The 57038-nt window shown below is 67.1% G+C and carries 49 protein-coding genes, 1 other RNA gene, 1 pseudogene and 1 riboswitch (2 of these 52 running past the window's edge); of the genes and pseudogenes, 21 read left to right on the plus strand and 30 right to left on the minus strand.

Annotated elements, in window-relative coordinates; genetic code table 11:
• From dusB to V9K93_RS10490, 3 genes are all read left to right on the plus strand, one after another.
• Positions 1 to 692, plus strand: the 3' portion of a protein-coding gene (gene dusB / locus V9K93_RS10480; RefSeq protein WP_046982740.1) for a tRNA dihydrouridine synthase DusB. 304 nt of this gene lie to the left of the window's left edge; 692 of the gene's 996 nt are visible here — the last part of the coding sequence; its start codon lies beyond the left edge, outside the window; it ends in the stop codon at positions 690 to 692.
• Positions 693 to 752: 60 nt separating this feature from the next.
• Positions 753 to 1580: a class I SAM-dependent methyltransferase gene (locus V9K93_RS10485; protein ID WP_046982724.1), complete on the plus strand. Its 828-nt coding sequence runs from the start codon at positions 753 to 755 to the stop codon at positions 1578 to 1580.
• Positions 1581 to 1802: 222 nt separating this feature from the next.
• Positions 1803 to 3551: a DUF7657 domain-containing protein gene (locus V9K93_RS10490; protein ID WP_248298475.1), complete on the plus strand. Its 1749-nt coding sequence runs from the start codon at positions 1803 to 1805 to the stop codon at positions 3549 to 3551.
• Positions 3552 to 3582: 31 nt separating this feature from the next.
• On the opposite strand, the gene V9K93_RS10495 is transcribed toward V9K93_RS10490, so the two are convergent.
• The 3 genes from V9K93_RS10495 to olsF all read right to left on the minus strand — a co-directional run bounded on the left by V9K93_RS10495 (position 3583) and on the right by olsF (position 7380).
• Complete coding sequence (locus V9K93_RS10495) at positions 3583 to 4647, minus strand: metal-dependent hydrolase (RefSeq protein WP_337302519.1); 1065 nt, start codon at positions 4645 to 4647, stop codon at positions 3583 to 3585.
• 220 nt (positions 4648 to 4867) lie between these two features.
• Positions 4868 to 5668 carry a UDP-2,3-diacylglucosamine diphosphatase gene (locus V9K93_RS10500; RefSeq protein ID WP_046982721.1) on the minus strand — a complete coding sequence of 267 codons (801 nt, stop codon included), beginning with the start codon at positions 5666 to 5668 and terminating at the stop codon, positions 4868 to 4870.
• Complete coding sequence (gene olsF / locus V9K93_RS10505) at positions 5665 to 7380, minus strand: bifunctional ornithine lipid synthase OlsF (protein ID WP_046982720.1); 1716 nt, start codon at positions 7378 to 7380, stop codon at positions 5665 to 5667. The genes V9K93_RS10500 and olsF overlap by 4 nt, the downstream gene beginning before the upstream one ends.
• 333 nt (positions 7381 to 7713) lie before the next feature.
• Between olsF and metK the strand changes: the two genes are divergently transcribed.
• Together metK and V9K93_RS10515 are read left to right on the plus strand one after the other, a co-directional pair.
• Positions 7714 to 8925 (plus strand): methionine adenosyltransferase, encoded by a 1212-nt coding sequence (metK, locus tag V9K93_RS10510; RefSeq protein ID WP_012510070.1) that lies wholly within the window; start codon positions 7714 to 7716, stop codon positions 8923 to 8925.
• 139 nt (positions 8926 to 9064) lie between these two features.
• Positions 9065 to 9571, plus strand: coding sequence for an acyl-CoA thioesterase (locus V9K93_RS10515; protein WP_046982718.1), 507 nt, complete (start codon positions 9065 to 9067; stop codon positions 9569 to 9571).
• A gap of 63 nt (positions 9572 to 9634) precedes the next feature.
• Here the strand turns inward: V9K93_RS10515 and ppc are convergent, their stop codons facing one another.
• Positions 9635 to 12346 carry a phosphoenolpyruvate carboxylase gene (ppc, locus tag V9K93_RS10520; protein WP_337302520.1) on the minus strand — a complete coding sequence of 904 codons (2712 nt, stop codon included), beginning with the start codon at positions 12344 to 12346 and terminating at the stop codon, positions 9635 to 9637.
• Positions 12347 to 12472: 126 nt separating this feature from the next.
• Positions 12473 to 14995, minus strand: coding sequence for a S9 family peptidase (locus tag V9K93_RS10525; protein ID WP_337302521.1), 2523 nt, complete (start codon positions 14993 to 14995; stop codon positions 12473 to 12475).
• A 120-nt stretch (positions 14996 to 15115) separates the two neighbouring features.
• Positions 15116 to 15198, plus strand: a riboswitch (S-adenosyl-L-homocysteine riboswitch).
• Between the two features lie 36 nt (positions 15199 to 15234).
• On the opposite strand from V9K93_RS10525, the gene ahcY reads away from it, so the two are divergent.
• The 3 genes from ahcY to V9K93_RS10540 all read left to right on the plus strand — a co-directional run bounded on the left by ahcY (position 15235) and on the right by V9K93_RS10540 (position 17821).
• The gene (gene ahcY, locus V9K93_RS10530; protein WP_136638872.1) at positions 15235 to 16680 is read left to right on the plus strand and encodes an adenosylhomocysteinase; all 1446 of its coding nucleotides are present in this window, start codon (positions 15235 to 15237) and stop codon (positions 16678 to 16680) included.
• Between the two features lie 182 nt (positions 16681 to 16862).
• Entirely contained in the window at positions 16863 to 17336 is a 474-nt protein-coding gene (gene ybaK, locus V9K93_RS10535; protein WP_337302522.1) for a Cys-tRNA(Pro) deacylase, read from the plus strand.
• Complete coding sequence (locus V9K93_RS10540; RefSeq protein WP_295377108.1) at positions 17336 to 17821, plus strand: hypothetical protein; 486 nt, start codon at positions 17336 to 17338, stop codon at positions 17819 to 17821. Before ybaK ends, V9K93_RS10540 begins: the two co-directional genes overlap by 1 nt.
• A 70-nt stretch (positions 17822 to 17891) precedes the next feature.
• Here the strand turns inward: V9K93_RS10540 and V9K93_RS10545 are convergent, their stop codons facing one another.
• Together V9K93_RS10545 and V9K93_RS10550 are read right to left on the minus strand one after the other, a co-directional pair.
• A complete protein-coding gene (locus tag V9K93_RS10545; protein ID WP_337302523.1) occupies positions 17892 to 18500 on the minus strand; it encodes an energy transducer TonB in 609 nt (202 codons plus the stop codon).
• Between the two features lie 134 nt (positions 18501 to 18634).
• Positions 18635 to 19192: a DUF3228 family protein gene (locus V9K93_RS10550; RefSeq protein ID WP_337302524.1), complete on the minus strand. Its 558-nt coding sequence runs from the start codon at positions 19190 to 19192 to the stop codon at positions 18635 to 18637.
• A gap of 105 nt (positions 19193 to 19297) precedes the next feature.
• Between V9K93_RS10550 and V9K93_RS10555 the strand changes: the two genes are divergently transcribed.
• Genes V9K93_RS10555 through V9K93_RS10570 form a run of 4 tightly spaced genes read left to right on the plus strand, consistent with a single transcriptional unit; the run spans position 19298 to position 23884 of the window.
• Positions 19298 to 20428: a type 1 glutamine amidotransferase domain-containing protein gene (locus V9K93_RS10555; protein WP_337302525.1), complete on the plus strand. Its 1131-nt coding sequence runs from the start codon at positions 19298 to 19300 to the stop codon at positions 20426 to 20428.
• A gap of 2 nt (positions 20429 to 20430) precedes the next feature.
• Complete coding sequence (locus V9K93_RS10560; RefSeq protein ID WP_253079103.1) at positions 20431 to 21120, plus strand: response regulator transcription factor; 690 nt, start codon at positions 20431 to 20433, stop codon at positions 21118 to 21120.
• Entirely contained in the window at positions 21117 to 22406 is a 1290-nt protein-coding gene (locus V9K93_RS10565) for a sensor histidine kinase (protein ID WP_337302526.1), read from the plus strand. Before V9K93_RS10560 ends, V9K93_RS10565 begins: the two co-directional genes overlap by 4 nt.
• Positions 22403 to 23884, plus strand: a complete 1482-nt coding sequence (locus tag V9K93_RS10570; RefSeq protein WP_337302527.1) for an amidohydrolase family protein — start codon at positions 22403 to 22405, stop codon at positions 23882 to 23884. Before V9K93_RS10565 ends, V9K93_RS10570 begins: the two co-directional genes overlap by 4 nt.
• A 6-nt stretch (positions 23885 to 23890) precedes the next feature.
• Here the strand turns inward: V9K93_RS10570 and V9K93_RS10575 are convergent, their stop codons facing one another.
• The 3 genes from V9K93_RS10575 to V9K93_RS10585 are packed head-to-tail and all read right to left on the minus strand — an operon-like array spanning position 23891 to position 26631.
• Positions 23891 to 24622, minus strand: a complete 732-nt coding sequence (locus V9K93_RS10575; RefSeq protein WP_295377117.1) for a LytR/AlgR family response regulator transcription factor — start codon at positions 24620 to 24622, stop codon at positions 23891 to 23893.
• Positions 24619 to 25668, minus strand: a complete 1050-nt coding sequence (locus V9K93_RS10580; RefSeq protein WP_046982708.1) for a sensor histidine kinase — start codon at positions 25666 to 25668, stop codon at positions 24619 to 24621. Before V9K93_RS10580 ends, V9K93_RS10575 begins: the two co-directional genes overlap by 4 nt.
• Positions 25669 to 25704: 36 nt before the next feature.
• Positions 25705 to 26631 carry an alpha/beta fold hydrolase gene (locus V9K93_RS10585; RefSeq protein ID WP_337302528.1) on the minus strand — a complete coding sequence of 309 codons (927 nt, stop codon included), beginning with the start codon at positions 26629 to 26631 and terminating at the stop codon, positions 25705 to 25707.
• A gap of 205 nt (positions 26632 to 26836) precedes the next feature.
• On the opposite strand from V9K93_RS10585, the gene metF reads away from it, so the two are divergent.
• Positions 26837 to 27664: a methylenetetrahydrofolate reductase [NAD(P)H] gene (gene metF / locus V9K93_RS10590; RefSeq protein WP_004143823.1), complete on the plus strand. Its 828-nt coding sequence runs from the start codon at positions 26837 to 26839 to the stop codon at positions 27662 to 27664.
• A 40-nt stretch (positions 27665 to 27704) separates the two neighbouring features.
• Complete coding sequence (locus V9K93_RS10595; RefSeq protein WP_295377124.1) at positions 27705 to 28289, plus strand: DUF4124 domain-containing protein; 585 nt, start codon at positions 27705 to 27707, stop codon at positions 28287 to 28289.
• 98 nt (positions 28290 to 28387) lie between these two features.
• On the opposite strand, the gene V9K93_RS10600 is transcribed toward V9K93_RS10595, so the two are convergent.
• The 3 genes from V9K93_RS10600 to V9K93_RS10610 form a co-directional block, all read right to left on the minus strand.
• Positions 28388 to 29344, minus strand: coding sequence for a Nudix family hydrolase (locus V9K93_RS10600; RefSeq protein WP_046982705.1), 957 nt, complete (start codon positions 29342 to 29344; stop codon positions 28388 to 28390).
• A gap of 112 nt (positions 29345 to 29456) precedes the next feature.
• Positions 29457 to 32189: a preprotein translocase subunit SecA gene (gene secA, locus V9K93_RS10605; RefSeq protein ID WP_337302529.1), complete on the minus strand. Its 2733-nt coding sequence runs from the start codon at positions 32187 to 32189 to the stop codon at positions 29457 to 29459.
• Between the two features lie 250 nt (positions 32190 to 32439).
• Positions 32440 to 33396 carry a M23 family metallopeptidase gene (locus V9K93_RS10610; protein ID WP_012510051.1) on the minus strand — a complete coding sequence of 319 codons (957 nt, stop codon included), beginning with the start codon at positions 33394 to 33396 and terminating at the stop codon, positions 32440 to 32442.
• A 12-nt stretch (positions 33397 to 33408) separates the two neighbouring features.
• On the opposite strand from V9K93_RS10610, the gene V9K93_RS10615 reads away from it, so the two are divergent.
• A complete protein-coding gene (locus V9K93_RS10615) occupies positions 33409 to 33858 on the plus strand; it encodes a DciA family protein (protein WP_012510050.1) in 450 nt (149 codons plus the stop codon).
• A gap of 282 nt (positions 33859 to 34140) precedes the next feature.
• On the opposite strand, the gene lpxC is transcribed toward V9K93_RS10615, so the two are convergent.
• From lpxC to mraZ, 15 genes and pseudogenes are all read right to left on the minus strand, one after another.
• Positions 34141 to 35052, minus strand: coding sequence for a UDP-3-O-acyl-N-acetylglucosamine deacetylase (gene lpxC / locus V9K93_RS10620; protein WP_046982702.1), 912 nt, complete (start codon positions 35050 to 35052; stop codon positions 34141 to 34143).
• Positions 35053 to 35244: 192 nt separating this feature from the next.
• Positions 35245 to 36480, minus strand: coding sequence for a cell division protein FtsZ (gene ftsZ, locus V9K93_RS10625; RefSeq protein ID WP_004143720.1), 1236 nt, complete (start codon positions 36478 to 36480; stop codon positions 35245 to 35247).
• 170 nt (positions 36481 to 36650) lie between these two features.
• Positions 36651 to 37886 carry a cell division protein FtsA gene (gene ftsA / locus V9K93_RS10630; RefSeq protein ID WP_005408083.1) on the minus strand — a complete coding sequence of 412 codons (1236 nt, stop codon included), beginning with the start codon at positions 37884 to 37886 and terminating at the stop codon, positions 36651 to 36653.
• Between the two features lie 68 nt (positions 37887 to 37954).
• Positions 37955 to 38632: pseudogene (locus tag V9K93_RS10635) on the minus strand (cell division protein FtsQ/DivIB); the annotation flags it as partial.
• On the minus strand, positions 38629 to 39591 hold the full coding sequence (locus tag V9K93_RS10640; protein ID WP_337302530.1) for a D-alanine--D-alanine ligase: 963 nt from the start codon (positions 39589 to 39591) through the stop codon (positions 38629 to 38631). The gene V9K93_RS10640 and the pseudogene V9K93_RS10635, both read right to left, overlap by 4 nt.
• A complete protein-coding gene (murC, locus tag V9K93_RS10645) occupies positions 39588 to 41024 on the minus strand; it encodes a UDP-N-acetylmuramate--L-alanine ligase (protein ID WP_012510048.1) in 1437 nt (478 codons plus the stop codon). Before murC ends, V9K93_RS10640 begins: the two co-directional genes overlap by 4 nt.
• Before the next feature lie 40 nt (positions 41025 to 41064).
• Positions 41065 to 42153, minus strand: a complete 1089-nt coding sequence (murG, locus tag V9K93_RS10650; protein ID WP_337302531.1) for an undecaprenyldiphospho-muramoylpentapeptide beta-N-acetylglucosaminyltransferase — start codon at positions 42151 to 42153, stop codon at positions 41065 to 41067.
• Entirely contained in the window at positions 42150 to 43475 is a 1326-nt protein-coding gene (gene ftsW / locus V9K93_RS10655; RefSeq protein ID WP_004143661.1) for a putative lipid II flippase FtsW, read from the minus strand. The genes murG and ftsW overlap by 4 nt, the downstream gene beginning before the upstream one ends.
• Position 43476: 1 nt before the next feature.
• Positions 43477 to 44562 carry a phospho-N-acetylmuramoyl-pentapeptide-transferase gene (gene mraY / locus V9K93_RS10660; RefSeq protein ID WP_004143659.1) on the minus strand — a complete coding sequence of 362 codons (1086 nt, stop codon included), beginning with the start codon at positions 44560 to 44562 and terminating at the stop codon, positions 43477 to 43479.
• Positions 44552 to 45946, minus strand: coding sequence for a UDP-N-acetylmuramoyl-tripeptide--D-alanyl-D-alanine ligase (locus tag V9K93_RS10665; RefSeq protein WP_046982699.1), 1395 nt, complete (start codon positions 45944 to 45946; stop codon positions 44552 to 44554). Before V9K93_RS10665 ends, mraY begins: the two co-directional genes overlap by 11 nt.
• Positions 45943 to 47451 carry a UDP-N-acetylmuramoyl-L-alanyl-D-glutamate--2,6-diaminopimelate ligase gene (locus tag V9K93_RS10670; RefSeq protein WP_136638861.1) on the minus strand — a complete coding sequence of 503 codons (1509 nt, stop codon included), beginning with the start codon at positions 47449 to 47451 and terminating at the stop codon, positions 45943 to 45945. Before V9K93_RS10670 ends, V9K93_RS10665 begins: the two co-directional genes overlap by 4 nt.
• The gene (locus tag V9K93_RS10675) at positions 47448 to 49292 is read right to left on the minus strand and encodes a peptidoglycan D,D-transpeptidase FtsI family protein (protein WP_046982697.1); all 1845 of its coding nucleotides are present in this window, start codon (positions 49290 to 49292) and stop codon (positions 47448 to 47450) included. The genes V9K93_RS10670 and V9K93_RS10675 overlap by 4 nt, the downstream gene beginning before the upstream one ends.
• Entirely contained in the window at positions 49289 to 49552 is a 264-nt protein-coding gene (ftsL, locus tag V9K93_RS10680; protein ID WP_005412242.1) for a cell division protein FtsL, read from the minus strand. The genes V9K93_RS10675 and ftsL overlap by 4 nt, the downstream gene beginning before the upstream one ends.
• On the minus strand, positions 49549 to 50517 hold the full coding sequence (rsmH, locus tag V9K93_RS10685) for a 16S rRNA (cytosine(1402)-N(4))-methyltransferase RsmH (RefSeq protein WP_046982696.1): 969 nt from the start codon (positions 50515 to 50517) through the stop codon (positions 49549 to 49551). Before rsmH ends, ftsL begins: the two co-directional genes overlap by 4 nt.
• Before the next feature lie 14 nt (positions 50518 to 50531).
• Positions 50532 to 50978 carry a division/cell wall cluster transcriptional repressor MraZ gene (mraZ, locus tag V9K93_RS10690; RefSeq protein ID WP_004143635.1) on the minus strand — a complete coding sequence of 149 codons (447 nt, stop codon included), beginning with the start codon at positions 50976 to 50978 and terminating at the stop codon, positions 50532 to 50534.
• Between the two features lie 323 nt (positions 50979 to 51301).
• Here mraZ and V9K93_RS10695 point away from each other — a divergent pair, with 323 nt between their 5' ends.
• Entirely contained in the window at positions 51302 to 52078 is a 777-nt protein-coding gene (locus V9K93_RS10695; protein ID WP_136638858.1) for an NRDE family protein, read from the plus strand.
• Positions 52079 to 52179: 101 nt separating this feature from the next.
• The gene (locus V9K93_RS10700; RefSeq protein WP_046982694.1) at positions 52180 to 52659 is read left to right on the plus strand and encodes a DM13 domain-containing protein; all 480 of its coding nucleotides are present in this window, start codon (positions 52180 to 52182) and stop codon (positions 52657 to 52659) included.
• A gap of 86 nt (positions 52660 to 52745) precedes the next feature.
• On the opposite strand, the gene rnpB is transcribed toward V9K93_RS10700, so the two are convergent.
• An RNA gene (gene rnpB, locus V9K93_RS10705) (RNase P RNA component class A) lies at positions 52746 to 53097 on the minus strand.
• Between the two features lie 134 nt (positions 53098 to 53231).
• Positions 53232 to 54050, minus strand: a complete 819-nt coding sequence (gene rsmI / locus V9K93_RS10710; RefSeq protein ID WP_046982693.1) for a 16S rRNA (cytidine(1402)-2'-O)-methyltransferase — start codon at positions 54048 to 54050, stop codon at positions 53232 to 53234.
• Positions 54051 to 54131: 81 nt separating this feature from the next.
• Here rsmI and V9K93_RS10715 point away from each other — a divergent pair, with 81 nt between their 5' ends.
• The 4 genes from V9K93_RS10715 to V9K93_RS10730 all read left to right on the plus strand — a co-directional run.
• Positions 54132 to 55853: a penicillin-binding protein activator gene (locus tag V9K93_RS10715; RefSeq protein ID WP_046982692.1), complete on the plus strand. Its 1722-nt coding sequence runs from the start codon at positions 54132 to 54134 to the stop codon at positions 55851 to 55853.
• Complete coding sequence (locus tag V9K93_RS10720) at positions 55843 to 56211, plus strand: YraN family protein (protein ID WP_211195200.1); 369 nt, start codon at positions 55843 to 55845, stop codon at positions 56209 to 56211. Before V9K93_RS10715 ends, V9K93_RS10720 begins: the two co-directional genes overlap by 11 nt.
• A gap of 110 nt (positions 56212 to 56321) precedes the next feature.
• On the plus strand, positions 56322 to 56939 hold the full coding sequence (locus tag V9K93_RS10725) for a metal-dependent hydrolase (protein WP_337302532.1): 618 nt from the start codon (positions 56322 to 56324) through the stop codon (positions 56937 to 56939).
• Positions 56936 to 57038: the 5' end (the start) of an FAD-binding oxidoreductase gene (locus tag V9K93_RS10730; protein WP_337302533.1), read on the plus strand. Its footprint extends 1283 nt past the window's final position; only the first 103 of its 1386 coding nucleotides appear in the window; the start codon lies at positions 56936 to 56938; its stop codon lies off the right edge, out of view. Before V9K93_RS10725 ends, V9K93_RS10730 begins: the two co-directional genes overlap by 4 nt.

A 57038-nucleotide genomic window follows, 5' to 3' on the forward strand; every position in this document is an offset into this window, starting at 1 on the left:
CCAAGAAGGTGTGCAACGCCTGGGCCGGTTCGGCACTGATGCGCGACGAGCAGCTGGTGGCGCGCATCCTCGAAGCCGTGGTCAACGCGGTGGACGTGCCGGTCACCCTGAAGATCCGCACCGGCTGGGACTGCGACCATCGCAACGGCCCGCTGATCGCGCGCATTGCCGAGGACAGCGGCATTGCTGCGCTGGCCGTGCACGGCCGCACCCGCGACCAGCACTACACCGGCCAGGCCGAGTACGCCACCATCGGCGAGATCAAGGCCGCGCTGCGCATACCGGTCATCGCCAATGGCGATATCGATTCGCCGCAGAAGGCCGCCTTTGTGTTGAAGCAGACCGGCGTGGATGCAGTGATGATCGGTCGCTCGGCGCAGGGACGGCCGTGGATCTTCCGCGAGGTGGCGCATTACCTGGCCACCGGCGAGGAACTGCCGCCGCCGTCGCTGGCCGAAGTACGCGACATCCTGCTCGGCCATCTGCACGCACTGCACGCGTTCTACGGCGAGCCACAGGGCGTGCGCATCGCACGCAAGCACCTGGGCTGGTACGCCAAGGACCGGCCGGAAAACGCGGCGTTCCGTGCGGTGGTCAACCGTGCCGAGGATCCGGCCAGCCAGATCGCACTGACCACCGACTACTTCGACCGCCTGATCGCTGGGGAACCGGCGCTGTCTTCGGCGGCCTGAGCCGCCCGCCCCGCGTTTCCGAACAGTCGAGCCAGCTCGACGCTACAAGAGCCCGCCGTCATGACTCCGCCGATCTCCTCCCCGACCTACCTGCACGGATTCTCCGGCACCGAGCAGCAGCGCCTGATGACCCAGGCCCGCCTGCTGGAATCGAGCATCTTCGGCCAGATCGACTACAGCGGCGCGCGGCGCCTGCTGGAAGTCGGCAGCGGCGTCGGCGCACAGACCGAGATCCTGCTGCGCCGCTTCCCGGAGCTGCACGTGACCGGTGTGGACCTGAGCGAAACGCAGCTGGCCACCGCACGCGAGAACCTGGCGCGCACGCCGTGGTGCAGCGACCGTTACACCCTGCAGCAGGCCGATGCCGGCGAACTGCCGTTCGAGGCCCGCAGCTTTGATTCGGCGTTCCTGTGCTGGGTGCTGGAGCACGTGCCGTCACCGGCGCGCGTGTTGAGCGAAGTGCGCCGGGTGCTGGCCCCGGGCTCGCCGGTGTACATCACCGAGGTGATGAACGCCTCGTTCCTGCTCGACCCGTACTCACCGCACATCTGGCGCTACTGGATGGCCTTCAACGACTTCCAGTACGACCACGGCGGCGACCCGTTCGTCGGCGCCAAGCTGGGCAACCTGCTGCTGGCCGGCGGCTTCCGCGATGTGCAGACCGAGATCAAGACCATCCACCTGGACAACCGCGAACCGGCCCGTCGCAAGACGATGATCGCGTTCTGGGAACAGCTGCTGCTGTCGGCGGCCGACCAGCTGCTGCAGGCCGGCTCGGTGGACGAGGAAACCGTGGAAGGCATGCGCCGCGAGTTCCGGCTGGTGCAGAACGACCCGAACGCGGTGTTCTTCTACTCGTTCGTGCAGGGCCGCGCGACGGTGTATTGAACGCAACCTCGCCGCGGCGAGGGCAACCCGCTAGAATTTCGCCAACATGGCTGCACAAGGTGCATGCCGCGTCCCATGCTGCCAGCCGGATTCCGGACGGCATGCGCGCCACACCGGCGGCACCTGATCTGTGAGCGAAAGATGACCGACAGCGGACGACCGCCAACGCCTGCGCACGATGCGGGCCTGCCAGGTGGATGGAGTACAAATCAGGCAAGGCTCTTGCTGGGCCTGCTGGCCGCGTTCTGCATCCTGTATGTTGCTTTTGCGTTGACTCCTTCGTCCTACGCGCTGGCATTCGAGCGTATGGGCCTGGAACCTTTGCAGCCGTTGCTCGGCTCTGCCCGGTCTATCCGCTCGGATGAGTGGATGGTTTACACGCCCTACGTACAGATCGCCGTCGCTAACGATTTCGGCCAGATGAATGCGCACTCACCCTATCGTGAGTCGCTGCGCACCTTTCAGGCGCTTCCGCTGCTTGACTGGGGTCTATTGTTCAAGCCTTACCACTGGGCGTTCTTCATTCTGCCTCCGGCAAACGCCTATTCGTTCTTCTTCGTTTTCATGGCCGTGGCATTCCTGTCCGGCTGGACAACGTTCCTGCGTCAACTTCGATTACCTCCGCTTCCCGCACTGCTGATCGCCAGCATCCTGTTCTTCTCGCCGTTCGTGCAGGTCTGGTGGTCCAGCAACGCTGGTGCGTTCGCCCTTGCACCCTGGTGCGCAGTCGCCTGGCTCGGCATCGGCAACCGCTGGCTGCGCATACTGGCCAGCGCATATGCACTGTCTGCCTGGCTGGTGGCAGCAACCTATCCCCCGTTCACCATCGGCTCGCTGCTGACGATGGGTTTACTGGTTCTGGCATTTCGCCGTGAGACGTTGTCGCTTCCCCGGTTGCTCGATGCAGTTGCCGCCGGCCTGCTTTCGTTGGCGGTGTTCTTCGGCTACTTCCACGAGATCATCCAGATCGCCCGCGACACGGTCTACCCTGGGCAGCGTGTGAGTGCAGGAGGTGGGGTAAGCCCGGTGTCCCTGCTGGCGCATGTATTTCCCAACCTGATGACTTACAAGTTCGTGCCGTTGCCGTCCTTCACGACATCCAACGAATGCGAGATCGCAGTACTGGGCAGCCTGTTGCCGCTATTCACGCTGGTGCTGATCGACGGGAGCCGGTTCCGTTGCTGGGTGCGCAACAACCGCCGCGCGCTGTCGATCCTGGTCGCAGGCCTGCTTTTGGTGGCGTGCTGGATGTTTCTGCCGGTTCCGGCACTGATCGGCAAGCTCACCGGCCTGTCGCTGGTACCACCTATCCGTGCCCTGCTTGCCTTTGGCCTGCTGCTCAACATCGCCTGCGCCATTATCCTCATCCAGTGCGGCGCGCTTCTTCAACGCGGGCGCCTACTGCTGCTAGCAGGTCTGCTGGCCATCGGCAGCCTGGCCAAGTACCCGCTCGGTAACGATGGTTTCCACCATTTGTATAGCGCCTACGACATAGTTCCTTATCTCTGCCTTGCCGCTCTCGCAGTTGCTGCCAGCCGCCCTCAGTGGTCGAAGAATGCACCCACGCTGGTACTGGCCGCCGCCGCATTGACCAATCTGCTGGGCAACGGCCTGTTCAATCCGGTGCAGCCGGCGGGGCCCATCTTTTCGATTGATCGCCAGGCGGTGCTGCAGGCACAGCAGGCGCGCGGCGCGCGCATCAATGCGGATGGCGCGCTGGTCGCGACGGGCAGCTTGGGTGGTCTACTTCCCGGCGCTGGCATTCCGGCAGTAAACCACGTGTTGTATCTGCCGCAGATGGGTTACTTCCGAAGGTACTTCCCGACGATGCCGGAACGAGATTTCAACTTCATCTTCAACCGCTATCATCATGTCAGCGTGAACCCAAGCAGCGATATCCCTCGCCTGTTGCAGGCAGATCTGGTGGAAGTCCCAGCGAAGGTAATGCTGGCTCCGCCCACCGAACGCTGAGCATCTGCCGCAACCGCCAATCACCGCGCGATCAATGCACAGCAGTGTCATCCCCCCGGGGCTGCACTGCCGGCTCCTGCCAGATCCGCTGCCACATCGCTGCCAGCCGGCGCCCGGCATCGGCACGCGCGGCCGGGCTGCTGTAGTCCACCCGGAGCTGTTCGGGCGTGATCGCCCGCCACTGGCCATCAACCTGTTCGGCCACCGCGAAGTTGAAGGTGTAGTCCGGTTCCAGGCCCATGCGTAGATCACTCAGCACCAGCCGGCCGTCAACCACCCGCGCACGCATGAAGCCGCGGTTGAACCACTGCAGCTGCTGCACCGCAGGAATGCCCTCCGCTTCGCGCAATGCCTGCACGTTGGACGCATACCTTTCGAACTGCATCGGCCCATGGTCGGCCACCAGCGAGCGGTCGCCCACCACGTAGCCGTTCGGCGTCATCGCCACCACCCGCCACAGCAGCGTGTTGAACGGCATCGGCACCGAGAAGCGCGGCGCATCGCCCAGCCCCATCGCCGCCAGGCTCTGCTGCGCGGCACGGTCGACCTGCGCCTTGGCGATCAGGCCCCAACCCAGGTAGCCACTACTGATCAGCAGCGCCACACCCAGCACCTTGCCAGTCCAGGGACGGGCGCGGCCAAACCAGGCCAGCACGCAGCCCAGCAGCAGCCACACCGTGTAGCCAGGATCGATGATGAAGACGCTGGAACCCATGGTCGGGTGTGGCCGCAACGGCCACCACAGTTGGGTGCCGTAGACGGTGAACGCATCCAGCACGGGATGGGTGACCAGCGCCAGCTGGATCGCCCAGAACCAGCGCACCGGTGACTGCGCGACGCGGCCATTGCCGAAGCGCTTGAACAACCACCAGATCAGCGCGGCCACCCACGGCAGCACCAGCAACGAATGGCTGAAGCTGCGGTGCTCCACCATGTTCGCCACCGGGTCTGCGGCAGTGAAGCCCAACCACAGAGCATCGAGGTCCGGCAGGGTGCCAAGTGCGGCACCGGCCAGCAGGGCCGCGCGGCGATGGCCGGGCGGAGCGATGACAGCGGCGACGGCGCCACCGAGCACGATCTGGGTCAGGGAATCCATGGGCCGATGCTAGCGGCTTGCGCGCGGTGTATGTAGAGCCGAGCCGCGCCACCATTGATCAAGGGCGCCAGTCCGTAGGGCGCATCGCAATGCGCGGGGAAGCATCCGCCCCGCTCGTGCCCTTGTGGAGTCGAGCCATGCTCGACTGTTTTTCGGTTCGCCCCCCGTCGCGCCACGTCCGCAGAGCATGGGCTCGGCTCTACAGGAGAACAGACGCGCGTTACGCCGCCTGCGACAGCCGCGCGCCCGGCAGTTCCACCAGGGTCTGCCCGTTGTGGTCGAGCAGGCGCAGCGCGCCATCGTGGTCTTCGACCAGCGCGGTCAGGCTCTCCACCCAGTCGCCATCGTTGGCGTAGACCAGGCCATCGCGCTCGATCAGCGCGGCGCGGTGGATGTGGCCACAGACGATGCCATCCAGGCCGCGCCGGCGCACGTCGTCCAGCCCGGCCTGCACGAAGCGCTCGATGTAGCGCTCGGCTGCACCACTACGCTTTTTCAGGAATTCAGACAGCGACCAGTAGCGCATGCCCAGCACGCGCCGCACCGCGTTCAATGCCTGGTTGCCGGTGAGGATCCGGTAGTACAGCCAGTCGCCGAACTTCTCCTGCAGCCCCCCGAAGTGGGTCACGCCATCGTAGTCGTCGCCATGCACGACCAGCAGCCGGCGGCCGTCAGCAGTGGTATGGATCGCACGGCGACGCACCTGCATCGCCGGCAGCATCAGCCCGCACACCTGGCGCAGCGAGGCGTCGTGGTTGCCGGGAATGTAGATGATCTCGGTGCCAGCACGGCGCAGCGCATGCAGGGCCTGGATGACTTCACTGTGCGACTGCCGCCAGTTGGCGCGGCGGTGGGCCATCCACCACAGGTCGATGATGTCACCGACCAGGTACAGCCGCTCGCAGCGCAACTGCGAGAGGAACCGGGCCAGCTCGGCGGCGTGGCAGTGGCGCGAGCCCAGGTGCACGTCGGAGACGAACACTGCGCGCCGGTGTGGCGACAGGTTCGCCAGCGTGCTCATGCCGGCATCCCCGCATCGCGCAGGTAGCGTTTGCGCTTGTTGGGCCGTATCGCACACAGGTCCACTTCGATCAGGCCATCGATCGAATCGCTGAAATCCGGATCGACACCGAAGGCAAGGAAGCGGGCGCCGCCGGGTTCGCACAGGTCGGTGTACTGGCGGTACAGCGTCGGTACGCCGGTGCCGAGTGCGGCCAGGTTGGCCTTCAGCACATCGAATGCGGCGCCGGCATCCAGCTCGCCGAAGCTCGGTGGTGCCGCGAAGTACTGGAACGGCCGGTTCGATTCAACCAGGCCGGCGCTACCGCTGTAATAGCGCTGGTAGTACGCCACCAGCTGCTCGCGCGCATCACGCGGCAGTGCCGCGCTGATCGACACTGCGCCGAACAGGTAGCGGATGCCCGGCCGGCACTGCAGGTAGGCACCGATGCCCTGCCACAGGTAGTCCAGGCTGCGGCTGCCCCAGTAATCGGGCACCACGAAGCTGCGCCCCAGTTCCAGGCCCTCGGCGATGTGAGTGATGGCGTCGTCGGAATAACGGAACAACGACGCGCTGTAGAGCCCGGAAAGACCATGCCGGGCCAGCGCATGGGCACCGCGCATGATGCGGTAGGCGCCGGCGATGCGCTGCGCGGCCGCGTCCCATATCACGATGTGCTCGTACTGCGGATCGAAGGCGTCCAGGTCACGGCTGCGGCCGGTGCCCTCGCCGACCTGGCGGAAGGTCAGCTCGCGCAGGCGGCCCAGTTCCAGCAGCAGCGGCGAATCGGCCGCGCAGGTGGCCAGCAGGATCTGCTTGCCGTCGGCGGTCTGGCCCAGCTGGGTAGCGGCCGCGATACCCGCGGCGACCTGCGAGGGCGGCACCGGCGCGGCCAGCGGCTCGGGACCTGCGCAGACAGCGGCATCTGCGGCCGCGCCATTGCGACCCAGCGCGTAAAGCGCGCGACGCACCGCGAGCAGCTGCGCGCCCGGGTCACCGCCCTTGCCCAGCTGCATCGGCTCACCGATGCACAGCCGCAGCGGGCGCCCACGACGGGTGAACATCTCGCGCGCCAGCAGCGCGGTACCGGCCGGCTTGAACAGGGTCGAGGCGCCGTAGAACAGCGCCGAGTTGCGCGCTTCCACCCGCACCGGCAACACCGGCGCACCGGCAGCGCGGGCGAAGCGGACAAAACCGCGCTGCCAGCGGCCATCGCGGATGCCGCGCAGCGACAACCGCGAGACCTCACCGGCCGGGAACACGATCACGCACTGCTCGGCGGCCAGCGCTTCTTCGACCGCATGCAGGCTGCCACGTTGGGCCTTGCCACCGAGGATGCGCACCGGCAGCAGCAGGTCCTGCAATGGCGCGATCGCACCTAAAAGGTCGTTGGCCACGATCCGTACGTCGCGGCGGATGCGGCCGACCGCGTCCAGCAGGGCCAGCGCGTCCAGCGCCCCGGACGGATGGTTGGCGACGATCAGCAGGCGGCCGGTGGCGGGAATCTTCGCCAGCGCGGCTGGATCCACCTGGTACTGGCCATCGATGAATTCCAGGCCGGCGGCGACGAACCCGAATCCGCGCAATCCTGCACTGCGCTGCAGGAACGCTTCGATCTGGTCCAGGCGCGACCAGCGTCCGACGCTGCGCAGCAAGGGCCGGGCCAGTTGGCCACGACGACCATGGAACCAATCGGGAAAGCGTTGCTGGAGACGCTGTTCGAGTTCCTGCATGGCGTGTTCGCTCGTGCCCGGCGGCCGGATTGGCCGACAGCCTGCGCCCGGCAGGCGGCAGCCAGATGGCGGTTTCGGGGCAGAACGATGACGGCCGGGTGCCCCGGAGCGGGGTCGCAGACTGCGCGGCCGGGGCCAGGCAGGACCCGCGCCGTTGTCACGCTGGTGGAACACTGGGCGTCGAGGCTGGGCCTCAATCCCCCTGCAGCGGGCCCTGCAGGCCTACATGGGCTTAACCACCGGCAACCGGTACAGGTTCACAATGCACAGGCGGCGCACCCCGTGTATCATTCGCGCCCATCTTTCCATCCGAATCAAAGGATATTAAGCCTGATGTCCAGCTACCTCTTCACCTCCGAGTCGGTCTCTGAAGGCCATCCGGACAAGGTTGCCGACCAGATCTCCGATGCGGTGCTGGACGCGATCCTGACCCAGGACCAGCGCGCCCGCGTGGCCTGCGAGACCATGGTCAAGACCGGCGTTGCCATCGTGGCCGGTGAAATCACCACCAGCGCCTGGATCGACCTGGAAGCGCTGACCCGCAAGGTCATCGTGGACATCGGCTATGACAGCTCCGACGTCGGCTTCGACGGCGCCACCTGCGGCGTGCTGAACCTGATCGGCAAGCAGTCGCCGCACATCGCCCAGGGCGTGGACCGCAAGAAGCCCGAAGAAATGGGCGCTGGCGACCAGGGCCTGATGTTCGGCTACGCCACCAACGAGACCGACAGCTACATGCCGGCCGCGATCCACCTGTCGCACCGCCTGGTCGAGCAGCAGGCCAAGATCCGCAAGAAGAAGAACTCGCCGCTGTCGTGGCTGCGTCCGGACGCCAAGAGCCAGGTCACCCTGCGCTATGAAAACGGCGTGGTCTCGGCCATCGACGCCGTGGTCCTGTCGACCCAGCACGCCCCGGGCATCAAGCAGAAGGACCTCATCGAGGCCGTCCGCGAAGAGATCATCAAGCCGGTGCTGCCGGCCAAGTGGCTGCACAAGGGCACCAAGTTCCACATCAACCCGACCGGCAAGTTCGAGATCGGCGGCCCGGTGGGCGACTGCGGCCTGACCGGCCGCAAGATCATCGTCGACACCTACGGCGGCTGGGCCCGTCACGGTGGTGGCGCGTTCTCCGGCAAGGACCCGTCCAAGGTCGACCGTTCGGCTGCCTACGCGGCCCGCTACGTCGCCAAGAACGTGGTTGCCGCCGGCCTGGCCGACCGTTGCGAAGTGCAGGTCTCCTACGCCATCGGCGTGGCTGAGCCGACCTCGATCTCGGTCACCACCTTCGGCACCGGCAAGATCAGCGACGACAAGATCGAGAAGCTGATCCGCAAGCACTTCGACCTGCGCCCGTACGGCATCATCAAGATGCTGGACCTGGTGCACCCGATGTACCAGCAGACCGCGGCCTACGGCCACTTCGGCCGCAAGCCGAAGGAGTTCAGCTACCTCAACGGCGAAGGCGAGACCGTCAACGCCACGGCCTTCTCCTGGGAGAAGACCGACCGCGCCGCCGCCCTGCGCGCCGATGCGAAGCTGAAGTAAGAAGCACGAAGGGCCGCGCAAGCGGCCCTTCTGCTTCTGGTAGAGCCGGCCGCTGGCCGGCTTTTTCATGGCCTGCGGAAACAATCGCGTGGTTGCCGGCCAGCGGCCGGCACTGCCCGGTTGCCGATACAATCTGGCCATGTCGACCGAACTGAAAACCCACCAGCTGTCCATGACCGTGCTGATGTCGCCGGAGATGGCCAATTTCTCCGGCAAGGTCCACGGCGGCGCCATCCTGCGCCTGCTCGACCAGGTGGCCTATGCCTGCGCCAGCCGCTATGCCGGCCGCTACGTGGTCACCCTGTCGGTGGACCAGGTGGTGTTCCGCCAGCCGATCGCGGTCGGTGAACTGGTCACTTTCCTGGCCTCGGTGAACTACACCGGCACCTCGTCGATGGAAATCGGCGTCAAGGTGGTGGCCGAGGACATCCTCAAGCGCAGCGTGCGCCACGCCAACAGCTGCTTCTTCACCATGGTGGCGGTGGACGAGGACGGCCGGCCGACGCCGGTTCCATCGCTGCAGCCGGCCAGTTCGGACGAAAAGCGCCGGCAGGCCGCAGCGCTGATCCGCCGCCAGCTGCGGCAGGAAATGGAGCAGCGCCATCTGGAACTGCTGGCGTCCAATCCGCCGTCGCCGGAGGATTGAGGGCGTGCGGGGCAAGCCCCGCACCCACCGAGGCAGGTAGCGCCGGGTCATGCCCGGCGCGGATCAACCCGTGTTCTGCACGCCCTGCGAGACACCATTCACGCAGGCCACCAGCGCACGCAGCAGGTCATCATCCTCGCGTCCGCTTTCGCGCCAGCGCTGCAGCAGGTCCACCTGCAGCACGCTGATCGGGTCCACGTAGGGATTGCGCAGGCGGATCGACAGTGCCAGCCGCGCGTCGTGGTCCAACAGGGTCTGCTGCTCCATCAACGCCAGCAGCCAGTGCCGGGTCAGTTCAAGCTCGCGTTCGACCTGCGGGAAGAACGCGTCGTGCAGCTCACCCGACAAACGCGAGAACTGCTCGGCAATGGTGATATCGCCCTTGGACAGCACCATCGCGATGTCGTCGAGGAAGGTGCGGAAGAACGGCCAGTCACGCGCCATCTCGCGCAGCGTCTGCTCGTGGCCAGCATCGACTGCCGCCTGCAGGCCGCTGCCCACGCCATACCACCCGGGAATGACTGCACGCGCCTGGCTCCAGGCGAACACCCACGGAATCGCGCGCAGATTGCCCAACGCCGCGTCCTGGCCGAGCCGGCGCGACGGCCGCGAACCCAGCGTCATCCGCTCGATCACATCGATCGGTGTCGCCGTGCGGAAGTAGTCCATGAAGCCGGCCTGGCCGACGAAGGCGCGATACACCTCGCTGCTGGAGCCAGCGACCACATCCATCACCGGCCGCCAGTCATCCTCGCGCGGCTCCGCTGCACGCGGGCGCAGGCTGGCCCGCAGCACGGCACCCGTGGCCTGTTCCAGCGAGCGCAGGGCCAATGCACGGATGCCGTACTTGCGGTGGATCACCTCGCCCTGCTCGGTCACGCGCAGGCGGCCATCGATGCTGCCGCGCGGCGAGGCATCGACCGCATGCGTGGTCTTGCCGCCACCGCGGCTGATCGAGCCGCCGCGGCCATGAAAGAAGGTCAGGCGGATGCCGGCCTCGGCCGCCACCTCAAGCAGTTCCACCTGCGCACGCTGCAGGCCCCAGCGCGAGGCGGCGATGCCGCCGTCCTTGCTGCTGTCCGAATAGCCCAGCATGACCATCTGCACGTCATCGCGTGCACGCAGATGCGCACGGTACACCGGGTCGGCCAGCAGGTCGCGCAGCGTCGCGGTGCCGCGCTTGAGATCGTCCACGGTTTCGAACAGCGGCGCGATATCCAGCGGCACGTGACCGGCGTCATCGACCAGACCACCACGGCGTGCCAGCGCCAGCACCGCCAGCACATCACTGCGGTCGTGTGCCATCGAGATGATGTAGCTGCCCAGTGCATCGCCACCATGGCGTGCACGCGCATCCGCCAATGCGGCGAACACTGCATCCAAACGCTGATTGCCTTCGTCCTCGCCCTTCGGCAAAGGCACCTCGCCACCGGCATGCGGCGCCAGCAGGCGCGCACGACCCAGTACATCCAGGCCCTCCCACGCATCGTCGCCACCCAGCACTGCCGCCAGCGCGCGCGCATGCACGCTCGATTCCTGGCGCACATCCAGCCGCGCCAGATGGAAACCGAAGGTCTTCACCCGCCACAGCAGGCGTTGCACAGCGAAGCCGCCGGCATGTTCGCCCCGGTTCGCGCGCAGGCTGTCGAGGATCAGCTGCAGGTCATCGATCAGCTCGTCCGGGCCGGCATAGGCGCCGTCGGCATCATCCAGCGTGGCCTGCAGGCGTGCGCGCATGCGGTCGTTGAGCAACCGGTACGGCATGTCGGCATGGCGTGGCCGCGATTGCACCTGCGGCAGCAACTGCTGGTAATGCGCGACACGCGCCTGCAGTGCATCGCTCACCCCCACCCGTTCGGTGGATTGGCTGAGCAGGCTGGCCAGCTGCAGCAGTTCTTTCTGGTAACGGCCCAGCACGGCAACGCGCTGTGCATCCAGCGTATTGCGGATGGTGTGCGCATCCACATTGGGATTGCCGTCCATGTCGCCGCCCACCCACGTACCGAAGCGCAGCAGTCGCGGCAGCGGCAGTTCTTCGCCATAGGTATCGCGCAACGCCTGCTGCAGCGATTCGTACAGCACCGGAATCACCCGGTACAGCACCTGCACCAGGTAGAAGCCGACGTGCTCGCGTTCGTCATCGACGGTGGGCCGCACCGGTGAGGAATCGGTGGTCTGCCATGACGCAGTCAGCGCCATGCGGAAGCGAGCGGCATCGGCAGCCGCTTCACCCGGCGTGCGCTGGCCGTCGAGGTTGTCGACCAGGCTGGCCACCATCAACTGCTCTTTTTCCAGCAGCGCGCGGCGTACCGCTTCGGTCGGGTGTGCGGTGAACACCGGTTCGATGTCGATGCGCGGCAGCCACTGCGCCAGCTCGTCCAGGCCCACCCCCTGTGCCTTCAGGTGCTGCAGGGCATCCTGCAGGCCATCGGGCTGCGGTGCGGCTGCGACGGCGCGCTGGTAGTCGCGGCGGCGGCGGATGCGATGCACGCGCTCGGCGATGTTGACCACCTGGAAGTAGGTGCTGAACGCACGCACCATGGTCTCGGCCTGCTGTGGCGCACGCCCGGCCAGGCCTTCGGCCAGTTCGGACAGCGGTGCCTGGTTCTCGCGGCGGGCGATGGCACGCGTACGCACGTCCTCGACGTCATCGAGGAAGGCGGCCGACACCTGCTCGAACAGCAGGTCGCCGACCAGTGCACCCAGACGGCGTACGTCGTCACGCAGGGGAAGATCGGGGGAAACAAACTCGATACTGCTGCGGTACTCGTTCATCGGCGACGCACAGGCCTCGGTCAACGGATCCAGACCCCAAGCCTAAACCAGAACGGGCGTCGTGCTGCGATGCAAAAATGGTTTCATCTGGTAGTGCCGGCCGCTGGCCGGCACTACCGGGTCCGGTCAGCGCTTCTTCTTGGCCTTGTCCTGATCGGCCGGGCCGATGGTCTGCTCCAGCCAACGCTCGCTCTCGGCCAGCATCGTCATGATCGATTCGCGCGCGCGGTAGGCATGCGATTCGTTCGGCAGCATCACCAGGCGCGCGGTGCCGCCCAGGCCCTTCACCGCAGCGAACATGCGCTCGCTCTGGATCGGGAACGTACCGGAGTTGTTATCGTCCACGCCGTGGATGAAGAGGATCGGATCCTTGATCTTGTCGGCGTAATTGAACGGCGCCATCTTCTGGTAGACATCCTGCGCCTGCCAGTAGTTGCGCTCCTCGGCCTGGAAACCGAACGGCGTCAGCGTGCGGTTGTAGGCACCACTGCGGGCGATGCCGGCCTTGAACAAGCGCGTGTGCGCGAGCAGGTTGGCAGTCATGAACGCACCATAGGAATGACCGCCAATGGCGATGTGATCGCGATCGGTCACGCCACGACGCACCACTTCATCCACCGCCGCCTGCGCGTTGGCCACCAGCTGTTCGATATAGGTGTCGTTCGGCTCCTTGTCGCCCTCGCCGATGATCGGCATCGACGGGCTGGCCAGCACCACATAGCCCTTGGCCAGGAACGCCTGCGGGCCCCAGTAGCTGACCGCATTGAAGCGGTACGGCGAATCGGTGACCTGGCTGGCCGCGGCCGCACTCTTGAACTCACCCGGGTAGGCCCACATCAGCAGCGGGCGCGGACCGTCGCGCTTCGGGTCGTAGCCCGGCGGCAGCAGCAGGGTCGCGGTCAGATCTACTCCGTCCTTGCGCTTGTAGCGGATCTGTTCCTTCTGCACGCCCTTCAGCTGCGGCAGCGGATGCGCGAAGTGGGTCAACGCACGCGGCGCAGCACCAGCGTCGGCCAGCGACTGCACGTAGAAGTTGGCCGGCTCGTCCGGGCTCTCGCGGCTCAGCAGCAGCGAGCTGGCCTGGTTGTCCAGCAGCGCCACCGGCAGCGCGTAGCTCGGCGCCTGCGAGTGGAACAGGCGGGAGGCCTTGCCCGTGGCGACATCGAAGCGGTCCACGAACGGACGATCGCCTTCCGGCGATGCACCGGCACCGGCCAGATACAGGCTGCTGCCATCGGTGCTGGTCTGCAGCAGCGAGCGGCCGCGGTCGTCGCTGGACAACAGCGGCCGGCCCGGATCGGAATAACGGTCCTGCGCGTCACGATCCCACAGCAGGCGCGGCTCGGCGCTGGCATTGTCCGGGGCGATCAGCCAGGTCTTGGTCTTGCGCGTCTTCCACCACGATTCGGTCAGCAGCGCCAGGTCACCGCGGCCCCAGCTGATGCCGGCCAGGCGGCTGCCAAGCTGGGCCAGCGTCACCGGCGGCGTGTCGAACGGCGCGGCCTGCATCAGCACCGCATCGCGCACCTTGGCGTCCTTGTTCGGGTCGCCACCATCCTGCGCTTCGGCCCAGACCAGGGTGGCATCGGCATCACCGCGCCAGCTGATATCGCGTACGCCGGTCACTTCGGCATCGTTGCCGGTCGGCAGGCCTTCCACCAGCGGACGCACGGCCACGGTGTGCACCAGCTTGCCGCTGGCACGGTCGATCACTTCAATGCGGCGCGGGAAGCTGCTTACCGGCACCACGTACGAGTACGGGCGCTGCACCGGCTGGCGCAGCACGAAGCGGCCATCCGGCGACACAGCGAAGCCCATGAAGATGCCGGCCGCGCCGATCGCGCGGGTACTGCCATCCAGGCTGACTTCCATCGGCTGGGTGGTCGCGTAGTAATCGAACTGGCGCGCGTCGGCCTCGTTCTTCAGCAGATCCTGGTAGGTGCGGATCGACACCACGCCGCCACCCTGGCTGGTCTGCTGCACGGCCGGACCGGTCGGGATGCCATCGGCGGCCGGAGCCGCACCGAGGTTGGCCGGGCGCGTGAACACCACCAACCCGCGGCTGTCCGGCAGCCACTGGTAGCCACTGCCGATCACCGTGTTCAGGCCGGCGACCAGACGACGGGCGCTGCCACCGGCCACATCCACCAGCCACAGTTCATTGGCGCCGCTGGCGGCATCGACCTGGTTGAACGCCAGCCACTTCTGGTCCGGCGACCACATCACGCTGGCGATCGACAGCTTGGCCGGCAGGCCGCTGATCTGCCGTTCCTTGCCGTCGGCCACGTTCATCAGCCACAGCTTCTCGCCGAAGCTGAAGCGGCTGTCGGAGAACGTGCGCGGGTTGATGCGCAGGCCGGCCAGCTTCAGTTCCGGCTGCGCCACCACCTGGATCGACGGCAGCGACGGCATCTGCATCATCGCGGCCACGTCGCGGCGCGGCGACAGGTACAGCGAGGGTGCGCGTGGCGCGTCGACCACCGCCTGCAGCGCCGCCGAGGGCAGCTCGTAGCCGGTGGCGCCCTGCGCCTGCGTCTGGCCCTGAGCGGCCTTTGGCGCAGCGGCCAGCGCCAGCGGAGCCACCGCCAGCAGGGCCATCGACAGGACCAGGCCGGTCAAGCGCCGGTTGCGGCGCGGGTGCATGCTCATCGTTCCACCTGTGTGATGCGTGAAAACAACGACCTTAACAGGCCATGCCCGCCGGCCCACCTGCCGATGGTTGGGTCATCGGCGTGTCACACCGGAGGCGCGATATAATGGCCGTCCTCCCCTGCCGAGGGGCGCTGCGACCGGATCCCTTGAGGCCGGCCAGGCTCGGCCAGGTGGTACTGCAACAACGGCGCCCGGCCAGAAGCGAGCATCCGCTCGTCCACAACCGGAGCTATTGCATGAATGCTGTTGCCAAGACCTTCTCCACCGAAGGCGATTACAAGATCCGCGACATCACCCTGGCCGACTGGGGCCGCAAGGAACTGGACATCGCCGAGCACGAGATGCCGGGCCTGATGTCGATCCGCCGCAAGCACGCCGCCAGCCTGCCGCTGAAGGGCGTGCGCGTGACTGGTTCGCTGCACATGACCATCCAGACCGCGGTGCTGATCGAGACCCTGAAGGACATCGGCGCCGACGTGCGCTGGGCCTCGTGCAACATCTTCTCCACCCAGGACCACGCTGCTGCCGCCATCGCTGCTACCGGCACCCCGGTGTTCGCCTGGAAGGGCGAGTCGCTGGAAGAGTACTGGGACTGCACCCTGGACGCGCTGACCTTCACCCTGGCCGACGGGACCCTGACCGGTCCGGAGCTGGTGGTCGACGACGGCGGTGACGTCACCCTGCTGATCCACAAGGGCTACGAACTGGAAAACGGCAGCACCTGGGTCGACGAGCCGGCTGCATCGCACGAAGAGCAGGTCATCAAGAACCTGCTCAAGCGCGTTGCCAAGGAGCGCCCGGGTTACTGGGGCCGCGTGGTCAAGGACTGGAAGGGCGTTTCGGAAGAAACCACCACCGGCGTGCACCGCCTGTACCAGCTGGCGCAGGCCGGCACCCTGCTGATCCCGGCGATCAACGTCAACGACTCGGTCACCAAGAGCAAGTTCGACAACCTGTACGGCTGCCGCGAGTCGCTGGCCGATGGCCTGAAGCGCGCGATGGACGTGATGCTGGCCGGCAAGGTCGCCGTGGTCTGCGGCTACGGTGACGTCGGCAAGGGCTGCGCCGCGTCGCTGCGTGCCTACGGCGCGCGCGTGATCGTCACCGAGATCGACCCGATCTGCGCCCTGCAGGCGGCGATGGAAGGCTATGAAGTCAACACCATCGAATCGACCCTGGGCCGTGCCGACCTGTACGTCACCACCACCGGCAACAAGGACATCATCCGCATCGAGCACCTGAGCGCGATGAAGGACCAGGCCATCGTCTGCAACATCGGCCACTTCGACAACGAGATCCAGGTCGATGCGCTGGTGGGCTTCAAGGGCGTGCAGCACGTCAACATCAAGCCGCAGGTGGACAAGTACATCTTCCCGAACGGCAATGCGATCTTCCTGCTGGCCGAAGGCCGCCTGGTCAACCTGGGCTGCGCCACCGGCCACCCGAGCTTCGTGATGTCCAACTCGTTCGCCAACCAGACCCTGGCCCAGATCGACCTGTGGGCCAACAAGGACAGCTACGAGAACAAGGTGTACCTGCTGCCGAAGAAGCTGGACGAGGAAGTGGCGCGTCTGCACCTGGAAAAGATCGGCGTGAAGCTGACCACCCTGAGCCAGGAACAGGCCGACTACATCGGCGTGCCGGTGGAAGGCCCGTTCAAGCCGGACCACTACCGCTACTGATCGTGCCGGGGTCGGATCCCTTTCCGCAGGAAAGGGCTCTGACCCCAGCAACGGAAGCAGGAAGAACGGGCGCCTTCGGGCGCCCGTTCTGCGTTTGCGTGGAGCCATGCACCACGCGTCCACCGGACCGAGGGGCGAGCCTCGGTCAAGGCAACGCCTCCACGCCACGCTACGATGTGCCCATGACTCCGGCCATCAACCTGCTCAAGCGCGAGAAGATCGCCCACACCGTGCGCAGCTACGTGCACGACGCCCACGCCGAATCGTATGGCGGAGAAGCCGTCGACAAGCTCGGCCTCGACCCGGCCCAGGTGTTCAAGACCCTGCTGGCCAGCACCGAGACACACGAACTGCTGGTGGCGATCGTGCCGGTGGCCGGCCAGCTCGACCTGAAGGCGCTGGCCGAAGCCGCCGGGTGCAAGAAGTGCGAAATGGCTGCGGCCGATGCCGCGCAGCGTGCGACCGGCTACCTGGTCGGCGGCATCAGTCCGCTCGGGCAGAAGAAGCGCCTGCGCACCTTCCTCGATACCAGCGCGCAGGTGCTGCCCACGCTGCATGTCAGCGCCGGCCGCCGTGGCCTGGAAGTGGAGCTGACACCGGCCGACCTGCTGCACCTGACCGTCGGCCACTTCGCTGCCATCGGCAAGGCGCGCTGATGCGCTGGCCGTGGTCCGCCGCACTACCGCCCCGCCTTGAGGACGCACAGGCCGATGTATTGCTGCAGGACCTGTTGTCGCGCGACGGCGCGCGCATCACCAACGCCGCACGCACGGTCGCACGGCTGTTCAGCGCGTCCTCGCTGGAAGCACTGGCCACGCACGCGGACCTGATCGAGCAGCGCTGCCAGGGCATCGCGCTCGGTGGCATGCTGATCAGCAATCAGGCGCACCTGAAAGCCGCGCTGAAACGGTTGCGCTACTGGCGTGCGCGCGAGGGTTGCCTGTGTGCGCTCAATCCCGGCTACCCGTTCTTCGATCCCCGTCGTCTGCTTGAACAGGGGCAGATGCGGCTGCTTTCGGTGGGCGAAGCCGAAGGTGGCTGGGGCGAGTGCCACGCGGTTGCCTGCACACAGTGCGCCCGGCACTGGCAGGCCATCGACCGCGAGTACCACTACCCTTGGTGGGAGTGGATGGCCGCCTGACGGGATGCAGCCACGCATGGCGTGGCGCTACTGCGGCAGCGCGCAGCTCCGGGCCGTGCGTGGATCGCTATCACTCCACCAATTCGTACCGCATCGGCACGCGCACGATGGTCAACTCCGGCACCGTGCTCTTCGCGTCGGCGCGGACGAAACGCCAGCCGCGCAGTTCTTCCACCGCCGCTTCATCCAGCAGCGCGTAGCCGCTGGAGGTCTCCACGATCACCGCGGCAACGGTTCCTTGCGCATCGATCAGCGCCTTCAGCTGGCTGCGTCCGGAAAGTCCCTGCTGCATGGCCTCTGGTGGGTAGCGTGGCGACACGCCGCGTGGCTGCATCCACGGGATGCCCTCGCCCGCGAACAGGTCCCGGCCGCCGCGCGCCGCGCAATGCTTCGGCAGGCGCAACGTCAGGGACATCTGCGCGCCGTCCACAGTCACCTCCGCAGGCGCTGCACAAGCGTGCTGCGCCAGTACATTCAGGATCTGCTGCTGCCGAAGCAGCGCCTTGCCGTCGGCAGCGGTCACCTCGACCACGCAACGACCGCCCTCGGGCCGCATCGACAACGCGGTCACGCCCCTGTCGCGCAGACCCGGAACCGCCGCCAAGGGCGCACAGGCCGTCTCTGCAACCGGCGCCGCCGCCAGTGCTGTGGTGGCCGGCAGCAGGCCAGCCAGCACCATCAGGATCATCCTTGCGCAGGTACCCATGCTCCGCCCTCCGTGCGTTGGTCTGGCCCGATCATAGATCAGCCGGGCATGGCGCGGGCGCATGGGGTCGAATGTCGGGTCAGCGCCCCGCGATACGGGGATCCGAATCAGGGACGCCAGTTGGCGTTGTTCTCCCAGAACTGGACGGAACGCCGGTAAGCCTCGCGATCCAGCGGCACGCCCGAGCCGCCCTCTTCCACGCCCAGCGCATTGCGCATCATCGTGATCGGCGCCATCGGCACTTCCTCGGGCTCGGCGGTGTAGATGCAGCCGACGATGCCCCAGTCGGCCTCGATCGGTGAACCTTCCTTCGCCAGCTGCTCGGCGCTGTACAGGATCACCACCAGGTAGCTCGCACGCGGCGACTCCACACCCTCGAACCAGCGCACCAGCACCGGCAGTTCCTCGCGGTTGCGCGCCTCGTAGCCACTACGCAGCTGGTGGCGGTTGGCCTCGGTGACAGGCACCGTCAGGCAGCGCGTGCTGGTCCAGTTCTCATAGACGAACAGCTTGCAGAACGGCGCGTAGCCGTCGAGCACCTTCAGCGGTGCATGCGCATTGAGGTGCGCCTGGAACTGCTCTGCAGTGCAGTCCTGGATGGTGTTGCCACGCGGCACGCGCGGAAACAGGCGAGGACGGGCGAAATCGGTGAGGACGATGGACATGGCGGCACAGTGCAGGAACAGGTGCTCAGGGTACCGGCCAAGCGGCTTGAAGTCTGCTTCACATCTGCACGGCACAGTGCCTGAACATTCCCAGGAAACCCGAGCATGATCCGCCTCCCTTCCCTGCTGCTGGCCTGCGCAATGGCCATCTTCCACGACCCCGTGGTCGCCTCGACCGCCGATCCCACACAGCCACCGCGCGTGCTGCTGGTGGTCAGCAGCGAAGGCCGCGACCAGGGCCGCACCCGGCCGGGCTTCGAGATGGACGAGTTCACCCAGGCCTGGCTGATCCTTCGGCGCAACGGTTTCGAGATCGATGTGGCCAGCCCACGCGGCGGTGCCGTGGAGGCCGACAAATACAACGCCACGGAATCCTTCAACGCTGCGGCCCTGGCTGATCCCCTGGCCGTCCGCGCACTGGCCGGTACCCTGCCAACGGCGCAACTGCGGGCAGGCGACTACCGCGGCGTGCTGGTGATCGGCGGCAAGGGCGCCATGTTCGATCTGCCGGCCGACAGCGCGCTGCAACGCACGATTGCCGCCATATGGGAACAAGGCGGCATCGTCGCAGCGGTCTGCCATGGACCGGCGGCGCTGGCAGGCGTCCGCCTTGGCAATGGCCGCGCGCTGGTGGAAGGCCGCTCCATGACCGGCTTCAGCGAGGAGGAAGAGCTGCTGTTCGGCAAGCGCTGGGCGAAGGAATTTGCCTTCCAGCTGGAGCCGCGCATGCGTGAACTCGGGGCTCGCTGGCAGGAAGCGCCCCTGATGATGCCCAAGGTGGTGGTGGATGGGCGCCTCGTCACCGGGCAGAACCCGTACTCAACCCCTGCGCTGGCCGAGGCCTTCGTGCGTGCCAGCGGGCAGGTACCGGTGGACCGCGAACCCTGGCGCGACGAGCGCAGCATGGCGCTGGTGGAGCGGCACCTGCACCAGCGCGACACGCAGGCCGTCCAGCAGCTGGCGCGGCGCCCTGCGGATTACCACGTCGAACTGATCGGCATCCTTGGCTTCTACCAGCTGCAGGCTGCGCAGACGCCCGCAGCGATCGCCGATGCGCTGGCAATCATGCAGCTGGCCCGTCCACACATGGACGAACCGCGCCTGGACGTGGCGATGGCCGAAGCGCACTGGCGCCTGGGCGACGCCACGCGCGCCCGCACGCAACTGCAGGCCGTGCTGGAAAAGCAGCCTGCACTGGAAGAAGCTAAGGCACTTCTGGCCCGCATGCAGCCTTGACCATGGACGCCGAACGCCTGCGCCTGCTGTTGATCGAAGACAACCTGCCCTTGGCCTCGGCCATCGTCGACATGCTGCAGGCACAGGGCCACCAGGTGGATTTCGCCGCCGACGGCGAGCTCGGCCTGCGGATGGTCCTGGCCAATCCGCCGGACGTCGTGCTGCTCGACCTGGGCCTTCCGGGAATCGACGGGACCACGGTGTGCCGTCGCCTGCGCGATGGCTGCGATCGCCATGTGCCTGTGTTGATGCTGACTGCACGCGACGCACTGGTCGACAAACTGCAGGGCTTTTCCGCAGGCGCCGATGATTACCTGGTCAAGCCGTTCGACGATGCCGAACTGCTGGCGCGTTGTCTGGCGCTGGCGCGCCGCCATCGTCTCAACCAGCCCCATCGGTTGCAGATCGGCCCACTGTGCATCGATCGCCGCACGGGCCAGGCGTGGCGTGATGGCGTTGCGCTGGAGATGCCACAACTGGCCCAGCGCATCCTGCTCGAACTGGCCGAAGCGTGGCCGTGCACGGTGACCCGCAGTGAACTGGTGCAGCGTTTGTGGGGTGATGAAGCGCCACCGTCGGACCCGCTACGTTCGCATCTGTACCTGCTGCGGCAGGTACTGGACAGGCCCTTCGACAGCGAGATGCTGCGCACCGTACATGGTGTCGGCTTCCGTCTGGAAGCATCGCCATGAGGCCACGCCCGGTCCATCGTCTGCGCCGGCGCCTGGTGGTGGCGTTCACCGTCTTCGCACTGCTGATTGCCTCGGTCTTCGGAATGTATTCGCTGGTCTTCATGTATGCGGTGGAGGACAGCATCTTCAACGCCCAGCTGGACCGCGAAGCGGAGGCGCAGCGTGCCTACCATGCCCGCACGGGGCACTGGCGCCTGCCCGCCGATGCAGCGGTCCAGCTGCATGGCTCACCGGCCACATTCCCCTCCGATCTGCGGGCAGAGTTCGCGCAGGAGCCCTGGCGCTCGGAGTTCGGCGGCCAGCAGGGCCGTCATTACCACGTCAAGCGCCTGCAGGCCTCCGCGTCCGCGCCTCCCGCATGGCTGGTGTACGAAGTCAGCGAACAGCTGGTGGTTCGTCCGGTCCGCGATAGGGTGGTGCTGCTGCTGGGCGGTACGGCGCTGGCCATGATCCTGGTCGCGATCCTGCTCGGCCTGTGGCTGGCGCGCCGCGCCACACGCCCCCTGTATGCGCTGGTCCATGAGGTTGAAGCACTGCAACCACCGTCTGGACAGCGCACACACCTGGCCGCTCATTTCGGCAATGACGAAATCGGAGTACTTGCGCGCGCGCTGGATGGCTTGTCGGAACGGGTCGCCGCGTTCATCGAACGCGAGCATGCCTTCACCCGTGATGCCAGCCACGAGCTGCGGACTCCGTTGAGTGTCATCTCCAGCGCGGCCAGCCAGTTGCTCGGCGAGGCTGGGCTGTCCGCACGCGGGCAACAGCATCTGCAGCACATCCGCCTGTCGGCGCTGCAGCTACAGCAAGCCATGACTGCATTGCTGGCGCTGGCTCGCGAAGAACCTGCAGGCACGCGTTGCGGGCCGGTCAGGCTGGTTCCGCTGCTTGAGCGGATGATCGTCGAACAGTCGCCGCTGCTGGCCTCGCGGCCGGTGGACGTGCAGCTCTCGGTGCCTCACCACGCAGTACTGCACGCGCCAGAGGCTGCGCTGCAGGTGGTGCTGGCCAACCTGATCGGCAACGCCTTCGCGCACACCCCGCAGGGCACGGTGCTGATCACGTTCGAAGCCGGCGTTCTGCAGGTCCACAATACCGCTTCCGCACCATCGCTGGGCAGCTGGCCCACGCCCCGCCCCTTCCAGAAGCGCGCAGACAGCAGCGGCAGCGGATTGGGACTGGAGATCATGCGCCGGCTTTGCGACCACCACGGCCTGCATCTGGAGATACAGGCCAATGACGGTGGTGTTCATGCGCAGCTTCGCGGCCAGCAGTGCGGCCCATGAAGCGCCTACTGAAAGTACTGGCTGCCCTCGTGTCGGCACCGGCAGTGCTGTTCACCGCCGCCCTGCTCTGGCCGCTGTCGGCACCGCCGTTGCCCGAGCCGGGCAACAGCCGCGTGATCGTCAACGCGCGGGTGGTGGACGTCGCGCGCGGCCAGGTCAGTGAACCCACCACGGTGACGGTGCGCAACGGCACGATCACCGCCGTCGGCGAAGGCGTTGCCGATACAGCGTTGCCGGTCTTCGACGCCGGTGGCCGCTGGCTGCTGCCCGGCTTCTGGGACATGCACACCCACGCCCTGCAGCTGTCGCCGCAGCTGCAGTTCCCGCTGATGCTGGCCAACGGCATCACCGGCACCCGCGACATGATGGACTGCCCGCAGGCTGCCGATCCGCTGATCGCCTGCGTGGCCGACAAGCGCCGCTGGACCGCACAGGCCATTGCCGGGCAGCAGGCGGCACCGCGCTTCGTGCAGATCGCCAGTTTCTACTTCGAAGATCCGTCACTTGCGCCGGAGGCCGCCGCCGGGCGTGCACGCACGTACAGCGCGCGCGGCGTCGACGCGTTGAAGGTCTACAACCGGCTGCGTGCGGATACCTACCAGCGGCTGGCCACCGAGGCGCAGCAGCTGCGCCGTCCGCTGGTCGGCCACCTGCCCAGGGCCGTGCCTCTGGAAGACGCGGTGCAGGCAGGCCAGCGCAGCTTCGAACACGCCCATCTGTTCGTGCGTCATTGCTTCGACAACGCCGCCGCGTGGCGCGGCGGTACGCTGGATGGCGAAGACCCGACCGCACTGGCCGAACGCATGGTCGGCGGCTATCAGCCTTCCGTGTGCAATGAGGCATTCGGCTTGATGCAGGCCAGCGGCGCCGCGTTCGTACCCACCCATGTCACCCGCGAAGAGGATGCGCGTGCGCGCGACCCCGCCTTCATCAACGATCCACGCCTGGCCTATCTCGATCCACTTTCGCGCTGGGCATGGCGCGATGATCTGACGGCCACCACCGAACGCTATCCTGGCCTGCGCGGCGAAGACGCGTTGAAGGCGTACTTCGCGCATGGACTGGTCCTGACCGGTGCCGCGCACCGTGCCGGCGTCAGCGTGCTGGTCGGCACCGATACCGGGCTGGGCGGCTTACGCTATCACGATGAACTGCAGTGGCTGCGGCAGGCAGGCCTGAGCCAGGCCGAGGTGCTGCGCGCGGCAACGTTGCACGCGGCGCGCCATCTTGACCTGCAGGCATTGCATGGCAATGTCGAAGTTGGCAAAGCCGCCGACCTGGTATTGCTCGATGGCAATCCGCTGCAGGACACCGCCAACACCCGTCGTGTGCACGCGGTGCTTCTGGCCGGGCACCTCTACGACCGCCCGCGGCTGGATGCACTGCTCGCCTACGCTCGTGCGCAGGCACGTTCACCGGCGGTGATGGCGCGCCTGCTGTGGGGCTTCATCACCAGCCCCGTCAGTGCCGAGCTGTAGCGGCAACTACAACCCCATCCGCTCGCGCAGTTCACGCGCCTGCCGCCGCGACACCTCCACCTCGCTGCCGTCATCCAATGCCAGGTCGTAGCCGTCGCCGATGCTGGGCGTCACACCACGGATGCGCCGCAGATTGACCAGCGTGTTGCGGTTGGCACGGAAGAACAGATCCGGCGGCAGACGTGCTTCCAGCGCACTCAGGCTGCGGGTCAGCAGGGCGTTCTGGTCGCGGAACCACAGCCGCGTGTAGTTGCCATCCACCACCAGCCGGCGGATTTCGGACACCGCCACGAACCAGCAGCGCTCACCCTCGCGCACGAACACCTGGTCCTGCGCGCCCAGCGTGCCGCGCGATTCCGGCGTTTCTGCCGCCACGACTTCTCGCTCACGCGCCCGCTGCAGCGCCTCCAGCAAGCGCGGCGCTTCCACCGGCTTCACCAGGTAGTCCAGCGCATTGGCCTGGAACGCGCGCACTGCGTAGGTGTCGTAGGCGGTGACGAACACCACGGCCGGCACCGTCTCCAAACCATCCAGCACATCGAAGCCGCTGCCGGAGGGCATCTGCACGTCCAGCAGCACCAGGTCTGGTGCCAGCATGGCGATCGCCTCGCGTGCGGCAGGCACATCGTCGGCTTCGCCTACGCACTGCACCCACGGCAGCGCCGACAGCAGCGTGCGCAGCTCCTGCCGCGCCAGCCGTGCATCATCAACGATCAACACGCGCAGCACGCCACTCATTGCGGAATCTCCAGCAGGGCCTGCATGCGGTCGCCAACCGGCTGCAGGATGAAACGACCACGCGTGCCGAGCTGGGCACGCAGATAGGCCAGGCCGACGCCGTGGCCATGCGTGGGCTCGCTGGCGCCGCCCAATGGGTTGTCCACCTGCAGGCGCAGCACATCATTGTCCAGCGTGGCACGGATCTGCACGTCACCACCACCCGGGCGACTGGCGATGCCGTGCTTGATCGCGTTCTCCACCAGCAGCTGCAACGCCATCGCCGGCAACTGCGCCTGCGTGGCATCGGCATCGATGTGCTGCTGCACCTGCAGGCGCTGTTCGAAGTGGATCGCCTCGATGGCAAGATAGTCGTCGACCACTGCCAGTTCCTCAGCCAGTGTCACCTGCTCGCTGCGGTTGTGCGCCAGCGCCTGGCGCAGCGTGCGCGACAAGCGGGTGACCATGTCGCGTGCGCGCTCGGGATCTTCCAGGATCAAGGCACGCAGGTTGTTCAACGCGTTGAACATGAAGTGCGGATTGAGCCGTGCGCGCAGTGCATCGCGTTCCAGCGCGCTGCGCTCGGCTTCGGCACGCAGGCGGGCCAGCTCACTGTGGCGTGCGCGGCGCAGTCCATGCAGGCCGGCCCACAGGCCGGTCCACATCAGCAGGAACAGCGCGGTGTTCATCCAGTACACCAGCAACGAGGACCACTGGTAGTCGGCGTGCCCTCCGGGCAACCGCACCCAGTCCAGTGCCAGCGACGGCAGCAGCAGTGCAGCCGTCACCGCCTGTGCAACGCTGGCGCCGATCATCACCCCGGCAGCCAGCTTCAACACCAGCAGGCCCAGCCCGCCGTCCCACCAGCGCTGGCGCAGCGCGACCGAACGCAATGCGCCGCTGCACAGCCAGAGCGTGACCGCGATGCTGACGCTGATCAAGGCCACGCCGCTGAACAGTACGCCGCCCCCGATCCGCGTCCCGACCCACAGGCTGTACATCGCGTAGCCGGCCCACGCCAACGCGTTGAGTGTCCAGAAACGACGGGATGACGTGGTGGCGTCCATGCGGGCTCTCGGCGGTGGCAGGAGGGCGGACAACGGTCAGGGATGTGCGGCGAGGAAACGCTGCACCTGCTCCTGCAACCAGCGCGGATCATCCCACATCAGGAAGTGGAAGCCCCGCGCACTCATCGCGATCTGCACGCCGTGCAGCTTCGCGTACTGGGCCTGGAACACCGCCCGGGTGCTGTCCTCGGTTGCGCCCATCGGCTGGTAGCCGGCCCAGCTGCCCAGCACCAGGGTTGGTGCGCTGATCGAGGCGATGCTGCCGCGCAGGTCGGTGGTCATCACCGCATGCATGGCATCGGCCGTGGTCTGGCGGTCGCTGCCCTCGCCCCAGCGGCCCAGCTCCGCCTGGTGCTGCGGATCGCGGGTCATGCCCGGCAGACCTGCCTTCAACTGCGCCTGCCATTGCGCGGCATCGGCGGCGAGCATGCCCTTGCGCAGCTGGTCGGCCATCGGCCGCACGCTGTCAGCCGTGGCGTTCGGGTCACGCGCGGCCGGCAGGAACGGCAACGCATCGACCACCACCAGTGCGCTGACCGCCGCCGGCTCGGCCTGCGCCATCTGCAGCCCCAGCAGGCCACCGAGGCTGTGGCCGATCACCACCACCGGGCCCAGGTGCTGGTCATGCAGGTAGGCAAGCAGCTGCCCACGCATCGCCGGCAGGAATTCGGCCGGGCGCGGATCGGCCGGTGCGGCGCCGGCAAAGCCGGGCAGCTGCACCAGGTGGCACTGCACACCCTTCAAGGCCAGGCAGGTCTTGCGCCAGACCTCGGCGCTGCTGTTGAGGCCGGGGATCAGCAGCAGCGGGCGGCCCTTGCCGACCACCTCGACCTGCACCTTGCCGGTGCCGGTGGCGGCGGCCGCATGGGCCGAACCGGAGCCAAGCACGGCCATCGCCATGCCGATCATGGCCAGCCGGGCCAGCGCCTTCAGTGCGTACCAGAGTGCCAGGAAGATCTTCATCGTCTGCTCCTTCATCGGGTGGGTGTTGCCGGGTCTGGGGTCAGCGTGGCCGCAGCGGCGGCACCCCGGTTGCGATTCCGGAGCAACGGCCGGGTGCCGGGGCGAACGGTCGCAGGCGGCGGACGGTGTACACCCGCACAAAATTGACAACATCTATCTTGATGAAGAGATATACTGGTCCGCACCCGCCGCTGCCGCCCGTGCCATGACCGCCATCAGCTTCGAGTTCTATCCGCCCAAGACCGACGAACAGCGCAGCCAGCTGGACCGCGCCGCCGCCAAGCTGAAGGACTACGGCCCCGAGTACGTGTCGTGCACCTTCGGTGCCGGTGGCTCGACCCTGAGCTATACCTCGGAGACCGTGCGCCACCTCAACCAGCACCATGGCTTCGATGCCGCACCACATCTGTCCTGCGTCGGCGGCACCCGTCAGGAAATCCGCGAGCTGCTCAAGCTGTACCGCGCGATCGGTTGCCGGCGTCTGGTCGCGCTGCGCGGCGACCTGCCCTCGGGCATGGGTTTCCCCGGCGACATGCGCTATGCCGCCGAACTGATCGACTTCATCCGTGCCGAGCACGGCGATGCGTTCCACATCGAAGTGGGCGCCTATCCGGAAACGCACCCGCAGGCTTCCGACGCACTGGCCGACCTGAAGCACTTCAAGGCCAAGATCGATGCCGGTGCCGATGCGGCGATCACCCAGTATTTCTTCAACCCGGATGCCTACTTCCACTTCGTCGATGAAGTGCGCCGGCTCGGTGTGCAGGTACCGATCACCCCCGGCATCATGCCGATCGCCAACTTCAGCCAGCTGCGCCGCTTCTCCGAACAGTGCGGTGCGGAGATTCCGCGCTGGATCAGCCGCAAGATGCAGGCCTATGGCGATGACGCCGAATCGGTGCGTGCATTCGGCACCGAAGTGGTGGCCCGGCTGTGCCAACGGCTGATCGAAGGCGGCGCTCCCGGCCTGCACTTCTACACCCTGAATCTGGCCAAGCCGACCACCTCGGTGCTGAAGCTGCTGCAAGGCTGAAAGCACGCCACATCGCCTTGAACGGCGCTACCCTGCGTCGATGAACCGGCTTTTCTTCCTGCTGATGCTGTTGCCACTGTGGTCGGCAACGAGCGCTGCCCATGCGCAGTCCATGCGCCTGAACCGCTGCACCGATGCGCAGGGCCAGAGTGTCTACACCGACCGGCCCTGCGACAGCCTGGGCGCGCGGTCGCGGTTGCCACCGACTGCGCCCGCCGGCAACACGATGCCGCGCGATACCCTGGGCGCGCGCTGTCCGCGACGGTTGAGTGAGCTGGTGGAAGCGCTGCGCACCGGCATCGTCAGCAACGATGTGAACCGGCTGTCCTCGCTGTACCTGTGGAGCGCAGTCTCCGACGCAGGCGCACAACGTATCCTCGGCCAGTTGGAATCGTTGGCGCGGCGGCCGTTGGTGGACGTGGTGCCGGTGTATCCGTCACAGGCGCTGGCGTCCTCGCAGGAGCAGGGTCAGAGCCCTGCTGCGCAGGGATCCGACCCTGAGCCTCGTGCCGCGCGGCATCCGGTCGGTCTGCGCCTGGAGCAGACGCTGCCCGGCAGCGCGTCGCGCGCTTCGACGGTGCTGGGATTGCGACGGCAATACGGGTGTTTCTGGATCACGTTGTAATCGGGAGGGGTTCATCCACGCATGGCGTGGATCTACTGCATCCGGTGGGGGTCGGATCCCTTTCCAGCGGAAAGGGCTCTGACCCCGCGTGCACGGCGTTACGCTGGCCACAGCCCGCGAATCGCAGCGATGCCCTGCCCGCCATGGCGGCGCGCCTCGGCGATGTGGCCGCTGCCCATGCCACCCAGTGCATAGATCGGCAGCGATACCTGCGCGCGCAATGCGGCGAAGGCATCCCAGCCCATCGGTGTGGCAGCGGGATGGCTGGCCGTGGCCTGCACCGGGCCCAGCACGGCGAAGTCACAGCCCAGCCGCTGCGCAGCCTGCAGCTGCCGCAGGTCATGGCAGGACGCGGCAACCAGCTGCCCCTCTGGCAGCGGTCGTTTCTCCAGTTCCAGCAGCTGTTCGCTGCCCAGGTGCACGCCCACGCCCAGTGCGCGCGCCAGTTCGATATCGCGGTTGAGCAGCCACTGCACGCCGCTGCGCCGATGCGTGCGCAGGGCCTGTTCCAGCATCGCCTGCCGCTGTGGATGCGTCGGAGGCAGGCGCAACTGGATGCGCTGCTGGCCCGCGCCTACCGCGCGCTGCAGCTGCTCATGCCAGTGCTGTATGCCACTGTCATCGTCGGCCGGCGCCGGGGTGATCAGGTAGCTGTCGGGCTGGCGCAGGGCGGCCACCACTGGCAGGTCGGCCGGCGGCATCGAGTAGCGGCCCAGCTTGTCCGGCGCCACCCAGGTGATCGCCTGGCCCTCGCGCCCGCGCGGGGTGCCCTTCCAGCTACGTACATGGCGCACTTCCAGGGTCAGGTGCTTGTCCGGGTAGCGCTGTGGCACGTCCATCAGCCACTCGCCGACATCCGCCTCGATACCCAGTTCCTCACGCAGCTCGCGCACCAGCGCCTGTTCGGAGGTTTCGCCGGATTCGCGCTTGCCGCCGGGGAATTCCCACAGGCCGGCCATGTCGCGGTTCTCGGTACGGCGGTTGAGCAGCACGCGGCCACGGGCGTCGGTGATGACGGCGGCCACGACGTGGATCGATCGGGTGGGGGAAGGCATGGGGGAAGCATGCCCAGAACAGGGCGGGCCGCGCAATCTCGGATCTGGCCGGATCAGCCGCGCGAAACAGCCGCCATGAAAGAAAAGCCCCGCTTTCGCGGGGCTCTTCGGGTCAGCTCAGCTGGCCGTGGCAGTGCTTGTACTTCTTGCCACTGCCGCAGGGGCATGGATCGTTGCGGCCGATCTTCGGCTCGTCACGCTGCGCCTGTGCGATGCCCTGCTGGGCGGCCTGCACCTGCGCCGCTTCCTCGTCGGCACTGTAGCTGCCAACGTCCTGGTGCTGGAACTGCGACTGGCTCAGGCGGGCTTCGACCTGCTGGCGCTCGGCCGCTTCCAGTGCCTGCACTTCCTCGTCGCTGCGGATGCGCACGCGCGACAGCAGGGTCACCACTTCGCGCTTGACGTTCTCCAGCATGTCCGAGAACAGCTCGAAGGCTTCCTTCTTGTACTCCTGCTTCGGCTGCTTCTGCGCATAACCACGCAGGTAGATGCCCTGGCGCAGGTAATCCATGCGTGCCAGGTGCTCCTTCCAGCTCTGGTCCAGCACGGTCAGCATCACGTGCTTCTCCAGCGCGCGCATGGTCTCTTCGCCCACGCCGGCTTCCTTCTCGGCGAAGTGCTGGTTGACGCGCTCCTGCACCTTGGCGGCAATCGCCTCGGCGTCCAGCTCCTCGTGTTCCTTGACCAGACCGGTCAGCGACATCTGCAGGCCGAAGTCCGACTCCAGGGTCGCTTCCAGGCCACGCAGGTCCCACTGCTCGTCGATCGAGTTCGGCGGCACGAAGCGGGCGACGATGTCGAAGATCACGTCGTCGCGGATGCCATCCACGTTGTCCTTCACCGACTCGGCGTCCAGCAGCTCGTCGCGCTGGGCGTAGATCACCTTGCGCTGGTCGTTGTTGACGTCGTCGAAGTCCAGCAGGTTCTTGCGGATGTCGAAGTTGTGGGCCTCGACCTTGCGCTGCGCCTTCTCGATCTGGCGGCTGACCAGGCGGTCCTCGATGACGTCGTCTTCCTTCATGCCCATCATGCGCATGGCCTTCTGCACCCAGTCGGAGGCGAAGATGCGCATCAGGTTGTCTTCCAGCGACAGGTAGAAGCGGGACGAACCCGGGTCACCCTGGCGGCCCGAACGGCCACGCAGCTGGTTGTCGATACGGCGCGATTCGTGGCGCTCGGTGCCGACGATGTGCAGGCCGCCGGCAGCCTTCACCGCTTCGTGGCGCTGCTGCCAATCGGCCTTGACCGCGGCCTTCTGCGCATCGGTGGCGTCCTCGCCCAGCTCATGGATCTCCGCTTCCAGGGAACCACCCAGCACGATGTCGGTACCACGGCCGGCCATGTTGGTGGCGATGGTGACCGCGGCCGGGCGGCCGGCATTGGCGACGATGGTCGCTTCGCGGTCATGCTGCTTGGCGTTGAGCACTTCGTGCTTCACGCCGGCCTTGCGCAGGTGCTCGGACAGCATTTCCGAGGTTTCGATCGAGGTGGTACCCACCAGCACCGGCTGGCCACGCTTGGCGCACTCTTCGATGTCGGCCAGCACCGCGTTGAACTTGCCCTTGCGGTTGAGGAACACCTGGTCCGGGCTGTCCTTGCGGATGGTCGGGCGGTTGGTCGGGATCACCACCACTTCCAGGCCGTAGATGCTCTGGAATTCGAAGGCTTCGGTATCGGCCGTACCGGTCATGCCGGACAGCTTCTTGTACATGCGGAACAGGTTCTGGAAGGTGATGCTGGCCAGCGTCTGGTTCTCGCGCTGGACCGGCACGCCTTCCTTCGCTTCCACCGCCTGGTGCAGGCCATCGGACCAGCGACGGCCGGACAGGGTGCGGCCGGTGAACTCATCGACGATGACCACTTCGCCATCGCGCACGATGTAGTCCACGTCACGCTGGTAGATCGCATGCGCGCGCAGCGCGGCGTTGAGGTGGTGGACCACCGTCAGGTTCTGCGGCGCGTACAGGCCTTCGGTCTCGGCATTGAGGATGCCGGCCTCGACCAGCAGCTGCTCGGCGTGCTCCATGCCCGCTTCGGACAGGTGCACCTGCTTGCCCTTTTCGTCGACCCAGAAGTCGCCTTCGCCGTCTTCCACTTCCTGCTTGACCAGGTTCGGCACGACGCGGTTGACGCGGATGTACAGCTCCGGGGAATCATCGGCCGGGCCGGAGATGATCAGCGGGGTACGCGCTTCGTCGATCAGGATGGAGTCGACTTCGTCGACGATGGCGTAGTGCAGGCCGCGCTGGTAGCGGTCGGCCTTGGACAGCGCCATGTTGTCGCGCAGGTAGTCGAAACCGAATTCGTTGTTGGTGCCGTAGGTGATGTCCGAGGCGTAGGCTTCGCGCTTGTCGCTGTGCGGCATGCCTGGGTACACCACGCCCACGCTCAGGCCCAGCCAGTTGTACAGCTTGCCCATCTGCGCGGCGTCGCGGCGGGCCAGGTAGTCGTTCACGGTGACCACGTGCACGCCCTTGCCTTCCAGCGCGTTGAGGTACACCGGCAGGGTTGCCACCAGGGTCTTGCCTTCACCGGTGCGCATTTCTGCGATCTTGCCCAGGTGAAGCACCATGCCGCCGATCAGCTGCACGTCGTAGTGGCGCATGCCCAGCACGCGGCGGCCGGCTTCACGGCAGACCGCGAACGCTTCCGGCAGCACCTTGTCCAGGGCTTCACCACCAGCGATGCGCTGCTTGAACTCCGGCGTCTTGGCCTGAAGCTGCTCGTCGGAAAGCTTCTCGATCTCCGGCTCCAGCGCATTGATCTTGGCGACGATGCGGTTGAGCTGGCGCAGCTGTCGTTCGTTACGACTGCCAAATACGCGGGTAAGCAGGCTGTTGATCATTGAAGGAACCGGGTTGGATGGACACGACGCCCGGCCTCCCCCTTGGGATCCGTCCGTCGCAAACGAAACAGGGCGCCTGGCGCCCTGTCGATGGCAACACCCATTGTAGCTTGGGACGGCCGGCTGAGGTTTCAACCCTTCGGCGATGGGGTCAGAGCCATTCCGCGCTGCGGAAGGGATCCGACCCCGTGCGGGATCGGGGTCGGATCCCATTCGCCATGGCGAATGGGCTCTGACCCCAGACCAGGGTTCAGCCGCGGCTGATGCGGCCGACCGGCGTGTTGCCGCCGTCGCCGAGGAACTTGCGCGGGTTGACCACGTTGCCGTTCTCCCACACCTCGAAGTGCACGTGGGCACCGGTCGAACGGCCGGTGGAACCGGCCTTGGCCACTTCCTGGCCGGCACGGACCAGGTCGCCGACCTTCACCACCAGGCGCGAATTGTGCGCGTAGCGGGTGACATAGCCATTGCCGTGGTCGACGTCGACGACGTTGCCGTAGCCGCCCTTCACGCCGGAGAAGCTGACCACGCCTTCGGCCACGGCCATCACCGGGTCACCGACCCTGGCGTGGAAGTCCATGCCCTTGTGGGTGGCCGCACCGCGGCCGAACGGGTCGGCACGGGTGCCAAAGCCGGAGGTCACGTAGCTGTTGCGGATCGGCATGCGCGACGGCACGGCGTTCTGCTGCAGCTGGTGGTCGAACATCAGCGATTCCATCACCGACAGCTGGCGGCCTGAAGCAGCGAAGCGCTGCTCCAGCACCTGTAAGTCGGCGTTGACGTCCTTGACCGGGATGTCGGTGGTCGGGCCACCAGCATCGCCGTCACCGAGGCCGGGGGTCTCGTTGAAGTCGAACTCGCCGTCTTCCAGCTTGCCCATCTGGGTCAGGCGTTCGCCGAGGGCGTTGAGGCGGGTGGCCTGGGCCTGCAGCTCGCCAAGGCGGGCTGCCAGCGCGTTGACCTGGGTCTGCGCGTCGCGCCGGACCTTGGCCAGCTCCGCGTCCTGGCGCTCGACCTTGGCCTGCAGCCGGGAATCATTCAGCGCGCTGGCGCCAATGCCGCCAGCAAGGCCGATAATGCAGCCTACCCCGAGCACGCTGCCCAGCAGGGCACGGGGGCGGTCCTCGAAATAGAACCGCAAACGCGCGATGGGCGACGATTTGGCCTGTCCTTCACGCGTTTTGATTACGATCTTTTTGAATGCCATCAGTGAGTTTTCATGTCTGAGCCGAAATCCAGCGTTCGCCCCGCCTCCAAGCCCAAACCGGCGCTGGATGCGGTGATGGCTGACAAAAGCGGGAACCCGCTGCGGCGTGCCTTGTGGCTCGACGCGCTGGACCGTCAGTTGCGCCCCCAGTTGCCGCCACCTCTGCGCAGCCGTTGCCGGCTGGCCAATGTGGACGGGGAACACCTCGTTTTTCTCGTCGAATCCCCGGTCTGGCATGCCAAGTTGCGGCTTGCCGAAGCCCAGTTGCTCGACGCGGCCCGTTCCATCGGGCTGAAGGCCACCAAGGTGACCATCAAGACTGCGTCCTCCACTCCCACGCGCTCCCCAGCGCTCGACAACCGGAATGGACCCCACGCAGTTTCAGCCGCCACGCACAAAGGGCTACGCGACGCCTTGGCTTGCCTGCAGGACGTTCCTTCAAAGCCGAAGAAACGGTCCTGATGACAACGGAGCATCCGGCTCCGCTCCCCGTCGCGCGTGTCACCACGGCGTGAAACATTTCGGGGGCCGGGTCGCATCCTAGCTGCCATCCGGGGCCCTGTCGTTAGATTGTTGTTAAAACTACGTTAAATTCAGGCTTCCGATCCAACAGGTTCACAAAACCGTGACCTCGAACCGGCCTTGACGCCCCTCAAGCGCGCTGAATGCGCGGCGGGCGCCTGAAACGACAACGCCGCCCTCGAAGGCGGCGTTTTTGTCTTTGAATTCAACAGCCTATGCTGATCAGGCGTAAGCCGGCGTCGCATACTCGACCGGGTCCGGGGTGGCCGGGGAGTCGAAACTGACCCATTCCCAGGCGGTGGCGTCGGCCATCAGCGCCCGCACCAGCTTGTTGTTGAGCGCGTGGCCGGACTTGAAGCCCTCGTAGGCGCCCAGCACCTGGCCACCGGCCAGATAGAGGTCGCCGATCGCGTCGAGGATCTTGTGGCGCACGAATTCGTCGGCGTAGCGCAGGCCGTCTTCGTTGAGCACGCGGAACTCGTCCAGCACGATGGCGTTGTCCATCGAACCGCCCAGGCCCAGGTTGCGTTCGCGCATGTACTCCAGGTCGCGCATGAAGCCGAAGGTGCGCGCGCGGGAGATTTCCTTGGTGTAGGCCAGCGTCGAGAACTCGATTTCCTGGCGCGACTGCTTGGCCGGGATCATCGGGTGGTCGAACTGGATGGTGAAGCCCAGCTTGTAGCCCTCGTACGGGGTGAAGCGGGCCACCTTGTCGCCTTCGGTCACTTCCACCGTCTTCAGCACGCGGATGAAGCGCTTGGGCGCACCCTGTTCCACGATGCCTGCCGACTGCAACAGGAACACGAAGGGACCGGCCGAACCGTCCATGATCGGCAGCTCGGCCGAGGACAGTTCGACGATGATGTTGTCCACACCCAGGCCGGCCAGCGCCGACATCAGGTGCTCGACGGTCTGGATCTTGGCGTCGTTGCAGGTCAGGCCGGTGCACAGGGTCACTTCGGTGACCAGTTCAGCCTTGGCCGGCACTTCCACGACCGGGTCCAGGTCCACGCGGCGGAACACGATTCCATGGTTGACCGGTGCCGGGCGCAGGGTCATGTAGACCTTGTCACCGCTGTGCAGGCCAACGCCGGTGGCGCGGATCGTGTTCTTGAGGGTGCGTTGCTGGATCATGGGGGTGGACCGGAAGTGACACATTAGATTAACACGCAGGGTCCCCTACCCCGACTGAAACGCCGGCAGGACACACCGGCGCGCCGGTAGGACGCGCGTGAAGCAGGGCGGCCGGGCCCATCCTGGCCCGGCGCCCGCGTTTTCAGGACATGGTGGCGCAACCCGGGGAGGACAAGCCCCGGGCCGGGCCGCTTAGTCCGCCTGGCGGCGCAGGAAGGCCGGGATGTCCAGGTAATCGTTCGGCAGTTCCGCCGCCGCCGGGGCCGAAGCGGCCGGGGCCGACGGAGCGGAGGCTGCCGCGGTATCGCTGCTGGCACGACGCAGGCCCAGGCCCATGCCACCCACCGCCTTCGACACGGCGTCGCCGCCATTGTCGAACTCGCCGAACTCCGGCTGGCCGGTGGTGGCGTTGCGGACCAGCTTGATCGGCGCACGCTCGCCCGGACGCTGGGACTTGCTGGCCGAGACGCGGTTCAGGCCGGTGGCGACCACGGTCACGCGCACTTCGTCCTGCATGTCCGGGTCGAGCACGGTACCCACCACCACGGTTGCATCTTCCGAAGCGAAGCCGTCGATGGTTCGGCCGATCTCGTCGAACTCGGCCATGGTGAAGTCGGCGCCGGCGGTGATGTTGACCAGGATGCCGTTGGCACCGGCCAGGTTCACGTCGTCCAGCAGCGGGTTCTGGATCGCCGATTCGGCAGCGGCCTGCGCGCGGTCATCACCGCGGGCGGTGCCGGTACCCATCATTGCCAGGCCCATTTCGGACATGACGGTGCGCACGTCGGCGAAGTCGACGTTGATCAGGCCCGGACGCACGATCAGGTCGGCGATGCCCTGCACGGCGCCCTGCAGCACGTCGTTGGCGGCACGGAAGGCCTGGATCATGGTCGCGTTGCGACCCAGCACGGTGATCAGCTTCTCGTTCGGGATGGTGATCAGCGAGTCGCAGTGCTGGCTCAGTTCTTCGATGCCCTTCAGCGCGACCTGCATGCGGCGACGCCCTTCGAACGGGAACGGCTTGGTGACCACGGCCACGGTCAGGATGCCCATTTCCTTGGCCAGCTGTGCCACCACCGGCGCAGCGCCGGTGCCGGTGCCGCCGCCCATGCCGGCGGTGATGAACACCATGTCCGCGCCCTGCAGCGCGTCCATGATGCGCTCACGATCTTCCAGAGCAGCCTGGCGGCCGACTTCCGGGTTCGCGCCTGCGCCCAGGCCCTTGGTCACGTTGGTACCCAGCTGCAGCTGCAGCTTGGCACCACAATTCTTGATGGCCTGCGAGTCGGTGTTGGCGGTGATGAACTCCACGCCATCCACCGCCGAGTTGACCATGTGCGCCACGGCATTGCCGCCGCCGCCGCCCACGCCAACCACCTTGATCACCGCATTGGGTGCCATCTTTTCGATCAGTTCAAAATGCGCCATGTCCGTGTCCTCGTTGTATCCGCTTCGGCTGGCATGGGCATTCGGGCGTCCTGCCTTCCTGCTGCATGCCGGCGTTGCGGCTGTGTGGGTTGTGTGTTGCCGGTGCTGCGTTGTGTTGCGGGTACTGCGGGTGTTGCGCCCGGGCGATGCCGGGGTTTACCGGTTCCGCGTCAGAACTCGCCGCGGAACCACGTCTTGAGTTTCTTGAACATGCTTCCCGCGCGCCCGGTCGGCAGCGACGGCCGGCGCGGGTGCTCGATCTGGCTGCCCATCAGCAGCAGGCCCACGCCGGTGGCGTGTACCGGGTTGCCGACCACTTCACCCAGGCCGGTGACGTGCTGCGGGATGCCCACGCGCACCGGCATCTGCAGCATTTCCTCGGCCAGCTCCACCACGCCCTCCATCTTCGAAGCACCACCGGTCAGCACCATGCCGGCGCGCACCAGTTCCTCGAAGCCGGAGCGGCGCAGTTCGGCCTGAACCATCTCGAAGATTTCCTCGTAGCGGCCCTGCACCGCCTGCGCCAGCGAGTGGCGCGGCATGCGACGCGGCGGACGATCGCCCACCGACGGTACCTGGATGCTCTCCTCGGCAGTCGCCAGCTGGGCCAGGGCGCAGGCGTAGCGCACCTTGATCTGCTCGGCTTCCGGGGTCGGCGTGCGCAGCATGTGCGCGATGTCGTTGGTGACGTGGTCGCCGGCGATCGGCAGCGAGGCGGTGTGGCAGATCGCACCCTGCACGAACACCGCGATGTCGGTGGTGCCGGCGCCCATGTCGACCAGCACCACGCCCAGCTCGCGCTCGTCGGCGGTCAGCACCGCCACGCTGGAGGCCAGCGAGGACAGCACCAGGTCGTCCACCTGCAGGCCGCAGCGCTGCACGCACTTGCTGATGTTGGCCGCGGCCGACTGCGCGCACACCACCAGGTGTGCATGCACTTCCAGGCGCACACCGGTCATGCCGACCGGGTTGCGGATGCCTTCCTGCGAATCGTCCAGCACGTACTCGCGCGGAATCGCGTGCAGGATCTTCTGGTCGGCCGGGATCGCCACCGCCTTGGCCGCATCGAGCACGCGATCCAGGTCGCCCCAGGTCACTTCGCCGTCGCGGATCGGCACGATGCCGGGCGAGTTCTTGCACTGCACGTGGTTGCCGGAGATCGAGGCATACACCGAGCGGATCTCGCAGCCGGCCATCAGCTCGGCTTCTTCCACCGCGCGCTGGATCGACTGCACGGTCGATTCGATGTCCACCACCACGCCGCGCTTGAGCCCACGCGATTCATGCGAGCCGATGCCGATCACTTCGATCGGATTGCCCGGCGAGTACTCGCCCACCAGCGCCACCACCTTGGAGGTGCCGATGTCCAGGCCAACGATCAGCGATTTGTCACCCTTGCGATTCATGTTCTTTCCTGCGTGCTTCTGGCCGGGGTCGCCGGCGTTTTCGCCGACGTGGCCGGGGTACCCCAGCTCAGCGTGAAACCATTGGTGTAACGGAGGTCGGCGCGCTCGATCGGCGCGTCCTGACGGTTGAGCTGCGGCAGCACCTTGACGAAGCGCTGCATGCGCGAGCGCGCGTCATCGCGGCCGACCACCACTTCGGTGCCATTGCTGAGCACCAGCGACCAGCTGCCGCGCGCATCCATCGTCACCCGGCGCACGTCCACGCCGGCCGGTGCGAACAATGCACGCGAGTCGCTGTACAGCTTCATCACTTCTTCGGTCTGGCTGTCCGGGCCGTCCAGTTCGGGCAGCGCCAGGTCGGCCAGCTTCTTCGGCGTCGGGAACAGCTTGCCCTGCTCGGAAACCAGGCGGTCGTTGCCCCAGCGCGCGAACGGCTTGTGCTCGACCAGGGTCACTTCCAGCACGTCCGGCCACTGCTTGCGCACCCGCGCGCTCTCCACCCACGGCAGCTTTTCCAGCGCGTCCTGCGCGTCCTGCAGCTTGACTGCGAAGAAACCGGAGCGCGCATACGGCATCAGCACCTGCTGCAACTGCTCGGCCGGCACCCGCTTGAACTCACCGTGCACGCGCAGCTTCGCCAGCGGCCAGCGCTCGGCGCCGACCCAGCCATTGACCACGGCCACCACCGGCAGTGCAACCACCGACAGGGCCAACAGCCAGACGAAGATGCGCAGCAGCGCGTTCATGCGTGCGATGCCTCCAGAGTCTGTTCCAGCACGCGCCACACCAGTTCCTCGAAACCGATGCCGGCCTGGCGTGCGGCCTTGGGCACCAGCGAATGGCTGGTCATGCCCGGCGCGGTGTTCACTTCCAGCAGGAAGAAGCGGCCGCTGTCGCGGTCGCGCATCACGTCCACGCGGCCCCAGCCACGGCAGCCGGCAGCACGGAATGCAGCCAGCGCAATGCGGCGGATTTCATCTTCGGCATCACCGTCCAGGCCCGGGCACAGGTACTGGGTGTCTTCAGCGATGTACTTGGCGTTGTAGTCGTACCACTGGCCCTTGGGCACGATGCGGATCGACGGCAGCGCGACATCGCCGAGGATGGCCACGGTCAGTTCGTCGCCCACCACCATCTGTTCCATCAGCAGCTGGCCGTCGTAGCGCGCGGCCAGGGCCACCGCTTCGTCCAGGCCGGCGTCATCGGTAACCCGGCTGATGCCCACGCTGGAGCCCTCGTTGGCCGGTTTGACCACCACCGGCAGGCCAAGTTCGGCGGCATTGGCGTGCACGTCCTCGGCAGTGACCTTCCGGTACTGCGGGGTCGGCAGGCCCAGCGACAGCCACACCTGCTTGGTGCGGATCTTGTCCATGCTCAGCGCCGAGCCCAGCACGTTCGAGCCGGTGTACGGCACGCCGAAGGCGTCCATCAGGCCCTGCACGATGCCGTCCTCACCACCACCGTTGTGGCCATGCAGGATGTTGAACACGCGATCGATGCCACCGCCGGCGAGCGCCTTGGCCAGTGCCGGAATGCCATCCACCGCGAACGCATCGACGCCACGCGACTGCAGGGCTTCAAGCACGTTGCGGCCGGAGTCCAGCGACACCTCGCGTTCGCTGGAGCTGCCGCCGAGCAGCACGGCGACGCGGCCGAACACAGCCGGGTCGGTCACGCGCAGCGGCGGGAAGGTCAGCGCGCTCACGCCTCGCCCTCCCCCTTGAAGCCTTCCACCGCGATGTGGGTGGCCACGGCACCGATGTCGCCGGCGCCCATCATCAGCAGCAGGTCACCGTCCTGCAGCACGTCCGGCAGCACGCTGGCCAGCTCGGCGGCCTTGCCCACCACCACCGGCTCGCTGCGGCCACGCGCACGGATGGCGCGGGCCAGCGCATGCGAATCGGCACCGGCAATGGGTTCCTCGCCGGCCGGGTAGACCTCGCTCAGCACCAGTGCATCGACGCTGGACAGCACCGCGGCGAACTTGTCGAACTGGTCGCGGGTACGGCTGTAGCGGTGCGGCTGGAAGGCCACCACCAGACGCTTGTCAGCCCAGCCACCACGGGCGGCGGCGAACACCGCCTCCAGCTCGCTCGGGTGATGGCCGTAGTCGTCGATGATGCGCACCTTGGCGCCGCTGGCCGTGGTCACTTCGCCCAGATCGTTGAAGCGACGGCCAACACCGGCGAAACCTTCCAGCGCACGCGCGATCGCGTCCGGCGCAACGCCCAGCTGCCAGCCCACCGCAGCGGCGGCCAGCGCGTTGAGTACGTTGTGCTTGCCGGGCAGCGCCAGCACCACTTCCTGGCTGGTGCCCTGCGGCAGGCGCAGGGTGAAGCGCATGCGCGAGCCTTCCTGCACCACGTTCTCGGCACGTACGTCGGCCTGCGGGCTCATGCCGTAGCTCATCACGTGGCGCGGGGTCTTGGCGGCCAGCGCAGCCACTTCGGGATCATCGATGCACAGCACCGCCAGGCCGTAGAACGGCAGGCGCTGCAGGAACTCTGCGAACGCCGCCTGCACCCGCGCGAAGTCGTTGCCGTAGTTCTCCAGGTGGTCGGCATCAATGTTGGTGATGATCGACATCAGCGGATTCAGGCGCAGGAAGCTGCCATCGCTTTCGTCGGCCTCGGCCACCAGCCACTGTCCACCGCCCAGCTTGGCGTTGGCACCGGCAGCCAGCAGCTGGCCACCGATCACGAACGTCGGGTCCAGGCCACCTTCGCTCAGCACCGCAGCGGTGAGGCTGGTGGTGGTGGTCTTGCCGTGGGTACCGGCCACCGCGATGCCGCGGCGGAAGCGCATCAGCTCGGCCAGCATCGCCGCACGCGGCATGATCGGAATACGCTGGCTGCGCGCTTCCATCAGTTCCGGGTTGTCTTCGCGGATGGCACTGGAGACCACCACGCAGTCGGTGCCCAGCACGTTGGCTGCGGAGTGGCCGCGCATGATGCGCGCCCCCAGGCTGGCCAGGCGACGGGTCGCCACGTTGTCGGCGTTGTCCGAGCCGGACACCTCATAGCCCAGCGTCAGCATCACTTCGGCGATACCGCTCATGCCGGTGCCGCCGATGCCGACGAAATGCACGCGCGGGAACGCGCGCACCAGATCGTTGGTGTCGTGCAGGCGACGGATCATGCGCGGCCTCGCGCAGGGCAGGCGCGGTGGCATGCCTTCTTCATACAGCTTCCTCAAGAATGATATCGGCGATGCGCTCGGCGGCATCGACCTTTGCCAGAGCACGCGCGGCTTGCGCCATCTGCATGCGGCGGGCGGGATTTTCGGACAGATCACGCAGCAGTGCGGCAATGCCGTCAGCCAGCGTTCCGTCCTGCTTCAGCAAAACCGCCGCGCCGCGCTCGACCAGGTACTCCGCATTGCGGGTCTGGTGATCGTCGACGGCAGCGGGGAATGGCACCAGCACGCTACCGACACCCACCGCGCACAGCTCGGCCAGCGTCGAAGCGCCCGCGCGGCACACCACCAGGTCGGCCCAGGCAAAGGCCTCGGCCATGTCGGCAATGAACGGGGTGATGTCAGCCTGCACGCCGGCCTTGGCATACGCCTCGACCGCTTCGGCATGCATCTTCTCGCCACTCTGGTGGCGCACCTGCAGCGGCACCCCGGCGCCCAGCGCGGCGATCGCCTGCGGCACGCCGTTGTTGAGTGCACGCGCGCCCTGGCTGCCACCGACCACCAGCACGCGCAGCGGGCCATGACGGTCGGCGAAGCGCTGTTCCGGCGGTGCGATGGCGGCGATTTCGGCACGCACCGGGTTGCCGACGAACTCCTCGCGCTTGGCGAAGGTGCCCGGGAAACCGGTCAGCAGGCGGCGCGCATAACGCGACAGGATGCGGTTGGTCAGGCCCGGCGCACGGTTCTGCTCATGCACGATCAACGGCAGCCCATGCAGGCGCGTGGCCATGCCGCCCGGCCCGGAGGCAAAGCCACCGAAGGCGACCACCGCGCGAGGCTGGCGCTTGCGGATGATCATGCCGGCGGCGCGCAGCGCGCGCATCAACCGCCACGGTGCACCAAGCAGGGCCAGTTTGCCCTTGCCGCGCAGGCCGGTGATGGCCAGGGTGTCGATCGGAATGTCGTGCTGCGGCACCAGACGGGTTTCCATCGCACCATCGGCGCCCATCCAGGTGACGGGCACGCCACGCTCGCGCAGCACGCGGGCCACGGCCAGGCCGGGGAAGATGTGACCGCCGGTGCCACCGGCCAGGATCATCACCGGCCGTGCAGTGTTGGTGGCTGCGCTCATGACAGCCTCCCGAAGGTCGGTTCGATGCGCGACTGCAGGCGGCTGGTGCCACGTGCGGCGGCCGGCCCGGCAGCGGCGGCCACCGGTTCGGCGCTCATCGGCACGCTGGCCGCAGCCGGTGCGGCCGGCGCGTCCACGGGTGCATCGGCCACGGCCTCGTCGCCACCACCGATACGCACGGCCTGGCGACGCTCGGCACGCTTGAGTTCATAGGACACGCGCAGCAGCAGGCCCATCGCCACGCAGGTCATCAGCACCGACGAACCACCGGAGGAGATCAGCGGCAGGGTCAGGCCCTTGGTCGGCAGGATGCCCAGGTTCACGCCGATCGAGACGAAGGTCTGCATGCTGATCCACAGGCCGATGCCGAAGGCGATGTAGCCGGAGAAGTGGCGCTTCATTTCCACGCAGCGCATGCCCAGCCAGAAGGTGCGGCCGACCAGCAGCGCGTACAGGGCCACGATCACGCAGGTGCCCAGGAAGCCGAACTCCTCGGCGGTGACCGAGAAGATGAAGTCGGTATGTGCTTCCGGCAGGTAGTACAGCTTCTGCACCGAGTTGCCCAGGCCAACGCCGGTCCACTCGCCGCGGCCCACCGCCATCAGCGCGTTGGACAGCTGGTAGCCGTCGCCCTGCTGGTCGGCCCACGGGTCCAGGAAGGAGGTGATGCGGCGCATGCGGTAAGGCTCGATGATCGCCAGCGCGCTCATGCCGACCAGGCCGATGATCACCGGCATCGACATGCGCGGCATGTTCACCCCGCCCAGCACCAGCATGCCGGCGGTGATCGCCAGCAGCAGGGTGGACGAACCGAAGTCCGGCTGCAGCAGCAGCAACAGCACCAGCGCACCGGCCACGCCCAGCGGCTTGAGCATCGCCGGCCAGGTCGCGTTGACCTCGTCGCGGAAGCGCACCAGGTAGCTGGACAGCCAGACGATGTAGAGCACCTTCACCGCTTCCACCGTCTGGAACTTGGAGATGCCCAGGTTGATCCAGCGGCGCGCACCGTTGACGGTGCTGCCCAGGCCCGGCGCGAACACCGCCAGCAGCAGCACGAAGCAGCCCAGCAGCAGCATCTGGTTGTACTGCTCGATGGACTTCAGCTCGGTGCGGGCGGCAACGACCGCCAGCACGATGCCCACCGCCAGGAAGATCAGGTGGCGGTTGAGGTAGTAGAACGGGCTGCTCATCAAAGCGATCGAGCTGGACGCCACCATCACCACGCCGATGCCCGTGAGCGCGATGATCGCGCCCAGCAGCCACTTGTCGTAGCTGCCTTCGATGGCTTCAAGGCGTGTTGCCTGGCGGGACAGGTCGTTCATCTCAGCGCACCTTCAACGTGGCCAGGCCAATCAGCACGAGCACGACGGAGATGATCCAGAAGCGCACGATCACGCGCGGCTCGGGCCAGCCCTTCAGTTCGAAGTGGTGATGGATCGGCGCCATGCGGAACACGCGCTTGCCGGTCAGCTTGAACGAGGCGACCTGGATCATCACCGACAGCGTTTCGATGACGAACACGCCGCCCATGATCACCAGCACCAGCTCCTGGCGGGTGATCACCGCGATCGTGCCCAGCACGGCGCCCAGCGCCAGCGCGCCGATGTCGCCCATGAAGACCATGGCCGGGTAGGTGTTGAACCAGAGGAAGCCCAGGCCTGCGCCGGCGATGGCCGCACAGATGATGACCAGCTCGCCGGCGCCCGGGATCTGCGGGATCTGCAGGTAGTTGGCGAACACCACGTTGCCCGAGGCATAGGCGAACACGCCCAGCGCGCAGGCCACCAGCACCGTCGGCATGATCGCCAGGCCGTCCAGGCCGTCGGTCAGGTTCACCGCATTGGAGAAGCCGACGATCCAGAAGTAGGCGATGGTCACGAAGCCGATGCCGGCCAGCGGCAGCGCCACCGACTTGAACATCGGGATGTAGAAGGTCAGTGCGGCCGGCACATCGGCCGTATAGAACAGGAACAGGCCCGCAGCCAGGCCGAAGATCGACTGCAGCAGGTACTTCCAGCGCGACTTCAGGCCGTTCGGATCGCGGCGGACGATCTTGATCCAGTCGTCGTACCAGCCGATGGCGCCGAAGCAGAGCATGACCGCCAGCACCAGCCACACGTAACGGTTGCGCAGGTCGGCCCACATCAGCACCGACAGGGTGATGGTGAGCAGGATCAGCGAACCTCCCATGGTCGGCGTACCGGCCTTGGAGAAATGGGTCTGCGGACCGTCCTTGCGGATCGGCTGGCCGCCCTTGAACTGGGCAAGCTTGCGGATCATCGCCGGGCCGAGCCACAGCGACAGGAACAGGGCCGTCAACGCGGCAAGGATGGCGCGGAACGTCTGGTAGTTGAACAGCCCGAACAGGCTCTCCAACTGCTGCAACCATCGAGCCAGTTCATACAACATGCGGGGATTCCTCTCCTTGCGCCAGCAGCGCTTTGACAATCGTGTCCATGGCGCTGCCACGGGAACCCTTGACCAGGCAGCGCACGCCAGCGTGCAGCTCGTCCTTCAGCGCCTGCGACAGCGCGTCATGGGTGGCGAAATGACGGCCGCCTTCGCCGAAGGCGGTGGCGGCGGCGGCGCTGAGCGGACCCAGCGCATACAGGCGCTTCAGGCCAGCCGCGCGGGCGCGCAGGCCGGCCTGCGCATGCAGCGCTTCGGCATCCGGGCCCAGCTCGCGCATGTCGCCAAGCACCAGCCAGCCTTCTTCCGGAGCAGCAGCCAGGGCATCGATGGCCGCAGCCAGCGAACCCGGGTTGGCGTTGTAGCTGTCGTCCACCAGCACCGCACCGTTGCGCAGCTGATGGGCAATCTGGCGGCCCGGCACCGGCTGCGCATCGGCCAGGCCAGCTGCAACCAGCGCCAGCTCGATACCGGCGGCCAGTGCCAGGCTGGCCGCGGCCAGCGCGTTGCTGACGTTGTGGCGGCCCGGCAGACCCAGCACCACGCGGGCTTCGCCCATCGGCGACACCAGGGTGAACTGGCTGCCCTGCGCACCGGCGCGGATATCACGCGCAGTGACATCGGCGGTATGTTCCAGCCCATAGCGCAGCACACTGCAGCGCGCCGGGGTACCGACGAAGTGCTGTTCGAACCAGCGACCGTAGGCATCGTCGACGTTGATCACGGCCACGCCGTCAGCCGGCAGCGCGGCGTAGATCGCGCCCTTGGTGACGGCGACGCCGAGCAGGCTGCCCATCCGCTCCAGGTGCGCCGGGGCGATGTTGTTGACCAGCGCATAGCGCGGACGGGCGATGTCGGTCAGGTAGGCGATGTCACCCGGTTTGCCGGCACCCATCTCGTAGACCGCGTAGTCAGCATCTTCCGGTGCATCAATCACTGCCAGCGGCAGGCCGATTTCGTTGTTGCGGTTGCCCGGATTGGCGTAGACCACCTTGTGCGCGTGGCGGGCCACCTGCTGGAGAATTGCCAGCAGCAGGCTCTTCACGCTGGTCTTGCCGTTGCTGCCGGTGATCGCGAACACCTCGGTATCACGGTCACGCTGCATGCCGGTGGCGATCTTCGCCAGCGCCAGCTCGCTGTCGGCCACCAGCACCTGCGGCAGTTCGATCGGCAGCAGGCGCTCGACCAGCAGCGCGCTGGCACCGCGTGCCAGTGCGTCGGCGGCGAAGTCATGGCCGTCGAAACGCTCGCCACGCAGCGCCACGTACAGGCTGCCCGGGCCGAGGCTGCGGGTGTCGTTGCTGATCGCGTCGATGGCCACGTCGTCGCCGTGGATCTCGCCGCCGGCCCAGTGTGCGATCAGCGAAAGCAGGGTGCGCTTCATGCGATGCCCTCCCCGGCCTGCGATCTCAGCACGCCGACCTTGGCGGCCAACGCAGCGGCAGCCACTTCGGTGTCATCGAAGTCATGGCGCACGCCATTCACTTCCTGGTACGGCTCGTGGCCCTTGCCGGCGATCAGGATGATGTCGCCTGCATTGGCGCGCTTCACCGCCAGGCCGATCGCGCGCGCGCGGCTGCGCTGCACGGTCACGGCGGAGGCATCGGTGAAGCCGGCCAGGATGTCGGCCACGATCACGTCGCCATCTTCGCCACGCGGGTTGTCGTCGGTGACGATGACCTGGTTGGCCAGGCGCTCGGCAATCGCGGCCATCTGCGGACGCTTGCCGGTATCGCGCTCGCCACCGCAGCCGAACACGCAGAACAGCGTGCCCTGCAGGTGGCCGTGCAGGCTGTCCAGCGCCTGTTCCAGTGCGTCCGGGGTGTGCGCGTAATCCACCACCACGGTCGGCAGGCCCTCTTCGCCACCGAGGCGGTTCATGCGGCCGCGGATCGGCTGCAGCGCCGACAGCACCTCGGCAATGCGCGCAAGCGGCTGGCCCTGCGCATGCAGGGTGCCGGCCACGGCCAGCAGGTTGTCCACGTTGAAGCGGCCCAGCAGCGGCGACTGCACCGCCGCGCGCTGGCCGTCGATGACCAGTTCGAAGGCGATGCCACGGCCGTCCAGCTGCAGCGCTTCGGCGCGCACGCTGGCGTCGGTGGCACCGCGCGAGCTCAGGCCGATCGGCTGCACGCCCGCCGGCAGGCCGGCGAACAGCTGGCGACCGAACGCATCGTCCAGGTTGATCACCGCGGCCTTCAGGCCCGGACGATGGAACAGGCGCGCCTTGGCCGCACCGTAGCTGGCCATGTCGCCGTGGTAGTCCAGGTGATCGCGGGTGAGGTTGGTGAACACCGCCACGTCGTAGTGCACCGCATCCACGCGGCCCTGGTCCAGCGCGTGCGAGCTGACTTCCATCGCCACCGCGCGCGCGCCGGCGTCGCGCAGCTGCGCCAGCAGCGCATGCATCTGCAGCACCAGCGGCGTGGTGAAACCGGTCGGTTCAACCGCACCATAAAGTCCGGCGCCCAACGTGCCGATACTGCCACTGGGCGTTCCGAGCAGGTGCCAGGCCTGAGCCAGCAGCTGCACGGTGGAGGTCTTGCCGTTGGTGCCGGTCACGCCCACCATCGCCATCGCCCGCGACGGTGCGCCATGGAACTGGTCGGCCATCGCGCCCATGCGCGCGCGCAGGCCAGGCACCGCGATCGCATCGGCCGGTGCGGGCAGCTCGGCAGGTGCCGGCGGCTCGAACAGGATGGCGCCGGCGCCGGCCGCACGGGCCTGCTCGACAAACCCCAGGCCATGCGCGCCGAAACCGGCGATGGCGACGAAGGCATTGCCGGGCCGCACGGCGCGGCTGTCCAGCACCAGGCCGGTCAGAACGGGGTCGTGCCCTGCAAGAGCAACGTCCGGAAGCAACTGCGAAAGCAACATCGAAGGACTCATTGCGTGCCTCCCGTAGCGGGCGGCGTCTGGGCATGCGCGCTGGGCAGCGCAGCATCGAATTCAGCGGCGGCATCGACCGGCAGCGCGGCCTCGGCCGGTGGCGCCGGCAGGATCGAGGCCGAATGGCCGACCTTGCCGGACTGCTGTGCGGCCAACCACGACTGCAGGTCGTCCAGCGGCACGTCCATCAGGCGCAGGGTGCCTTCCATCACGTTGTGGTAGACCGGCGCCGACACCAGGCCACCGTAGAACTTGCCGGCCTGCGGGTCGTTGATGACGATGACGGTGGCAAAACGCGGATTGGTGGCCGGCACCACGCCGGCGAACAGCGCGTTGTAGTGGCCGCGCTCGTAACCGCCGGGGCCGGCCTTGCGCGCGGTACCGGTCTTGCCGGCCACGCGGTAGCCCAGCACCGCCGCCTGCTTGGCGCCGCCCTGGGTGACCACGGTTTCCATCATCGCCACCACCTGCTTGGCGACGTTCTCGTCGATGATCTGCTGGCCTTCGTTGCGCTGGCCCTTGACGAAGGTCGGCGCGATCAACTTGCCGCCGTTGGCCAGCGCAGAGTAGGCAGTGGCGATCTGCAGCGGCGTCACGTTCAGGCCATAGCCGTAGGACATGGTGGTTTTGGTGGTGCCCGACCAGCGCGCCGGGCGCAGCACCACGCCGCCGGACTCACCCGGGAAGCCGCTGTGCGGCACCGAGCCGTAGCCGAAACGGCGCACGCCGTCGTAGAACACCTGGTCCGGCATCTTCGCCGCCACCTTGGCCGCGCCCACGTTCGAACTGCGGGTGATCACGCCGGTCACGTTCAGCACGCCGTTGTTGCGCGGCACGTCGCGGATGGTGAAGCGACCCAGAGTCATGTAGCCCGGGTTGGTGTCGATGATGGTGTCCTTGGTCACCGCGCCGGACTGCAGCGCGGTGGCGATGGTCAGCGGCTTCATCGTCGAACCCGGCTCGACCAGGTCGGTCACCGCGCGGTTGCGACGGGTATCCGGGGCCGCGCCGCCCACCGAATTCGGGTTGTAGGTCGGTAGGTTGACCATCGCCAGGATCTCGCCGGTGGTCACGTCCATGATCACCATCGAACCGCCGGCCGCCTTGTTGGCCACCAGTGCGTTGCGCAGTTCCTTGAACGCCAGGTACTGGATGCGGCGGTCGATGCTGAGGGTCAGGTCCTTGCCCGGTTCGGCGGCGCGCAGCAGATCGCTTTCGACGGTCTCGCCCTTGCGGTTGCGGATCACCCGCTTGGCGCCGGCCTTTCCACGCAGCCATTCGTCGAACGCAAGTTCCAGGCCTTCCTGGCCGCGGTCGTCGATGTTGGTGAAGCCCAGCACGTGTGCCATCGCCTCACCCTGCGGGTAGAAGCGACGGAACTCGCGCTGCGCGGCCACGCCCGGAATCTTCAGCGCGACCACCTTCTCTGCCTCGTCCGGATTGATCCGGCGACGCAGGTACATGAATTCCTTGTCCGACTTCTGAGACAGGCGACTGCTCAGCTCATCCACCGACATGCCGACTGCCTGCGCCAGCTCGGGAATGCGCTCGGGCGAACGCAGCAGGTCCTGCGGATTGACCCAGATCGAGGCGACCGGGGTCGACACCGCCAACGGCTCGCCGTTGCGGTCGGTGATCATGCCGCGCGAGGTCTTGATCGGCAGCTCGCGCAGGTAGCGGGCCTCGCCCTGGCGCTGGTAGAAATCGCTGTTGATGATCTGCACGTAGGCCGCACGGCCCACCAGCGACACCGAGCACAGGCCAAGCGCCAGGGCAACCCAGCGCAGGCGCTGGCGCAGGTTGAAGGCGTTGCGCGGGCGGTTGCGACCGGTCTTGCTCATGGGCGCACCACCACGATGTCGGCGGCCTCTGGGAACTTCATGCCGAGCTTCTCGCGGGCGATGCGATCGACACGGTTGGCTTCAGCCAGCGTTGCCTGCTCCAGCTGCAGGCGGCCGAATTCCAGATTGATGTCATCGCGCTTGCGCTCGGCGCGCGACAGCTCGATGAACGTCTGCCGGTGACGGTGACGCACGAACACGACGCCGATCGCCGAGGCCACGGTCGAGGCCAACAGGATGATCAGCAGCAGCCGGCTCATGCATCGGCCTCCCGCTTCTGGGCCACGCGCAGCACGGCGCTGCGGGCACGCGGGTTGGCCGCCAGTTCTTCGTCGGTGGCCTTGATGGCACCGCCGATCAGATCCAGGGTCGGTACGAACACCTCCGCCTCGGGCAAGCGGCGGTTGGCCGGCGGTGCCTTGGCCAGGCGGTTCATGTACTGCTTGACGATGCGGTCTTCCAGCGAGTGGAAGCTGATCACCGCCAGGCGACCACCGGGCTTGAGCCGCTCCACCGCCGCATCGAGGCCGGCTTCCAGATCGGCCAGCTCGCGGTTGATGTGGATGCGGATGGCCTGGAAGCTGCGCGTGGCCGGATGGATCTTGTCCTTGCCACGCGGCATCACCGAGGCGATCAGCTCGGCCAGTTCTGCGGTACGGGTGAACGGCTGCTTCTCGCGACGCGCCACGATGGCACGGGCGATACGGCGGCTCTGGCGCTCTTCGCCGTAGGTCCACAGCACGTCGGCAATCTCACGGTCTTCGACGCGGTTGATCCACTGCGCGGCGCTTTCACCGCTGTCCGGGTCCATGCGCATGTCCAGCGGGCCGTCCTTGCCGAAGCTGAAACCACGTTCGGCCACGTCCAGCTGCGGCGACGACACGCCAAGGTCGAACAGCACGCCGTCCAGGCCTTCGGCCGTCGCATCCCACTGCAGCAGCTGGGCGAAGCTGCCACGGAAGATGGACACGCGCGGGTCCGGCGCGAAATCACGCTCGGCAACGGCGATGGCTTCCGGATCCTTGTCCATGACCAGCAGGCGCCCCTCGGGACCGAGCTGGGTGAGCACGCCACGTGCATGACCGCCACGACCGAACGTGCCATCCAGATAACGTCCGTTTTCGATCACCCTCAGGCCTTCAAGGACCTGGGTGTACAGGACCGGCAGATGCACCGCCGGCGACTGCGACACCGGAAGGTGACCGGCCTGCGCTTCTGGGCGCATCCGGGCACCCCGGCTCACAACTTCAGGTCGAGCAACCCATCACCCAGATCCTCGTCAGACAACGTCTGCTGGATCAGGGCCCGATGCGCCTGCTCGCTCCACAATTCGAACTTGTCGCCCATACCGAGCAGTACCGCCTTCTTCTCAATGCCCACCGCACCGCGGTGGCTGGCGGGGATGCTGATGCGACCGTTGCCGTCCAGCTCGAGATGGGCGGCCGAGCCGACCAGCTTCTGCTGCAACAGGCGCACGACGCGCTGGGTGTTGGGTTTGGACATCACATCGTCGCGGACCCGCTCCCATTCCGACTCTGCGTACAGCCACAGGCAGCCGGCTTCGAACGGGTTGTAGGTCAGCACGAGACGGTTGTTGCTGGCGCGCGCGACGAGGTCGCGGTAAGCGGTGGGAACCGCCATGCGCCCTTTATCGTCAACTGTGATGGCCGTCTCGCCCTGGAACACGACGCGTGCACCTATCCTTCGCCCGGTGAAACATTGAACCACGAAAACCCACAAAACACCCGGATTTCCCTCTGATGCCCACCTTAGCAGCGGCCCGAAGGTTGTCAACAACTTTTCAGCGGGGAAATCGCCAGCCGCATCAATGGCTTGCAACAACCTTTAGAGAATTGTTCAAGGCTTATCCACAAGTTGCTGATCCGTCTCAATTTTTGAGATTGAACGGAAGTTCAGGGCTGTAGACAGCGCGTGAAACATTGGCCGCGCATTCATCCAAAACGAGCCGGAAGCGGCGCCAGACTGCGCAAACCGTGCACAATGAGGCCATGTGCCTGCTCGCTCTTGGCTGGATGCACCACCCGCGCTGGCGGCTGGTGATGACCGGCAACCGTGATGAGTTCCACGCCCGTCCCACGGCGGCGCTGGCCCCCTGGCAAGATGAGACCTCCGTCATCGGCGGACGCGACCTGCGCTCCGGTGGTGGCTGGGCCGGGGTCGGCGCCAAGGGCCGGATGGCGGTGGTCACCAACGTGCGCGATCCGCTGGCCGCACAGACCGGCCCCTCGCGTGGCGCACTGGTGGCCGACTTCCTGCGTGGCCGTGATGCCGCCGCCGTGCATATCGACCGGCTGGCGACCGTGGCCGGCGCCTACGCCCCGTTCAACCTCCTGCTGGCCGATGGCGACAGCCTGGAGTACCTGGGCAACCACCCCGCCGAACGGCAGCGCCTGGGCCCGGGCGTGCATGGCATGTCCAACGGCGCGCTGGACGCGCCGTGGCCGAAGACCCGACGGCTGATGGACGCCCTTGAAGCATGGCTGCAGGAAGACGGGGTCAGATCCCTTTCCCAGGGGGAAAGGGATCTGACCCCGCTCTGGGATGCCCTGGCTGACGAGCACCGCCCCGCCGACAGCGACCTTCCCGACACCGGCATCGGCCTGGAGCGCGAGCGCTGGCTGAGCCCGGCCTTCATCCGCGGCGACGACTACGGCACCCGCGCCAGCACCGTGCTGCTGATCGACGCCAACGGGCATGGGCAGATCCACGAACGTCGCTTTGGCCCGCAGGGCGTCGCCCTGGGCCAGAGCCAGGTCGATTTCTGACCCTGTACCTGTTTTCTGTGTCTATAAATGTCTGCACGCACGCCACACGATGATCTGGCGCGGTCCTGCCGCGCGCCTCACCGATCCACAGGGAGTCATTGATGCGCCGTGTTCTCGTACTTGTCGTCACCCACCTGCTCACCCTCGGCCTGGGCTTTGGCCTGGGCATCTACCTCCTGCCGATCCTGATCGCCCCTGACGACCCGCCGGCGGCGCAGGTGCAGGCGGTCATGGGTGACGCCACCTACCACACCACCTTCCGTCGCGACCTCAAGGGCAGCGATGCAGTGCATTGGGCCGAAGGCAAGGTCAGCGTCAGCCCGCGCCAGGTCGCCTTCGACGGCAAGATGGGACCGGGCCCGGATTACAAGGTCTACCTGGTTCGCGACTTCGTCGACAACAAGGCCGACTTCCTGAAGATCAAGGCACAGGCCCAGCGCATCGGCGAGGTGAAAACCTTCAGCCGTTTCCTGGTGGACGTGCCCGACAACGTGGACGTGGACGACTACACCACGGTGGTGGTGTGGTGCGAGCGTTTCTCGCAGTTCATTTCCGCCGGGCAGTACCGTACGCCGGGCTGAGCACCGTGGGGTCAGAGCCCTTTCCTCCGGAAAGGGGTCCGACCCCGCAATCACGGTAGATCCACGCCATGCGTGGATGAAGAAGGAGGCGGAGCCGGCCGATAAGCCGGGTTCTGTCGTGGACAGTCATTCCTCTAGGCGTTACGTCACCGCAACGCTCAAGCAACCTACCCGGATCCAACGCGGGCCGCGCCAAAGGATCCCTATTTGGTCTTGCTCCAGGTGGGGTTTGCCGTGCCGGTCTGTTGCCAGACTCGCGGTGCGCTCTTACCGCACCATTTCACCCTTACCGGCCTTCCGAAGAAGACGTAGGCGGTATCTTTCTGTTGCACTTTCCGTCGGCTTGCGCCGCCCAGGCGTTACCTGGCACCTTGCCCTATGGAGCCCGGACTTTCCTCGGCACCCCCGAAGGGATGACGCGACTGTCTGGCCGGCTCCGCCAGCGCACATTCTAGCCTACGCACGCCCTTCCTGCCGTGCTGATCGCGGCGTGCGGTTCATCCATCCACGCGGGGCGTAGATCTACCGGTTCCGCTGCTCTGGTGGGTGCGGGCCTTGGTCCGCACGATCCATCAGCTGCCGTACAACGCCTTGCGCGGTGCGCCGGTCAATTCGGCCGCCAGCTTGGCCGCGGTCGACGGCGGCAGGTGCTCGCTCAGCTTGGCGTACACGCGACGGCCATGCGCCAGCTGCGCTTCCTCATCGTCGCCGGCGCCCTGCACCATCACCACGAACTCGCCCTTGCGCTGGTTCTCGTCGGCTTCCACCCTGGCCAGCAGGCCGGCCAGATCGCCATCCAGTACGGTCTCGAACAGCTTGGTCAGCTCGCGCGCCAGTACTGCCGGGCGCTCGCCACCGAAGATCGCCGCCATGTCGGCCAGCGACTCGGTGATGCGGTGCGAGGATTCGTAGAACACCATCGTGCGCACTTCACCGGCCAGCGCCTGCAGGCGGTCGCGGCGTCCGCTGGCCTTGGCCGGCAGGAAGCCCTCGAAGCTGAAACGGTCGCTGGGCAGGCCGGCCACGCTCAGCGCGGCGATGGCGGCGCAGGCACCGGGAATCGGGCTGACCTTGATGCCTGCCGCCCGCGCGGCACGCACCAGGCGGAAACCCGGATCACTGACCAGCGGCGTACCCGCATCACTGACCAGCGCCAGCGACTCGCCGGCCTGAAGGCGCGAGACCAGGCGCTGGGCCAAGGCTTCCTCATTGTGTTCATGCAGGGCTACCAACGGCTGCTGGATGCCAAAATGGGACAGCAGCTGGCCGCTGCGGCGGGTGTCTTCGGCACAGATGGCCGCCACCGAACGCAACACCTCCTGCGCGCGCGGGCTCAGATCGGCCAGGTTGCCGATCGGGGTGGCGACGACGTACAGGGTTGGGACACTCATTTCAGCGGTACTCACGGGGCAAGGGTAGAATCGTAGCGTGTACCCGGCCAAGGCCGCTGCCCTCATCGCATGGACCCGATCATGAACAAGCCCGCCGCACGGATCTCCGCCCTGTCGTTGTCGCTGATGCTGCTGGCCGGCTGTGCCACCACCAGCCTGACCAGTGCACCCGAATCGCCGGCCCAGAGCCAGGCGCTGGCGCTGATCGAACAGGGCAAGCCGCGCGACGCCGCACTGCAGCTGGAAGCCCTGGCTGCAACCCTGCGCGGCGGTGCCCGCAGCAACGCGCTGGCCGACGCGGCCTGGGCCTGGAACCTGGCCGGCGACAGCGCCCGCGCGCGCAGCCTGCTGGGCCAGCTCACCGCCCGCCAGCTGACCGGCGCCAGCCTGCAGCGCTACCAGCTGACCGGCGCCGAGCTGGCGCTGGCCGACAAGCAACCGGCGCAGGCACTGGCACTGCTGAAGGACCATGCCGACAGCGTTGCGGTCGGCCTGCGCACGCGCTGGCTGCTGGCCCGCGCCCAGGCCCTGCAGGGCACCGGCGATGCCTTCGGTGCCGCCAACGAGCGGGCCCGCGCCCATGCCAGCCTGACCGGCAGCGCGCGCAGCGAGAACCAGGCTGCAATCTCCGGCCTGCTCGGCACCCTCGACGATGCCACCCTGCGCAGCCGTGCCGCCGCACTGCCGGCCAACGATCCGCTGTACAACTTCGCCGGCCGCGCGCTGATCGCGCGTGGCCTGCCGCTGCCGCGCCCGTTCGACCGCGATGGCGCCGCCCAGTTCGATACCAGCAAGCGCCCGCCGGCGATGAGCGACGGCTACCGTCCGCCGGCCAAACTGGCGGTGCTGCTGCCGCTCAGTGGTCGCCTGGCCACCGCCGCGCAGCCGGTACGTGATGGCCTGCTGGCCGCTTACTACGGCGAGACCCGCCGTCGCCCGGAGATCAATTTCATCGACACCGCCGGTACCGCGGCCGGTGCGCTGGCCGCGTATGACAAGGCCGTCGCCTCCGGTGTCGACTTCGTGGTCGGTCCGCTGGGCCGCGACGAGGTGGACGCGGTGTATGGCCGCCAGCAGCTGCAGGTACCGGTGCTGGCACTGAACCGTGGCAAGGATGCGCCGCCGGCCGGCAGCGCCGGTTTCTCGCTGGCACCGGAAGACGACGGCATCGTCGCCGCCGAGTACCTGCGTGGCCGCGAACGCAACCGCGCACTGGTGATCAGCAGCAATGACGATACCGGCCGCCGTTCCGCCGCTGCCTTCGCACAGCGTTTTGCCCAGCGCGGCGGCCAGGTCGTGGCGACCTTCAACGTCAGCGATGCCGTCGGTGATGTCGGCGCGCAGGTGCGCAATGCCGGCCAGGTCGACGCCGTGTTCCTTGCCGTGCGCGCGCCGCAGGCCCGCCTGCTGGCGCCGCAGCTGGCGCTGGCCGGTGCCGGTGGCGCCACCCGCGTCGGCACCTCGCAGTTGACGGTCGGCAGCGGCAAGGTGGAAGAAGACGTGGCGCTGGACGGCATCGTCTACCCGAACGAAGCCTGGAACGTACGCAGCGTGTCCGGCCTGCCTTCGGCCAGCCAGGTGGCCAGCACCCTGCCGAGCGCGCGCGGTGCGGCTGGCCGCCTGTTCGCCTTCGGTGCCGATGCCTGGAAGATCACCGCCTACCTGGACAAGCTGTCCAACGAAGGCGGCCTGGACGGTGCCACCGGTACCCTGTTCCTGGACAGCAACGGCAACATCCTGCGCCAACCGGCGTGGTCCACCTTCAATGGCGGCCGGCCGATGCCGATCGTCGGTGGTCGCTGAGCGCAGCCAACGTGGCTCGGCGGTGGAAGCCGCCGCCGAGCAGCATCTGCAGCAGGCTGGGTTGCGGCCGCGTGCGCGCAACGTGCGTTATCGCGGCGGTGAACTGGATCTGGTGATGGATGACGCCGGCACCGTGGTCTTCGTGGAAGTGCGCTACCGCGCGCGATCGGATTTCGGTGGCGGCGCCGCTTCGGTGGATGCGCGCAAGTGCCGGCGCCTGGCGCATGCCGCGCAGCTGTACCTGCAGGACAACCCGGCGCTGGCCAATGCGCCCTGCCGTTTTGATGTGGTTGAAGCCACGGGCGAGCCGCCGCAGCTGCGGTGGCTGCGTGATGCGTTCCGGCTGGATGACTGCTGATGGGTACCGTCCGCTCTGGTAGAGGCCGACCTTGGTCGGCGCTTCTGTGCCAACCAAGGTTGGCACCTACCAGAGCGCAGCCTGGCCGGCACTACCACGGTGCGTGACTGATGCCTTCGATCATCACCCACGCAGCCGTGCCGCTGGCGCTGTGGTGCGCCGCTGATCGTGGCCGCATCCCGCCGCGACTGCTGGCGGCCGGTGTGGTCGCGGCAATGCTGCCCGATGCCGATGTACTGGCCTTTGCACTGCACATTCCCTATGCCGATGCGTTCGGCCATCGCGGGGCCAGCCATTCGTTGCTGTTTGCCTGCGCGCTGGCCATATTGGCGGCGTTATTGCTGAACCTTGGTAGAGGCCGACCTTGGTCGGCACCCCGCAGCTCCGGTAGTCGCCGACCTTGGTCGGCGGTTTCGTGCCAACCAAGGTTGGCATCTACCGTGCAAGCGGCGGTGTTCGTCTTCGTGTGCGCCGCCAGCCATCCGCTGCTGGATGCGTTGACCTCCGGCGGCCTTGGCGTTGCGCTGGCCTGGCCCTGGAGCGAACACCGCTTCTTCGCACCGTGGCGGCCGATCCGCGTTTCACCGTTTGCCCCGCAGTTCTTCAGCGCGCGCGGCCTGGCCACCCTGCTCTCCGAACTGCGCTGGGTGTGGCTGCCGCTGGCCGGCGCTGTCATCGCCTGGAAACTGATTCACCCCGCCCCCGCTGCCCCACGAGATCTGTCATGAGTACTGCCCTGCCCTCCGCATTGGTTGCCGAACTGTCCGCCCTGCTGGGCAGCGACGGCTGGCGCATGGATGACGGCGCACTGGAGGCGAATGCGCAGG

It is taken from the genome of Stenotrophomonas sp. CCNWLW162 (assembly GCF_037203745.1).
Classification (GTDB): domain Bacteria; phylum Pseudomonadota; class Gammaproteobacteria; order Xanthomonadales; family Xanthomonadaceae; genus Stenotrophomonas; species Stenotrophomonas maltophilia_AQ.

Bases quoted from the DNA above. Each gene is read 5' to 3' on its own strand.
- V9K93_RS10485 (WP_046982724.1), top strand. From the start codon at position 753: ATGACTCCGCCGATCTCCTCCCCGACCTACCTGCACGGATTCTCCGGC.
- V9K93_RS10495 (WP_337302519.1), bottom strand. From the start codon at position 4,647: ATGGATTCCCTGACCCAGATCGTGCTCGGTGGCGCCGTCGCCGCTGTC.
- V9K93_RS10500 (WP_046982721.1), bottom strand. From the start codon at position 5,668: ATGAGCACGCTGGCGAACCTGTCGCCACACCGGCGCGCAGTGTTCGTC.
- olsF (WP_046982720.1), bottom strand. From the start codon at position 7,380: ATGCAGGAACTCGAACAGCGTCTCCAGCAACGCTTTCCCGATTGGTTC.
- metK (WP_012510070.1), top strand. From the start codon at position 7,714: ATGTCCAGCTACCTCTTCACCTCCGAGTCGGTCTCTGAAGGCCATCCG.
- V9K93_RS10515 (WP_046982718.1), top strand. From the start codon at position 9,065: ATGTCGACCGAACTGAAAACCCACCAGCTGTCCATGACCGTGCTGATG.
- ppc (WP_337302520.1), bottom strand. From the start codon at position 12,346: ATGAACGAGTACCGCAGCAGTATCGAGTTTGTTTCCCCCGATCTTCCC.
- V9K93_RS10525 (WP_337302521.1), bottom strand. From the start codon at position 14,995: ATGAGCATGCACCCGCGCCGCAACCGGCGCTTGACCGGCCTGGTCCTG.
- ahcY (WP_136638872.1), top strand. From the start codon at position 15,235: ATGAATGCTGTTGCCAAGACCTTCTCCACCGAAGGCGATTACAAGATC.
- ybaK (WP_337302522.1), top strand. From the start codon at position 16,863: ATGACTCCGGCCATCAACCTGCTCAAGCGCGAGAAGATCGCCCACACC.
- V9K93_RS10540 (WP_295377108.1), top strand. From the start codon at position 17,336: ATGCGCTGGCCGTGGTCCGCCGCACTACCGCCCCGCCTTGAGGACGCA.
- V9K93_RS10545 (WP_337302523.1), bottom strand. From the start codon at position 18,500: ATGGTGCTGGCTGGCCTGCTGCCGGCCACCACAGCACTGGCGGCGGCG.
- V9K93_RS10550 (WP_337302524.1), bottom strand. From the start codon at position 19,192: ATGTCCATCGTCCTCACCGATTTCGCCCGTCCTCGCCTGTTTCCGCGC.
- V9K93_RS10555 (WP_337302525.1), top strand. From the start codon at position 19,298: ATGATCCGCCTCCCTTCCCTGCTGCTGGCCTGCGCAATGGCCATCTTC.
- V9K93_RS10560 (WP_253079103.1), top strand. From the start codon at position 20,431: ATGGACGCCGAACGCCTGCGCCTGCTGTTGATCGAAGACAACCTGCCC.
- V9K93_RS10565 (WP_337302526.1), top strand. From the start codon at position 21,117: ATGAGGCCACGCCCGGTCCATCGTCTGCGCCGGCGCCTGGTGGTGGCG.
- V9K93_RS10570 (WP_337302527.1), top strand. From the start codon at position 22,403: ATGAAGCGCCTACTGAAAGTACTGGCTGCCCTCGTGTCGGCACCGGCA.
- V9K93_RS10575 (WP_295377117.1), bottom strand. From the start codon at position 24,622: ATGAGTGGCGTGCTGCGCGTGTTGATCGTTGATGATGCACGGCTGGCG.
- V9K93_RS10580 (WP_046982708.1), bottom strand. From the start codon at position 25,668: ATGGACGCCACCACGTCATCCCGTCGTTTCTGGACACTCAACGCGTTG.
- V9K93_RS10585 (WP_337302528.1), bottom strand. From the start codon at position 26,631: ATGAAGATCTTCCTGGCACTCTGGTACGCACTGAAGGCGCTGGCCCGG.
- metF (WP_004143823.1), top strand. From the start codon at position 26,837: ATGACCGCCATCAGCTTCGAGTTCTATCCGCCCAAGACCGACGAACAG.
- V9K93_RS10595 (WP_295377124.1), top strand. From the start codon at position 27,705: ATGAACCGGCTTTTCTTCCTGCTGATGCTGTTGCCACTGTGGTCGGCA.
- V9K93_RS10600 (WP_046982705.1), bottom strand. From the start codon at position 29,344: ATGCCTTCCCCCACCCGATCGATCCACGTCGTGGCCGCCGTCATCACC.
- secA (WP_337302529.1), bottom strand. From the start codon at position 32,189: ATGATCAACAGCCTGCTTACCCGCGTATTTGGCAGTCGTAACGAACGA.
- V9K93_RS10610 (WP_012510051.1), bottom strand. From the start codon at position 33,396: ATGGCATTCAAAAAGATCGTAATCAAAACGCGTGAAGGACAGGCCAAA.
- V9K93_RS10615 (WP_012510050.1), top strand. From the start codon at position 33,409: ATGTCTGAGCCGAAATCCAGCGTTCGCCCCGCCTCCAAGCCCAAACCG.
- lpxC (WP_046982702.1), bottom strand. From the start codon at position 35,052: ATGATCCAGCAACGCACCCTCAAGAACACGATCCGCGCCACCGGCGTT.
- ftsZ (WP_004143720.1), bottom strand. From the start codon at position 36,480: ATGGCGCATTTTGAACTGATCGAAAAGATGGCACCCAATGCGGTGATC.
- ftsA (WP_005408083.1), bottom strand. From the start codon at position 37,886: ATGAATCGCAAGGGTGACAAATCGCTGATCGTTGGCCTGGACATCGGC.
- murC (WP_012510048.1), bottom strand. From the start codon at position 41,024: ATGATCCGTCGCCTGCACGACACCAACGATCTGGTGCGCGCGTTCCCG.
- murG (WP_337302531.1), bottom strand. From the start codon at position 42,153: ATGAGCGCAGCCACCAACACTGCACGGCCGGTGATGATCCTGGCCGGT.
- ftsW (WP_004143661.1), bottom strand. From the start codon at position 43,475: ATGAACGACCTGTCCCGCCAGGCAACACGCCTTGAAGCCATCGAAGGC.
- mraY (WP_004143659.1), bottom strand. From the start codon at position 44,562: ATGTTGTATGAACTGGCTCGATGGTTGCAGCAGTTGGAGAGCCTGTTC.
- V9K93_RS10665 (WP_046982699.1), bottom strand. From the start codon at position 45,946: ATGAAGCGCACCCTGCTTTCGCTGATCGCACACTGGGCCGGCGGCGAG.
- V9K93_RS10670 (WP_136638861.1), bottom strand. From the start codon at position 47,451: ATGAGTCCTTCGATGTTGCTTTCGCAGTTGCTTCCGGACGTTGCTCTT.
- V9K93_RS10675 (WP_046982697.1), bottom strand. From the start codon at position 49,292: ATGAGCAAGACCGGTCGCAACCGCCCGCGCAACGCCTTCAACCTGCGC.
- ftsL (WP_005412242.1), bottom strand. From the start codon at position 49,552: ATGAGCCGGCTGCTGCTGATCATCCTGTTGGCCTCGACCGTGGCCTCG.
- rsmH (WP_046982696.1), bottom strand. From the start codon at position 50,517: ATGCGCCCAGAAGCGCAGGCCGGTCACCTTCCGGTGTCGCAGTCGCCG.
- V9K93_RS10695 (WP_136638858.1), top strand. From the start codon at position 51,302: ATGTGCCTGCTCGCTCTTGGCTGGATGCACCACCCGCGCTGGCGGCTG.
- V9K93_RS10700 (WP_046982694.1), top strand. From the start codon at position 52,180: ATGCGCCGTGTTCTCGTACTTGTCGTCACCCACCTGCTCACCCTCGGC.
- rsmI (WP_046982693.1), bottom strand. From the start codon at position 54,050: ATGAGTGTCCCAACCCTGTACGTCGTCGCCACCCCGATCGGCAACCTG.
- V9K93_RS10715 (WP_046982692.1), top strand. From the start codon at position 54,132: ATGAACAAGCCCGCCGCACGGATCTCCGCCCTGTCGTTGTCGCTGATG.
- V9K93_RS10725 (WP_337302532.1), top strand. From the start codon at position 56,322: ATGCCTTCGATCATCACCCACGCAGCCGTGCCGCTGGCGCTGTGGTGC.